Consider the following 57671-nt stretch of genomic DNA (forward strand, 5'->3'; position numbering starts at 1 on the left):
AACGCGACCACAAGACCGAGCGGCTGAGCCGAGCCGCAGCGGAGAGCAGGGGTCGCCTGAGGAACGAAGGCGGCACCTGCCCGCAGCGGACGCGAAGCGAACGCGACCACAAGACCGAGCGGCTGAGCCGAGCCGCAGCGGAGAGCAGGGGTCGCCTGAGGAACGAAGGCGGCACCTGCCCGCAGCGGACGCGAACGCACTCCAGCGCAACCACAAGATCGAGTGGCTGAGCAGTGGCCGGTTCCGAGCCCCGACCGTGACCGAATCTCCCCCAGGATGTGACCTATCTCCTGGGGGAGACTCGTTCCCGCAGGTCACACCGTTAACAGGGTTAAACCCCAGGCCCAAAGACCTGTCCAATTCGTGACGTAATGCACTGACACCGGGCGCAGGTAGAGGACAAGCTGAGGTAGGAAGTCGGGGGATCGATTGAAACCGGGAGTATGTCAGTGAGCGCCATGTCTCTTGCCCTGTTGCTGACCACCGCCGCCGCCACGGCCGTGGGCGCCGCTGCTCTGCACGCTGCTCACGGGCTGCGCAAGCAGATCACGGCCCTTCGGACGGAGCTGGCCGTGGCCCGCGCCCACGATGCCGCCGTGCCCGCGCAGCGCCACGACGTCACCCCGGCCGCCGAGATACGCGCGGCCGTCGCCGAGGCGCTCGCCGAGGAGCGGGAACGCGAGCTCGCCGAGGCCCGCGCCTTCTGGGCCTCCCAGGAAGCGCGCGATGCCGCCGACGCCCCGTCCCTGCTGGGCGGTCTGACCGGGATCGGTGACGACGCGCCGTTCTTCCTGCCGCGCCAGGCCGACTTCGCGGGCCTGGAGGCCATGGACTTCGACGCCACCGAGGCGCTCGAAGAGCTGACGGAACTGACCGAGCTGGCGGACGTGACCGAACTGCCCGAGACGGCGGAGTTCGCCGAGGACTCCCCCGAGCTGGCCGCGGCCCGTCGCCGCCACCCCTCGCACCCCGACTTCGTACCGGTGCAGACCCCGGTCGTCACCGACCACGAGCGCACCGTGAGCCGTCTGGAGGAGCTCGCCGACAGCGGCACGGAGCTCGCGGATGTGCGCCCCGGCCCGCTCGGCACCCTCGATGTCTATGTCTTCGCCGACGGCACCACGCTCTGTATGACCCCCGGCCACCGCGAGACGGCCGAGCGGCTGGCCGAGGCACTGCTCGCGGGCGAGCACCCCGTTCTGCTGGGCGGCTCCGGTGTCTCCGGCGCGTACGCCCTGACGTTCTCCTGCGGCGAGGACAGCGTCTACATCCTCGCCGACCGCGTCATCGCCTCGTTCTAGACCCCGGGTCCTCCGGGCGGTGCTGCTCTCGCCGGCCCCCGCCTCCGCGCCACCGCCCGCCCGCCCGCCGCTACGCGAACGCCCGCGCAGCCGCCTCCTCCACGAATTGCACGGCCTCGTCCAGCTCAGCCGACGGGGCCGTTTCCAGTGCCACGGCCAAGTCACGACCCGCTACCGCGAGTTGGTCGCCGATCGCAAAGATCCCGGCGTCCGGCATGATCCGCGGCTCCCGGTCCGGCGCCTCGATGCGCTGAGCCCGCACAGCCAGCTCTCTGGCCGTGGCCAGCCCCTCGGCAGCCGCTCCACGCTGCAGCCGGCTCTGCGGGGCGGCGCGCAGCCTGTCGGCGAATCGGTCCACGGCGGTGATCAGCGGGGTCGTATCGAGCACTCCGCGACCCTACGCGCCCTTGCGGGACGGTTGCCAACGAGCCGGCGCTCGGGCACCGCGTCGGGAAGGACCGGCCACGCGCCGAGCGCCAGGGGCGATGCTCCGCCGCAAGGACGCGGAACGGCCCGCAGGCGGTGAGCCTGCGGGCCGTTCCGTATCGCTTCGCGGGTCCGTACGTCAGTCGTCGCCGCTGAGGATGGAGAGCAGGCGCAGCATCTCCAGGTAGATCCACACCAGGGTCATGGTGAGGCCGAAGGCCGCCAGCCAGGACTCCTCGCGCGGAGCGCCGTACGCGATGCCGTCCTCGACCTGCTTGAAGTCCAGGGCCAGGAAGCACGCACCGAGCACGATCCCGATGACGCCGAAGAGGATGCCGAGGCCACCGCTGCGGAAGCCCAGGCCGTCACCGCCGCCGAAGACGGCGAACAGCAGGTTGACCACCATCAGGAGCATGAAGCCCATGGCGGCGGCCATCACGAAGCCGTAGAAGCGGCGGGTGACACGGATCCAGCGCATCTTGTACGCGAGCAGCACGCCGGCGAAGACGCACATGGTGCCCAGCACCGCCTGCATCACGACGCCCGGCCCGATGTACGTGCTGACCGCGCTGGAGATCACTCCGAGGAAGACGCCCTCGAAGGCCGCGTACGAGACGATCAGCGCCGGGGACGGCCTGCGCTTGAAGGACTGGACGAGCGACAGGACGAACGCCACCAGGGCGGCGCCGATCGCGATGCCGTAGGACTTGCCGAGATTGGCCTCGTCGACCGGCAGCAGGGCCCAGGCGAGCGCGGCACCGAGCACCACGGTGCCCAGCGTGATCGCCGTGCGCGTGACGACGTCGTCGATCGTCATGGCACCGGAACGCGCCGGTGCCTGCGGAACGCCGTACTGGGTGTCCTGCTGGGCGTAGGGGTTGGTGGCGTACGGGTTGGCGGCGGTGCCCTGCGCGTACGGGTTGGCACCCGCGACGGGGGCCCCGGCCTGCGGCGCCGCGTTGAAGCCCGCATATCCGTTGTCGCGGCTGAAGCCCCGTCGCGAGAAGACCGGGTTGCTGCTCCTCATCTCACTCCTCCATGGCCACCCTGCGTGGCCTTCCCACAAGAGTAATAGGTAGGCAAAGGAATCAGACTAGTGCTTGGGGAGGATCTTTGCGGAAGCCGAACGGCACGAGGACGGGCGCGAGCCGACGGCCGACGCCCGCCGGAGCCGTCCGGGCGGGTGGCCGCGGTACGGCCGGGACGGGAAGGAACCACGCGCGTCCCGGGTCATTCCCACTGGTCGGACCTTGCGCGCTGGGTGGTGCCCGGAACCGGACTCGAACCGGTACGCCCCCGAGGGGCAGCGAGGTTTAAGCTCGCCGTGTCTGCATTCCACCATCCGGGCCTGGCGCGCGGCTCCGCGTTGGCACATGACCCTATCCGGGCGCATCCTCCGATCAGCCGATCGGTGGCGCGATGTTGTCTTATTTTATTGACCGTTTGAGGGGTCGTCAGCACTCGCGGAAGGCCATCGTCACATGCCTGGGCGGGGTGACGAGCACCAAGACGGGTATTCCGGATTGACGTAAAGTCGCCGCACTCGGACGGCGCATTCGCCGGGCACGCGCCAGTGTTCGCCATGGGTGCGCCACCCGGCCGGACGACGGTGCCTGCGACGCACTGCGAAAAGGGGCCGGCGACGGCCCCTTCCCGGCGTCCGGGAACCCCTCGTCCGTGACGCGGAACACGGCGCCGTCCCGGCAGCGGGTTGACGGGTATGCGGCGCCGGGCGGGGCGGCCGGAGGGAATCGCGGGGCACTCGGCCGGACGGATGGACCTCTCGGGGTCGGTGTCATACCGAAGGAGGACACCGGAGCCCTTCGGTGCGACTCAAGACGGCCCCGGGAACGGGCATGGGGACTGACGATCCGCGGCGATACGGCGGTGACGATGGAGGGGTTCCGCACTCGAGCGGACGCAACCGAACGCACCCCCGGACGAAGCCCTCGGCCGGAGCCCGAATCAGGAGATTCCCGTGACCACTTCCACCGCACACCGCGTCACCACGGTGGCTGCCCGCGCCACGGATCTGTCGAAGGTCTACGGCGAGGGCGAGACCCGGGTGACGGCTCTGGACCGGGTCTCCGTGGACTTCCCGCGCGGCGAGTTCACCGCGATCATGGGCCCGTCCGGCTCCGGCAAGTCCACGCTGATGCACTGCGTGGCCGGCCTGGACAGCTTCAGCAGCGGTTCGGTGCGGATCGGCGAGACGGAGCTGGGCTCCCTCAAGGACAAGCAGCTCACCCAGCTCCGCCGGGACAAGATCGGCTTCATCTTCCAGGCGTTCAACCTGCTGCCGACGCTCACGGCCGAGGAGAACATCACGCTCCCCATGGACATCGCGGGCCGCAAGCCCGACGCGGAGTGGGTGCGCAAGGTCATCGACATGGTGGGCCTCTCCGACCGGCTGACCCACCGTCCGACCGAGCTCTCCGGCGGCCAGCAGCAGCGCGTCGCGGTGGCCCGCGCCCTGGCCTCGCAGCCGGAGATCATCTTCGGTGACGAGCCGACCGGGAACCTGGACTCCCGCTCCGGCGCCGAGGTCCTCGGCTTCCTGCGCAACTCGGTCCGCGAGATGGGGCAGACCGTGGTGATGGTGACCCACGACCCGGCGGCCGCCTCGTACGCGGACCGGGTCATCTTCCTCGCGGACGGCCGGATCGTCGACCAGATGATGCACCCCACCGCGGACGGGGTCCTCGACCGGATGAAGGCGTTCGACGCCAAGGGCCGTACCAGCTGATGCCCGCCCTTCCCCGCGCTCCTCGCCTGAACCCCTCTCCATCCCAGGACTGACAGACATGTTCCGTACCGCCCTGCGCAATGTGCTCGCGCACAAGGCCAGGCTGCTGATGACCGTGCTCGCCGTGATGCTCGGCGTGGCCTTCGTATCCGGCACCCTGGTCTTCACCGACACCCTCGGCAACGCCTTCCGCAACCAGTCGGCGAAGAGCTACGACAACGTCGCCGTCGCCGTCACCACCTACGCCGACCAGCGCGATGAGAAGTCGCACGGCATCACCACCGCCACCCTGGAGAAGATCCAGGGCCTGGACGGTGTGGACACCGCCACCGGCCGGGTCCGCGGCTTCGCCGGGGTCGCCGACCCCGACGGCAAGCTGATCGGCGACGGCTGGTCGAACACCGGCAGCAACTTCTCCCCCGGCAAGAACGGCAAGGACTCCGCGTACACCTTCGTCGACGGCAAGGGTCCGGACGCGGCCGACCGGATCGCGCTCGACGAGCAGACCGCGAGGAAGGGCAAGTACCAGGTCGGTGACACGGTCCGGGTCGCCACGAACGGGCCGGTGAAGGAGTTCACCCTCGCCGGTGTCTTCACCACCGAGGACGGTACGGTCAACGCGGGCGGCAGCCTGGTCCTGTTCGACACCCCGGTCGCCCAGAAGCTCTACCTGAGGCCCGGCGAGTTCCAGGACGTCGACATCGCCGCCGCGGCCGGTGCCTCCGCCGAGAAGCTGCTGGCCGATGTGAAGCCGTTGCTGCCCAAGAGCGCCGAGGCCAAGACCGGCAAGGCGCTCGCCGACGAGCAGGCCAAGCAGATCCAGAAGGGTCTGAGCGGCCTCAACACCATGCTGCTCGCCTTCGCGGCCATCGCGCTCTTCGTCGGTGTCTTCCTGATCGCCAACACCTTCACCATGCTGGTGGCCCAGCGCACCAAGGAACTGGCACTGATGCGCGCCGTCGGCGCCTCCCGCCGCCAGGTCAAGCGCTCCGTGCTCCTGGAAGCGGCCGTGGTCGGCGCGATCGCCTCGGTCATCGGGTTCGTGCTCGGCCTCGGACTCGCCACCGGTCTGCGCTCCGTGATGAGCCAGTTCGGCGGGAAGATCCCGGCCGGACCGCTGATCGTCTCGCCCACCGCGGTCGCGGCGGCGCTCGGCGTCGGCGTACTGATCACCGTCCTGGCCGCCTGGCTGCCCGCCCGCCGGGCCGCGAAGATCCCGCCGGTGGCCGCGATGAACAGCGTGCACGCGGCGGCGACGGTCAAGTCCCTGGTGCTGCGCAACTCGATCGGTGGTGTGCTCACCCTGCTCGGCGGCGTCGGCATCGTGGCAGGTGCGGCGGACGGTTCGGGCGGACGGACGATCATCGGGGTCGGTGCGTTCTTCGCGCTGGTCGGTGTCATCGTGCTGATCCCGCTGCTGTCGCGGCCGGTCATCGCGCTGGTCCGTCCGCTGCTGAAGCGGCTGTTCGGGGTCTCCGGCAAGCTGGCCGCGCAGAACGCGGTCCGCAACCCGCGGCGTACCGGGGCCACCGCCTCCGCGCTGGCGATCGGCCTCACCCTGGTCACCGGCATCTCCGTGCTCGGCGTCACCCTCGGCCAGGCGGTCGACCGGATGACGACGGACAACATCAAGGCCGACTACATGGTGTCGATGGCCAGCGGTGGCTCGCTCGACACGTCGGCGCTCAAGGCTCTGGAGAAGGCCGACGGGGTCTCGGCCGTCTCCCCCCGGCAGGACGCCTGGCTGAGGGTCGGCGAGGACCACCTCGGAGCATCCGCGGTCACCCCCGACGCCCTGTCGAAGCTCTTCGTCGTCAAGACGGTCTCCGGCTCGATCGACTCCCTCGGCAACGGTGAGATCGCCGTGTCCGAGGCCACCGCGAAGTCGAACCACTGGAAGACCGGGGACACCCTCCCGGTCGTGTTCGACGACGACAAGAAGGAGAAGGTGAAGGTCGGCGCGGTCTACGAGGACAACGAGTTCCTCTCCTCGGCCCTGGTGTCGACCGACCTCATGGCCTCGCACACCACGCACGCCGACATCCGCGAGGTCTGGCTGAAGATGGACGGCGGCGAGTCCGCCGCCAACGAGAAGGCCCTGGTCAAGGCACTGGGCGACAACCCGGCGATGAGCATCATCGATCGTCAGGGCATCCGCGACATGTTCGGCGGCTTCATCAACACCGCCCTGAACATCATGTACGGCCTGCTGGCGATGGCCCTGATCATCGCGGTGCTCGGGGTCGTCAACACGCTGGCCATGTCGGTCTTCGAACGCCAGCAGGAGATCGGCATGCTGCGGGCGATCGGTCTGGACCGGCGCCGGGTGAAGCGCATGATCCGCCTGGAGGCCGTGGTCATCTCGCTCTTCGGCGCGGTGGTCGGTGTGGCGCTCGGTATGTTCCTCGGCTGGGCGATCGGTGAGACCCTGAAGTCCGACATCCCGGACTACGCCCTGGTCCTCCCGTGGGACCGGATCGGAATCTTCCTGGTGCTCGCCGCGCTGGTGGGCGTGCTGGCCTCGCTCTGGCCGGCCCGCAGCGCCGCGAAGCTGAACATGCTGACGGCGATCAAGACCGAGTAGTCGCCGGACGGCACCGGAGGGCACGGCCGAGGGCCGGTACCCGCAGCACGGAGCTGCGGGTACCGGCCCTCGGTGCGTCCCGTGCGGAGCCCGGTTCTCCCGGTGCCGACGCGGGTGCCGGGGCACGTGCGGCACGGGTGTCAGCCGGTGGCCGGAGCCGTCCACTCGCGGGCCCGCAGCGGCATGCGGGAGGCCCCGCCCGCCGCCGGGCGCACCACGAGGATCTGGTTGACACCGATCTTGTTGTGCTCGAAGGAGAGGGCGGAGGCGGCCATGTAGAGCCGCCAGACCCTGGCCCGTCCGGGCGAGGTCATCCGGACCGCGCGGTCCCAGTGCTTCTCCAGATTGGCGACCCAGCGCCGCAGGGTCAGTGCGTAGTGTTCGCGGATCGACTCGACGTCACGGGTTTCGAAGCCGGCTTCTTCGAGGGTGGTCACGGTCCGTCCCACCGGGGCCAGTTCGCCGTCCGGGAAGACATAGGCGTCGATGAACTCGTCCACGTGGTACGCGGACTCGTCCTTCTCGGGGCGGCGGGCGATCTGGTGGTTGAGCAGCCGGCCGCCGGGCTTGAGCAGTGCGTAGAGGTCGTCGGCGTATTCGCGGAAACGGACGGAGCCGACGTGCTCCGCCATGCCGATCGACGAGATGGCGTCGTACGGGCCGTCCCTGACGTCCCGGTAGTCCTGGACCCGGATCTCGATCCGGTCGGTGAGGCCCTCTTCGGCGATGCGCTTGCGGGCATAGGCGGCCTGCTCGACGGAGAGCGTCACTCCGGTGACCCGGGCGCCGTGGTCGCGGGCCGCGTGGATCGCCATGGAGCCCCAGCCGCAGCCGACGTCGAGGAGCCGGTCGCCCTCCTTCAGCCCGAGCTTGCGGCAGACGAGGTCGAGCTTGTCGCGCTGGGCGTCCTCGAGGTTTCCGTCGTCCTCCCAGTAGGCGCAGGAGTAGACCATGGACGGACCGAGGACCAGTTCGTAGAAGTCATTGCCCACGTCGTAGTGGTGGCTGATGGCCTCCTTGTCGCGGCGCTTGGTGTGGAGGGTGCCGGTGCGGCGGCGCACCTCCTCGGGCGGCGGCGCGGGCGGGAGCCAGGGGCCCGCGAGCTGCAACAGCCCCGTGGCGAAGGCCCGCACCTTCGGGTCTCGGACCGGGTGGACGCCGGGCGTGGCCTTTGCGCCGCGGTCCCAGATCAGCGAGGCCAGCAGATCCAGAGCCTCGTACAGGTCGCCTTCGATGCCCAGCTCACCCGCCACCCAGGCGCGTGCCAGGCCCAGTTCGCCCGGCTTCCAGAGCAGCCTGCGCAGCGCACGGCGGTTCCGGATCACAAGAACGGGGGCACCGGGCGGTCCGGTTTCGCTGCCGTCCCAGGCCCGGATACGGACCGGCAGCTTTTCTCCCAGCAACTCCTCGGCGAGAGCGGTCAGCCGCAATGCGGCGTCTGCCATGGCGCACACCTCCGTGATGGTGTTCCCAATGTGCCCAAACATGCCCAAACATGCCTGCAACCACGCCGGGCACCCACGACGCCACGGCGAGGTACACCCTCCTCAACAGTCCACGGAACGCGGGCCATCCCGCTATGGCGCAACGGAACGGCAAAATACCTGTAGATCACACGTATTTGATGGTGCGCCACCTCGCGCTCCGCACGGCACGGGGCCGCCCGGTGCCCGGCCGAGCGGCGGCCGGGTACGCCGAAGGGGCCGTCCGCACCACGGATGGCGGACGGCCCCTTCGGGCGTTGTGCACGTACTGCGCGGGCGAGTGGGACCCGCGGGCGGATTGAGGTCCTTCGTCCGGATCGGGCCGGAGCCCGGCCCGGTCCGGACAAGAGGCCCTAGGCCTTGGCCTTCTCGCCCTCGGCCTTGGCGGCGGCCGGAGCCGGGGCCGGCTTGGCGGCCTCGTAGAACTCCTCGCGCGGCGTCTCCATGGCGCCGAGCGAGACGACCTCGCGCTTGAGGAACATCGCAAGGGTCCAGTCCGCGAAGATCCGGATCTTACGGTTCCAGGTCGGCATCGCCATGCCGTGGTAGCCACGGTGCATGTACCAGGCGAGACGACCCTTGAGCTTGATCTTCATCTTGCCCATGACGATCATCGCGACGCCCTTGTGCAGCCCCAGACCGGCGACCGCACCCTTGTTGGCGTGGCTGTATTCCTTCTGCGGGAAGCCGCGCATCCCGGAGATGACGTTGTCGCCGAGGACCTTGGCCTGACGCAGCGCGTGCTGGGCGTTCGGCGGGCACCAGGCGTTCGGGTTGCCGGCCCTGCGGCCGACCATGTCCGGGACCTGGGCGTTGTCGCCCGCGGCCCAGATGTAGTCGGTGCCCTGCACCTGGAGCTTCTCGGAGGTGTCCACGTGACCGCGCGGACCGAGCGGCAGACCGAAACGGGCCAGCGCCGGGTTCGGCTTCACACCGGCCGTCCACACGATCGTGTTGGAGTCGACCTCCAGGCCGTTCTTCAGCACGACGTGACCGTCGACGCAGGAGTCCATGGAGGTCGAGAGGAAGACCTCGACGCCACGGGACTCCAGGTGCTCCCGGCCCCAGGTGCCCAGCTTCGGGCCGACCTCGGGAAGGATCTTGTCCGCGGCGTCGACGAGGATGAAGCGCATGTCCTCGCGCTTCACGTTCGTGTAGTACTTCGCCGCGTCGCGGGCCATGTCCTCGACCTCACCGATGGTCTCCGCACCGGCGAATCCACCGCCCACGAAGACGAACGTCAACGCCTTGCGGCGGACGTCCTCGTCGGTCGTCGAGTCGGCCTTGTCCAGCTGCTCGAGGACGTGGTTGCGCAGGCCGATGGCCTCCTCGATGCCCTTCATGCCGATGCCCTGCTCGGCGAGGCCGGGGATCGGGAAGGTGCGGGAGACCGCGCCCATCGCGATGACCAGGTAGTCGAAGGGCAGCTCGTAGGCCTCGCCGACGAGCGGCGCGACCGTGGCGACCTTGCGGTCCTGATCGATGGTCGTGACGCGACCGGTGAGCACCTCGGCCTTCGGCAGTACGCGTCGCAGCGGGACGACGACATGCCGAGGCGAGATGCTGCCGGCAGCAGCTTCGGGGAGGAAGGGCTGGTACGTCATGTACGAGCGCGGGTCGACGACCGTGACGGTCGCCTCTCCGTAGCGCATCTTCTTCAGAATGCGTCGAGCTGCGTACAGGCCTACGTACCCACCGCCTACTACGAGGATCCTGGGACGCTCCGTGGTGCTCATGCCATCGAGTATCCACCCCCCTCGTAGGGCGGCCTCGTGAGCCCCTTCACAAGGTATGACCGCCCCTCTGCTACACTGCGCCGCCCACGTGACCGAGGTCATGACACCAACAGGGAACCGCGGCCCGGGGGCGAACGTTGTTCACCGCCTGTGAGCTGGCCCTTGAGCCCCGGAGCGGGGTGAACCACCGCCCCGATTCACACTCCGGCAACGTGCCCGGAACGGCCCCGTATCGACACGGAACGACCCCGCAGGCGACCCTGAGTGCCCATACGGACCAGAACTGCCCTCCACAGGGCCGAATTCCTTGTGAAGAAGTTCACGAACTTCGTCGCGGCATGTCTCGCGAGGCGCCCCTCGGGTGGCCCATGAAGGCTCAAAAGTGCAGGCCGGAGTGCGCATGAGCATCTCTCGGGGCCCCGAAGGGCCCGCCGCCTCCCCAAGGGCCGTCCCGCAACCCCTCAGAGCCTGTCGGGCGGCCTCCGACCGGGCGGCCACGCCCTGGCACGCACGCTTCCCGCGTTGCCGAAACGCCCTGGTAGCTCCTTCCCCAAGCTCTCAAGGAGCAGGGGAGACCCCATCCGAGGACCTTCCGGCGCCTTGGAATCGCACGCACCGGACCGCGTCCGTCGTCCGATCGAAGGTCACCCGACAGGCTCTCAGGCGATCGACCAGCCGATCCCGTCGAGGATGTCGTGCTCGCTGACGACGATCTCCCGGGCCCCGGTCCGCTCCATGACGGCCAGCAGGATCAGTGCCCCGGCGGTGATCACATCGACCCGACCCGGATGCATCGCACCGATCGCGGCGCGCTCGGCGTGCGTGGAGGCGAGGAGCCGCGCGGTGATCCCCCGGACCTGTTCGAGGGTGATCCGGGAGTGGTGGATCGCCTCGGAGTCGTACTCCTCAAGCCCCTGGGCGATCGCGGCGACCGTGGTGACCGTCCCGGCGAGACCGACGAGAGTGGCGGCCCCGGTCAGCGGAACGCTCTCCTCCGCGAGATCGAGGGCCGCGTCGATGTCGGCGCGGATCGCGGCGATCCGGTCGGGGGCCGGCGGATCGCTCACGACACCGTCGTGCACGAGGTGCCGCTCGGTCATGCGGACGCAGCCGATGTCCACGGAGCGCGCGGCCCGCACGTGATCGTCGCCGAGGACGAACTCGGTGGAGCCGCCGCCGATGTCCACGACGAGATACGGCTTCGCGAGGTGATCGCGGCCCGCGAGCTCCTTGGTGGCTCCGGTGAAGGAGAACTCCGCCTCCTCGTCGCCACTGATCACCTCGGGCTCGACGCCCAGGATGTCCAGCACCCCACGGACGAAGTCCTCCCTGTTCTCCGCGTCGCGGGAGGCGGACGTGGCGACGAAACGGATCTTCTGCGCCCCGTGCTCCTTGATCACCGCCGCGTACCGGCGGCAGGCGGCGAACGTGCGTTCCAGGGCCTCGGGCGCGAGCCTGCCGGTGCGGTCGACGCCCTGGCCGAGGCGGACGATCTCCATCCGCCGGTCGAGCTCGACGAGCTCGCCGGTGGCCGGGTCGGCGTCGGCGACGAGCAGTCGGATGGAATTGGTACCGCAGTCGATGGCGGCCACGCGGGTCATGAAGTACTCCCGGATCGAGCCCCTACGGCGATCGAGGGGCGGGGTCAGGGGCAAAAGCCCCCGTTCGAGCCCCTCCGACGATCGAGGAGCGGGGGTCCGGGGGCAGAGCCCCCGGAGGGGAACGGTCAGTCCTCGTCCGGCGCGCCGCACGGCGAGACGCACGGCCCCTTGCGCCACCACTCGGGCAGCATCGCGATCGCCTCGTCGCCCAGCGGGTTCACGCCGGGCCCGGCGGCCAGCGAGTGCCCGACCAGCACGTGCAGGCACTTCACCCGGTCCGGCATGCCACCGGCGCTCGGGAAGCCCTCAAGGACCTCGATGGCGTCGCGCCGGGCGATGTAGTCCTCGTGCGCGGCCCGGTACGCGGCGGCCAGCTCCGGGTCCGTGGCGAGGCGCTCGGTCATCTCCTTCATGACGCCGTTCGCCTCCAGCGTGCCGATCGCGGACGCGGCACGCGGGCACGTCAGGTAGTACGTCGTCGGGAACGGCGTACCGTCCTCCAGCCGGGGCTGCGTCTCGACCACGTCCGGATTACCGCAGGGGCAGCGGTGCGCGATCGCGCGCAGCCCGCGCGGCGGGCGGCCCAGCTGCTGCTGGAACGCGGCGATGTCCGCCTCGGTGGGCGCGGTGGACTCGGTCTGCGGAGGGGGGGTTTCCATGCCTGCCTAGGTTCTGATCGGGCTGCTCGAACTGCGGTTCTGCAGAGGGGAAGAAGGAAGTCAGTCGCGGTCGGCGCTGTCCACGCCGTCCCAGAGGTTGGAGTGCCACGGCCGGCCGGAATCGTCCGTCTCGCCGTTGCGCTCCTTGACCGCGTCGGGGTCGATCACCGTATAACCGGTCTCCCCGGGGAGAAGGTAGTGCAGGTGCTTGCGGGCCAGCTGCCTGATGTACGCGTCGTCCTGGAGGCGCGCCTTCTCGTCACGCAGCTCCTCGGTGCGGGCTCGGGCCTCCTGCGCCCGGCGCTCCTGGTCGGCGATCTCGTCGCGCTGCGACACGTACTGCCGCATCGGGTACGCGAGCGCGACCACCAGGGAGCAGACGACCAGGGCGAGGAAGGCCGCCCGGCCGGTGAGCCGGGAGCGACGGGCCTGGCGGCGGTTCTGCGACCGGTAGACGCGGGCGGCGGTCTGCTCACCGAGCAGCCGCAGCCGGGTCGCGGTGGAGAACCGGTCCCGGTCCTTCGCGGCCATGTCTCCGCCTCCCCATTACGCACGTCCGTCCCCGCACACGGTACGGGACCGAGTGCGGGGACGGACGGAGGCCGGTGCCTTCGGCCCGTGAGGGCCTGCGGTCAGCCCTTGCCGCGCCTGACGATTCGCGGAGCGTCGCGCTCGTCGTGCTCGCGGAGCGCTGTGCCGATCGGTTCTCGGAGTGCTGAGCCGGTCAGCTCTCGGAGCGGAACCGCGGGAACGCCGAGCGGCCCGCGTACACCGCGGCGTCGTCGAGGATCTCCTCGATGCGCAGCAGCTGGTTGTACTTGGCGACGCGGTCCGAGCGGGCCGGGGCGCCGGTCTTGATCTGGCCGCAGTTCACCGCGACGGCGAGGTCGGCGATGGTGACGTCCTCGGTCTCGCCGGAGCGGTGGGACATCATGCACTTGAAGCCGTTGCGCTGGGCCAGCTCGACGGCGTCCAGCGTCTCGGTCAGCGAGCCGATCTGGTTGACCTTGACGAGCAGGGCGTTGGCGGAGCCCTCCTCGATGCCGCGGGCCAGGCGCTCCGGGTTGGTGACGAACAGGTCGTCGCCGACGATCTGCACCTTGGTGCCGAGCTTGTCGGTGATGACCTTCCAGCCGGCCCAGTCGTCCTCGTACAGCGGGTCCTCGATGGAGACCAGCGGGTACGCGGAGACGAGCTCCTCGTAGTACTCGGTCATCTCGGCGGCGGAGCGGGACTTGCCCTCGAACTCGTACTTGCCGTCCTTGTAGAACTCCGAGGCGGCGACGTCGAGCGCGAGCGCGATGTCCTTGCCCGGGACGTAGCCGGCTTCCTTGATGGCCTCGACGATGAGGTCCAGGGCGGCGCGGTTCGACTCCAGGTTCGGCGCGAAGCCGCCCTCGTCGCCGAGACCGGTCGAAAGACCCTTGGTCTTCAGGACCTTCTTCAGCGTGTGGTAGACCTCGGCGCCCCAGCGCAGGGCCTCGGAGAAGGACTCCGCGCCGATCGGGGCGATCATGAACTCCTGGATGTCCACGTTGGAGTCGGCGTGCGACCCACCGTTGAGGATGTTCATCATCGGAACGGGCAGCAGGTGCGCGTTCGGGCCGCCGAGGTAGCGGAACAGCGGCAGGTCCGAGGCCTCGGAGGCGGCGTGGGCGACGGCCAGCGAGACGCCGAGGATGGCGTTCGCGCCGAGCGAGCCCTTGTTCTCCGTGGCGTCCAGGTCGAACATCGCCTGGTCGATCAGCCGCTGCTCGGTCGCGTCGTAACCCACGAGCTCCGGGCCGATCTGCTCGATCACGGCGAGGACGGCCTTCTCCACGCCCTTGCCCTGGTAGCGGTTGGGGTCACCGTCGCGAAGCTCGATGGCCTCGAACGCACCGGTGGAGGCGCCGGACGGCACGGCAGCACGGCCCGTGCTGCCGTCGTCGAGGCCAACCTCGACCTCGACCGTGGGGTTCCCCCGGGAGTCGAGGATTTCCCGGGCTACGACGACGTCGATGGACGGCACGAGGCATCTCCTTCTGGGATATGACACTGGTTGTGCAGGGTCACTTTGGCCTTGCGACAAGAGCCTAACCGGCCCGGCCCGCTCAGTCGGACGACCGCCCGTCCCCTGGGACGAAAAAGGACCCAAGAGCGAGTATTGCGGGGCAAACAGCCAGAATTTTACTGGCCAGTAACTACAGAAGTTGAACGATCACGCACCGCAGGGGCCACCCCCGGGACCCGCCCCACGCGGACCGGCCCCGCCCATACGGACGCGAGACGGGCCCGCCCGCACGGACGCGATACGGGGACGACGCGCCCCGCCGGGACGGAGCCGCCGAACACGCACAGGTGGCGCGCCCCGCAGAAGCAGGGGGCCACACGGAAACCCCGGCCCGGCGCGTACGGGGGAATGCGCGCCGGGCCGGGGTGCTCAGGGAGGAGAGGTCCCGGACTACTTCGTCAGGTGCAGCTGCTGACCCGGGTAGATCAGGTCGGCGTCCTTGACGATGTCCTTGTTCAGCTCGAACAGGCGCTGCCAGCCACCCTTGACCTTGTGGTCGGCGGCGATCTGGCTCAGGGAGTCGCCGGCGACGACCTTGTACTCGCCGTCACCCTTCTTGACCTTCTCGCCGGTCGGGGTGGTGACGGTCTTCTTCGACTCGGCCTGCGGGGCGGCGGAACGGTCCGAGCGGTTGGTGGCGGGGGCCTCGGTGCGCTCGGCCTTCTTCGGCTGGGCCGGCTGCGACTGCTGCTTGGGCGCGGCCGGGGCGCTCTGCTGCTGCGTGGCACCGGAGCCGGTCTTCGAGGAGGAGCCGGTGTCGACGCCCGGGTCCACACCGTCGTTGCGCAGGTTGCCGGCGGCGGCGCAGCCCCAGGCACCCGGGCCCTGCATGGCGAGGAGCTTCTCGGCGGTGGCGATCTGCTGAGCCTTGGTGGCCAGGTCGGCACGGGGGGCGTACTGCGTACCGCCGGCTGCGGCCCAGCTGGACTGCGAGAACTGCAGACCGCCGTAGTAGCCGTTGCCGGTGTTGATGGACCAGTTGCCACCGGACTCGCACTGCGCGACGGCGTCCCAGGTCGCGACGGAGGCTGCGGAGGCACCGGTCGCACCCATCAGCGGGACGGCGACGGCGGTACCGGCGACACCGGCGAGCGTGGCGACACGGATGGCCTTGGACGGGCGGCGGTGCTTGCCCTTGCTGGAAAACAGCATGGAACTTCTCCTCACCGACGCCTACGAGGTGAGCTGTCGGGTTCGGGCCAAGTGAGTTGCCCGGTCGCACGTCCTAGCACGCGACTTCACCCCAAGCCGTCCCTGATCCGCCTTTCGGCGATCGGGCCGGCGCCTACCTGGGTCCCCCGCTCCTGCCTACGGCGCTTTACGCGTCTGTTCCCTTCGACCGACGGCAGGATTCGGCGTGACGATCGACGGGGCCCGCGGTGCGAGCGGTTCCGACCGTAAACACAGGCAACCCCCACATTCAACGACGGACACATCGGACAATCAGCCCTTACTTGCATCTGAGGAACCATCGTTTCCGCAGGTCGGAGGCGATACGGAAGGGCTCCCCAGGCGCGACACGCCAGTTGACGCAAAGAGACCCATGTCTCACTTACACATAAGCGGACATAGGCCCCTGAACTACCCCAGTTTTTGAGGCTCTATTAGCCGATTTTCAGACTGCCCTCAGTCGGCCTTCACATCGAGACGGAGGCTCTGGCCAGGGAGGATGAGGTCCGGATCGGAGCCGACCGTCCCCTTGTTGGCCTCATAGAGGGCGGGCCAGCCGCCGGGAACCTTCTGTGCGTCAGCAATCGCCCAGAGGTTGTCACCGGAACGGACGGCGTACGTGCCGTCGACAGCCGACGCGCCCGCGTCGCGGGCGTCACCGCCGCCACGGGAGGCATGGCGACCCGACTCGCGGTCGACGCCACCGTTCGCGTCCGGGCCCTCCTCGGGCGCCGGGGCGCCGCGGTGCTTGCCGCTCACACCATTGGACGAGTCGGATGTACGGGGCGAATCGGATGCATCGTCGGACGGGCCCGAGGACGGGGCGGCCGACTCGGTGGCCGAAGGCTTCGCGGAGTGGCCCTTCTTGCCCGCCGACTTGCCCGCCGACTTGCCTGCCGACTTGCCTGCCGACTTGCCCTGGACACCCGAGGCGCCGCCGGCCTTGTCCGACGGCGCGGCGGCATGGGAGGGGGTGGCCGACTTGCCGTCAGCCGGCTCCGCGCCGTTCGTCGGCTCACCGGGGGGCGCGATCCCCGGATCGACACCCGGCAGTGCCCCGTCCGCCGCGAGACCGGAGATGACCGCACAGCTGGGCCACGCCTGCGGACCCTTGTCGGCCAGGACCTTCTGGGCCACGGCTATCTGCTGCGCGCGGCTGGCGAGGTCGGCACGCGGGGCGTACGACTCGCCGCCGTACGCCTTCCAGGTCTCCGGCGAGAACTGCAGGCCGCCGTAGGAGCCATTGCCGAGGTCGGCGCTCCACGTGCCGCCGCTCTCGCACTCGGCCACCCGGTCCCAGGTCGTGGCATCGGCCGCGTGCGCGCCGGCCGCGCCGAGCAGCGGGATGGCGATGGCCGAGCCGGTCACGCCCGCGGCGACGACGATGGCGGGTGCCTGACGAGGGCGACGGTGTCTGCCGTTCGCGGAGCCCATGAGGTTGCCTTCCGTGTGACTGACGAGTGACTGGTGAGTCGAACGGTGAACCTAGCGGGACTCGAACGCGTGTCACAAGTCGATGCAGCACAGATCACGTGAAAGTCACAGAGTTGACAGAGCGTCACCTTCTGTCGTGGGGACCCCGGGCTCGAACTCCACCGGCAACGTGCGCAGTCCGCGCATGATGAGTCCGCCACGCCACCGCAAATCGGCAGGTTCCACCGCAAGCCGCAGGTCCGGAAGGCGCCTCAGGAGCGTGGCGAGCGCGGTCTGTCCCTCCAGCCGGGCGAGTGGTGCCCCCAGGCAGTAGTGGATGCCGTGCCCGTATCCGAGGTGCTGATTGTCACGCCGTGCAAGGTCGAGCGTGTCGGGGTTCTCGAAGCGTTCCGGGTCGCGGTCGGCGGCGGCGAGCACGACGAGCACGGGGTCACCGGCCGCGATGTCCTGCCCGCCGAGTGTCAGCGGCTCGGTGGCGAACCGCCAGGTCGCCAGCTCCACCGGGCCGTCGTACCGCAGCAGTTCCTCGATGCCGGTCTCCAGCAGATCGCTCTCCCCCGCATCGAGGGAGAGATGCAGCCGCTCGCGCTGCACGGGGTCGCGCAGCAGGGCGTACACCCCGTTGCCGATGAGATTGACCGTCGTCTCGAAGCCGGCGAAGAGGAGGATGAAGGCCATGGCCGCGGCCTCGTTCTCGGTGAGGTGCTCTCCGTGGTCGCTGGCCCTGATCAACCCCGAGATCAGATCGTCCCCCGGGTTCTCCCGCTTGCGGTGGATCAGCTCGGCGAGATAGCCGCGCATCTTCTTCACCGACCTGGCCACCCCGCCGCGCGGGCCGCCGCCGTGGCGGATCATCATGCCCGCCCAGTCCCGGAAGTCGTCCTGGTCCTCGCGCGGCACGCCGAGCAGATCACAGATCGCGTAGATGGGGAGCGGGAACGCGAAGTCGTGGATGAGGTCCGCCTTCCCCTCCGCGATGAAGCGGTCGATGAGGCGGTCCGTCAGTTCCTGCACGCGCGGCGCGAACGCGGCGACCCGGCGCGGGGTGAAGGCCTTGGAGACGAGGCGGCGCAGCCGGGTGTGGTCGGGCGGGTCGATGTTCAGCAGATGCGTCATCAGCTCCGCCTTGCGCTCGCCCGGGATGCCCGTCTTCCCCTTGGCGTGCGCCGGCTCGGCGTGGTGCGCCGGGTTCTTGGAGAGCCGGCTGTCGGCGAGCGCCTGCCGGGCGTCCACGTACCGGGTCACGAGCCACGCCTCGACGCCGCTGGGCAGCGCGGTGCGGTGCACCGGGCTGTGCTCGCGCAGCCAGGCGTAGGCCGGATACGGATCGGTGGCGAACTCCCAGGTGAAGAGCTCGGGCGCACCGGCGGGGCAGGCGGCGGGGTGATCGCCGGGGTCACCGGCCGGGCCGTCGGCAGGGCGGGAGCCGGGGTGGTCCGCCGGGCCGTCGGCGGGACGGTCACCGAAATCACCGGCGGGGCCGTCGGCGGGCAGATCGGCGGGGCGGTCGGCGGGGCGGTCGGCGGGGCTGTGGTTCACCCCCCGACGTTATCCGTTGCCCTCCACCGCGCGGATGGCGTCCCGGTAGGCGCGGCCCGCGGCCCTCAGCGCGGCCTCGGGGTCGATGCCGTCCTGTTCGGCGCGCACGGCGAGCGCGAGGAGCTCGTACCCGATGCCGTCGCCCGTGGGGAGCGCCACGTCGAGCCCCGCGGTACGGACCCGGCCGGCCAGTTTCGCGGCCAGCGCCAGGCCGGGCTGGCCGAGCGGCACTCCGTCGGTGACCGAGTCGCGCCGCTTCTCGGCGGCCTTGGTCCGCAGCCAGTGCGCGTGCACGTCCTGGGGGGTCTCGGCGGTCTCGTCGCCGAAGACGTGCGGGTGGCGGTGGATCAGCTTCTCGACGAGGGTCGCGGCCACGTCGTCGACGGAGAACGGCTCCTCCCCGTCCTCAGGGCGGCCCTCCTCGGCGATCCGGGCGTGGAAGACGACCTGGAGCAGCACGTCCCCGAGTTCCTCGCGCAGCTCGTCGCGGTCGCCGTCCTCGATCGCCTCGACGAGTTCGTACGCCTCCTCGATGGCGTACTTGGCGAGGCCTTTGTGGGTCTTCTGCGAGGTCCAGGGGCACTCGATCCGGATCCGGTCCATGATCTGGACCAGATCGAGGAACCTGGCCCCCGGCAGATCGTACGAACCGGGCAGCAGCTCCAGGTCCGGCATCCGCACCCGGCCCGATCCCGCGAGCCTCGCGAGCCCGTCGGTCAGGGACGTGCCGCCTTCGCCGCTCGTGAGGACGACGACGCTCCGGCCGCCCGCGCAGGCGTCGACGAGCTCCTGCGCGGTGGGCGCGGAGTGCTCGACGGTGACGCCCGCCTCGCGCAGATACGGCAGCTGCGGATTGTCCGGCTCGGCGCAGAGCACCCGGTCGGCGGCGTGCAGCGTCTGCCAGGCGGGCCAGGACAGAAGACCGGGCGCGACGCGGTGGCTGGCGGTGAGCAGGACGATACGGCCGGGGGCTTCAGCGTTCACCGTTCGAATCTACCCCGGTCGCTTCGGTCGCCGTCCTCAGAGCCTGTCGGGTGGTCTCCGACCGGGCGGCCACGCCCCGGCACGCACGCTTCCCGCGTCGTCGTCGGTCGCCGACGCTCCTTCTCCGAGCTCTCAGCCGCGTTCGAGCAGGGGAGACCCCATCCGACTCCCTCCTCCGCCTCGAAACCGCACGCACCGGACCGCGTCCGTCGTCCGGTCCGAGGTCACCCGGCAGGCTCTCAGGCACCGGATTCGGCACCCGCCTCGGCTTCCTTGGTGACCTGGGTGATCCAGGGGGCCTTGTAGTTGGCGAGCTGGGTCTGCTTGTCGTCCCAGGTGCCGTACCGCGGATTCACGTCGACCTTCAGCGCCTTCGACGCCTTGCTCAGGGCGTCACCGACGGCCTTCTGCCCCGCGGGCTGTTGCAGGTCGGCGCCGAGCGCCTGGGCCAGCTTCGTCAGCTGGACCTGCTCGCGCAGGACGGCGTCGATCTGGTCGGGGGCGACCCAGCTCTGCTGGAGCATCGCCGCCCGCAGCTGCGCCTCTCCCCCGGACTGGGCGGCGGCCGCGCCGCGCATCTGCTGGATCTCGTTGCGGCTGACGGTCACGCCGGCGTCCCGCGCGGCCCGGTCGAGGACCCGGTCGAAGATCATGCCGTGCAGTTTGGCCCGGCTGAGCTGCCCGGACTTGTCGATGAGCTGGGAGGCGTCCTTCGAATCACGCTGGGCCTCGCGTACCTCCGCCACCTGGCCCTGCAGCGTGGACACCTCGATCCGGTCCCCTCCGACGAGGGCCGCGGCGCCCGGGTGGGCCTGGCTGCCGCAGGCGGTCAGGAGTGGGGCGCCGGCGAGCAGGGCGGCGGAGACGATGAGCGCGGTGCGACGGCGGCGGTGCAAAGGAAACCTCCCGGGGAGAGTTTGTGCATCAGTGCACAAGACCTTGCGTTGATCGATGTTAGGCAGTGGATGTGGTTGGGGCCACTGGTTCGACCAACGATTCGGAAGGAGTTGGGGATGTGGCCCCTCCCCGGGGCCCTCACCGGGGCCCTCCCCAGGACCTTCGCCGGGGCCCTCGCCGGGATCCCTCCCCAGGGCCTTCGCCGGGGCCGTCCCCGGACGCTCGGCGGCCTCAGGAGACGCGTTCGGCCGCCGGGACCCCGTGGTCCGGGCGCAGCATGATCGTGCGCGAGACGACGAAGGTGATCGGGATGGCCGCCGCGGCCGCGACCAGCGGCGCGTACCGGCTGCTGAACCCGGCGAGGTCGACCAGCAGGTAGACGCCGCCGGTCGTGATGACGAAGTTGGCGGCGTTGGTGAGCGGGAAGAGCAGGAACTTCCGCCAGGTGGGCCGGGTCCGGTAGGTGAAGTACGAGTTCAGGAAGAAGGAGCCGGTCATGCTCAGCACGAACGCGGCCACATGGGCGGCGATGTACGGCAGCAGGCCCAGCAGGACGAGGTAACAGCCGTAGTACGTACCGGTGTTCACGACTCCCACCACGGCGAATCGGGCCATCTGCGCCTTGACCGTCATCGGCGTGCGAACTCCTGGCGTTCCCGTGTCGGCTTCGTCGTCGCCGCGGCGTTCGTGGCCTTCACCAGGAAGTGCGGGCGGCGCTTCACCTCGTAGTAGATACGGCCGACGTACTCGCCGACCACCGCGACCATCACCATCTGGACCCCGGCGAGGGCGGTGACCGCGACGAGGAGGGTGACATAGCCGGGGGTGTCGACCCCTCTCACCAGCGCGACGCCGACGATCCAGGCAGCATGGACGAGGGCGACGGACAGCAGCAGCATGCCCAGATAGAGCGCGGCGCGCAGCGGTTTGTTGTTGAAGGAGAGAAGCCCGTCGAGACCGTAATTGAGGAGCTTTCCGAAGGTCCAGGCGGAACGGCCCTGTTCGCGGACGGCATTCTCGTAACTGAAGGTCGTGGTGCGGAATCCCACCCAGGCGAAAAGACCCTTGGAGAACCGGTTGTACTCGGTGAGTTCCAGTACGGCGTCGACCGTACGGCGGGACAGCAGTCTGAAGTCGCCGACACCGTCGACCAGTTCCACGTCGACCAGCCGGTTGATCAGCCAGTAGTAGGCGCGGGCGCTGACCGTGCGGGTGACGCGGTCGCCCTTGCGGGTGCGGCGGGCGATCACCTGGTCGTAGCCGTTCGCGTGCTCCTGGAGCATCCTGCCCACGAGCTCCGGCGGGTGCTGGAGGTCGGCGTCCATGATGACGACCGCGTCGCCCTCGGCGTGCTGGAGACCGGCCAGCATGGCGGCCTCCTTTCCGAAGTTGCGGCTGAAGGAGACGTAGCGGGCCCGAGGATCGGCGGCGGCCAGCTCCTGGAGGATCACCAGGGTCCGGTCCTTGCTGCCGTCGTCGACGTAGACCAGTTGGAATTCATGTCCCAGCCGCGTCATTTCTTCCGTGACACGTTCATGGAAGCGTTCGAGGATCTCTTCCTCGTTGAAACAAGGCACCACCAGCGAGATCAGCACGGATGTACACCAACCCGCGCATGTGTCGGAATCTGACGCTCCATATGGCTGAGGGGCGTCCATCAAGTGAACTGCCTTGCTCCGGGCGCGGTTTGTGTATTCGAGGCTGGCATATTCCTGCGTATGCCGACTTTCCGCTCCCGTTCGTACGCGGGTTCGCTCGCCGCGCTGCTCACCGTCGCCGCCGTCTGCGCGGGTGACGCCTGGGCGCGGAGCTTCCCGTTCGGACCGCGCACCCGGAGCGTCAACGACCTCGGCAATCAGTTCGTACCGTTCCACTCCCGGCTGTGGGACCTGCTGCACGGGAACGCGGACGGCGGCATCCTGCTCAACTGGTCGTCCGGGTACGGAACCAGCTTCCTGCCGGATCTCGGCACCTATCTGACCAGCCCGTTCGCCCTGCTCGTCGGAGTCTTTCCGCGCGACCGGATCGATCTCGCGGTCTATGTGGTGACGGTCCTGAAGATGGCGTCGGCCGCGGCGCTCATGGCACTTCTGCTGCTGACGCTGCGCGGTGGCCGCTGGTGGGCGGCGGGGGTGCTGGGCGGTTCGTACGCGCTGTGCGGCTGGTCGGTCGTCGAGGCCTCGTACAACCCGATGTGGCTGGACGGGCTGGTCGCGCTGCCGCTGCTCTGTCTCGCCGCCGAGTGGTCCAGGACGGGACGGCACCGCATCGCCGCGCCGTTGCTCGTCGCGGTGGTGTGGGCGGCCAACTTCTACACGGCCTACATGGCCACGCTCGGTGCCGCGCTGGTGCTGGCGGTGCGGCTCGTCACGGAGCGGGACGACCGGCGGACGGTGGTACGGGGACTGGCGCGGGCGGTCTGCACGGTCGGGGTCGGGGTCGGGCTGGCGGCGCCCGTCCTGATCCCCGTCTACCTGGGGACGAAGCACGCCTACCCGGGCTGGGACCGCACGTTCGCGCCCGCCGCCTGGCCCGATGTGCTCGCCCGGCTGCTGCCCGGCACGTACAGCTTCTTCACCCCGGCCCTCTTCCTCGGCACGGGCACCCTGCTCCTGGCCTGTGCGCTGGCCTTCCAGCGGTCCGTGCCCCGGCGCGAGCGGTGGGCGTGGGCGGGGCTGGTGGCGGGGGTGGCGCTGTCGTTGCAGTGGGGGCCGACACATCTGCTCTGGCATGCCTTCGCCACCCCCAACGGCAGTCCGTACCGGCAGACGTTCGTGCTGGCCGGGCTGGTGGTGATCGCCGCGTGGGTCTCGGTCTCGTACGACTGGCCGGGGTGGCGGGCGCTGCTGGGCGGGGGCACGGTGCTGGTGCTGTTCGCGGCCGGGGCCGGATTCAGCGGCCTGGTCACCCGGTGGACGTATCCGCTGTTCGCGGCCGGTCTGGTGGCGGCGGCGGTCTCGCTGCTGCTGGTCGGGTGCGGCCGGAGGTTCGCGGTGCTCGCCGCCGTACTGCTGATCGGCGCGCAGGCCGGGCAGGCCGCGGCGACCACCGCCTTCGCCGACCGGCAGAAGCTGAACCGGCTCGACCACTACGCGCCCTGGGGCGAGCGGCAGCGCGTACAGGCGGCGGCGGTCGCGGGCGCCGACGGCTGGCCGCGCTATCGCACCGACCCCGGCCGGGAACAGACCACGGCGAACGATCCGCTGCTGGTGGGCGGCCAGGGCGCGGCGTACTACAGCAGTCACACGCCCGCCGTGCTGACCCGCACGCTCCGTGCGCTGGGCGGCGGGTGGACGTCGGGCGGCCGGGCCGTGCAGAGCCTCGACAACCCCGTCACGGACGCGATCTTCTCGGTCGGTGCGCGGGTACGCGGGCCGCGCGATCCCCATCAGGTGTGGAACGCCCCGGACGACCGGCCGGTGACGGTGGGCCGTGAACAGGCACCGCCGCTCGTGACGGTACGGCCGCCGGGCGGCCCGGTGCCGTACAGCCGGTCGCCCTACCGCAACCAGGAGGCGCTGCTGGGCTCGACGGTGTACACGGTGCCGAAGACGGTGCTGCGCGCGGCGGGGGGCGGCGCGGTGGCGGACCGGGGCGCGTACGACTACCGGGTGGGGCGCGGCACGTACACGCTGACCGCCCGATGCCCGGCGGGCTCGCAGGCGTATCTGTGGGCTCCCGGCCTGTTCGGCTCGGCGCGGCTCGGCAAGGGCCCGGAGGTCGAGTTCAAGGGGCAGTTGCCGGCCCGGCGCGCCGCGATGGAGCGGCTGGGTACGGCGGGCGGGAGCGCGCCGGTGGTGGTCACACTCACCTCGGTACGCCAAGGGACCGTGCCGCACGGGGCGATCGGCTGCCTGGACCGGGCCCGGCTGGCCTCGGCGGTCGCCGGGCTGGAGCGTACGGGCGCGACCGCCGTCCATGTCGCTGCCGACGGCATACGGGCCGAACTGCCGCCCGGCAGCACCGGAACGGTCGTGATCGCCGCGCCCCGGATCGCCGGCTGGAGCTGCCAGGGGCGGCCCGCCGACAGCTACCTGGGTCTGGTCGCCACCCCGGTCCCCGCCCGTGGCGCCTTTGTCGACTGCACGTTCCGGCCCCCCGGCCTGCGGGCGGGTGCGGTGATCGGCGCGGGCGCGGCGCTCGCCCTGACGATGGCCGGGGTGTGGGGGGCGTGGCGGCGAAGGCGGGGGGGCGGCCTCCGGGAGCCGGCGGCCCGCTCGTTCGGATCGAGGATCCGCCCTGCGGGTCCCGGACCGTGGAGCCGAAGGGCGGAGCAGCGAAGATCACGCCACCCAGGAGTGAACCACCGAGGCCCTGGCCCAGGTCACCGGCAGGTGACCGGCACGTCCCAGGACCGAGGCCGGGCGAGCGCCTGCCATTCGTCCCGGAGCAGGGCCAGCACCGCGACGTCGTGACGGCGGCCCCGGTGCAGGCAGGCGGAGCGGCGCACCCCCTCCTGCACGAACCCGGCCCCGGCCAGGACGCCGAGGGCCGCGGTGTTGGTGGTGTGGGTGACGGCCTGGAGGCGGTGCATGGGCAGTTCACCGAAGGCGAGGTCGACCAGTGCGTCCACGGCGTCCACGCCATGGCCCCGGCCCCGGTGGCCGGGGTCCAGTACCAGTGTGATCTCGGCCGTGCCGTCGACCATGTCCTGGTCCGTCAGGGCGATGTGGCCGATCGGCGTGCCGTCGGGGAGCAGGACGAGGAAGTCGTCGCGGTCGTGCTCGTCGCGGTCGCGCTCGATGCGCTCGCGCACGGCAGAGAGAGAACGCGGCCACATGCCGACCTCATGGGCGGCCACGGGGTCGGCGCGCCAGGCATGGACCAGCTCCGCGTCGTCGACGTCGAGCGGCGCGAAGGCGACGTCCCTGCCCCGCCAGCAGACCTCCCGGGGCGATCCTGCCTCCCCGCCCCCCGGTTCCTCCCCGGCACACCCGGCCACAGCCTCTGTCACATCCTCGATCACGGGCGGAGGGTATCGACCGCCGGGACCGGAGGACCAGTCGATTCTCGCCCGCGCGCTGCCCTTCGCCCTCACTCTCGCGGTCGGCCGACGCGCCTACTTCGTCGGCGCCACCTCGCCGGCCTTCGCACTGGCCGTGCGCTTCGGCCTCGTCGTCGTGTTCGGCGAACGCGCGACCGGTGCCGCTCGTCAGGCCGACGCCCCTGCGCGGAGCCGTCGCACGTCCCGCACGAGCGTGTACACGGTGCTGAGGAGGATCGCGGCTCCGGCCCCGATCCAGAGGGCTGATGCCCCGGAGCGGTACTCACGAACGGCAAGGACGAGCAACGACGTGCCGGCGAGGACGCCGAAGGCCGAGAGCAGAGCGCTGATGCGGTCGGTCACCCGGACATCATCAACGACCATCCCGGCCCGCGGAAGTGCTCCGGACGAATCGGCCCGTGATCCGGACGAGAGGCCTCAGCCCACGATCGCGACCGGGGCGTCCCAGGCGTTCCGGTCGATCGTGAGCGTGCCTCCGGTGTGCGTCACCTTCTTGTTGACGGCGTACTGGTGACCGCGGCGGTGCCCGGTGTACAGCGTCGAGGCGTACGGGAAGCCCTTGGTGGTGGAGTACACGTCGTCGTAGCTGGCGTACCAGAGGATCTCCGGCAGGTCCGTGCGGTTCGTGGCGTTGGCGACGACGGCGGCGCTGGAGTTGCTGAAGCCGTAGAAGCCGGACCAGTACCCCTTGGCCTTGACCGTCTTGTCGAACGACCGGATGTAGGCGAGCACCGTGTTCGCGCAGGAGGTGTTCTTCGGGTCGAAGTACTCCATGTCGAGGTAGACCGGGCTGCCCGGCTTCATGCCGAGCGCGGCCTCCTTCGCCACCGCGTCGTCGGCGTCGGTGACGCCGAGCGAGGTGGCGTTGGCGGCGGTCATCTTCTCCGGGTTCGCGCTCGTCTGGCACGGCGGCTGCGCGCCGACGTACAGCGGGACCAGCTTCCATCCGGTGGCGCTGACGGACTTCACCCAGGAGGCGGTGAGGTTGGGCTGTGCGCAGCCGCGGTTCTTCCCGCCGACGTACACGGCGGCTCCGTGGTAGACGGAGGAGCTGTACCAGCCCTTCATGGTGGTCAGCGACGGTGCGGTGCAGGTGTCGAAGACATGGCCGGTGTAGATCTTCGGCGCGGGCCTGGAGACCGTGGTGGCGGTGGCGGCCTGGGCGACGAACGCGCCACCGGCGAGGACGGCGACGCCTGCCACGGCCAGGGAGATACGGCGGCGCTTCCTGGACATGCGGTGAGAAGGCACAGAGACCTCGGCAGTGCTCGAAAGAAGTGTGAGGCCGACGGGGCAGGCGGGTCGTCAGCCGCCCCGGCGGCAGATCACGGTCTCACGCCGCGGTCGGTCTTCGACCCCGGCAGCGATCTCCGTGGCAATCCATTGCGGAAACTTGGCGTGTCCATTACTCATTTGACCGTCTGATCGTGACCGTCGGGGCTCCGCCGCGCGTCAGCCGCCCCGCATCTCGGCCTGCCGGTCGAGCCGGCGGCGCAGCTCCACCGGCAGCGGATAGTGCGGTCCGTAAGCCCGCTCCGTGTCGTACAGCAGCCCCTGCAACTGCACGCGCGCCGCCACCTGGTCGCCGACCGCGAGCAGCAGGTGTGCGACGCGGTTGCGGATCTCGAAGGAGCGGGCCGGGTCGCCGCCCGTGGCGTGGTGGTTCTCGTAGTACGGGAGGACCGCGCGGTACTCCGCGAGCGCGGCGGCCGGTTCGCCGAGCTGTTCCAGGCACTGGGCCGCGTCGTAGCGGAACTGGAGTGTCTGGGCGTCGGCCGGGCCCGCCTCCGCCGCGCGGTCCTCGGCGAGGCGGCGCAGCTCGGGCAGGGCGCGGCGGTACTGGCCGTCGTCCATCAGCGTCGCCGCGTACTGCTTGCGCAGGATGCGGACGACGGCGGAGTCCGCTCCGTGCTGTTCGGCCGCGACCGGGAGGATGGAGCCGAGGATGTCCACGGCCTGGGTGATCCGGCCCTCGCCGAGCAGCTTCTTGACGTCGTCCACGGCGGCGGCGACATCGCGCCGGTCCGTCGCCGGGGCGAGCGGGGCCGAGGGCCGGTCCGGGGCGGTGGCGCGGTCGGGCCACGGGGCGTGCGGGCGCAGGAAGGGACGCGTCGGGTCGAGCGGGCCCGTGGGGATCGCGGTGCCCGGTGAGGGGAGCAGCGGGGCGAGGTGTTCGTACACCTCCTGGGCGTTGGCCGGGCGGTGCTGCGGGTCCTTGGCCAACAGCCGCAGCACCAGGGCTTCGAGGGGTTCGGGGATGTCGGGCCGGACCCGGCGGACCGGGAGCGGCGGCTCGTGGAGGTGGCGGTGCAGCACACCGAGAGCGGTCGACCCCGCGAACGGCACGTCCCCGCTGAGGAGTTCGTGGAGGAGCACGCCGAGTGCGTACAGATCGGTGTACGGGCCGACCGCGCCGCCCATCGCCTGTTCGGGCGCCATGTAGGCCGGGGAGCCGATCGGTGAACCCGTGTGGGTGAGACGCGTGGTGTCGGTGTCCAGGACCGAGGCGACGCCCAGGTCCAGAACGGTGACGGTGCCGTCGGGACGGACCATCACATTGCGGGGCTTGAGGTCGCGGTGGACGATCGGCACCGCGTGCACCGCGCAGAGAACGGCACAGAGCTGGGCCGCGACCGCGACGGACCACTGCCAGGGGTACGGGTCGTGCTCGGCGAGATGGTCGGCGAGGTCGGCACCCTCGACGTACTGCATGACGAGGAACAGCTCGTCGCCCTCGCTGCCCGCGTCGTGGACCGTGACCAGGCCCGGGTGGTCGACCTGGGCGGTGACCCGGCACTCGCGGACGAAGCGGCGGCGCAGTTCGCCCGCGGCCTCGCTGCCGATGGGGCCCGTGACGCGGTCGGGGCGGAGCAGCTTCACCGCGACCCGGCGATCCAGACGCTGGTCATAGGCCGTCCAGACCTGGCCCATGCCGCCCTGGCCGAGCACGGTCGCCAGCTGGTACCGCCCGCCGATGAGTCGTCCGCTCACCGGCCCTCCTCCTTGCGGAGGTAGTCGCTCAACTCGTCCAGCTCGGCCCGGACCTGATCGATCCGCTGGTGCCGGTGCGGCGCCCGGACCGGGGTCGGGGGCCGCTGCGCGGGCGCGTCGGTGGGAGCGGCAGCGGGCGCGGGCGCTTTCGCAGGAGTGGCGGCGGGCGCGTCGGTGGGAGTGGCGGCGGGCGCGGGCGCTTCCGTGGGAGCGGGGGCAGGTGCGTACGCGGCCGTGGGGGCGGGCGCGTACGTCGGGACAGGTCCGGGGGCGGGCGTGCGCATCGGCAGCGTGGTCACGTACGCGTATCCCGGTGCCGGGGGCGCGTACCCGCCCATGAGGTCTCGCTCCGTGAGCTGTTCGTGGTGCCGGATGTCCCCGACCAGGTAGTACGCCACAGCGGCCACCATCACCAGCAACAGCAGCGGTATGAGCACGTTGTCGATGCCGACGGGCTCATCGCTGCCGTCCCTGCCGAGGATCATCAGGGACACGAGGACGAACACGAAACCGGCCCCGGTCAGCCACCAGTCGGACGTCCGGCGGCGCACGATCGCGAGACGGAGCAGCGGGCTCCACAGCAGCATGCCGAACGAGCAGACCGTGAGCACGACGAACAGCACGCGCACCGAGACGATCCAGGCCCGGCTGGGAACCCGGCGCGGCGGCGTCGGCGGATGACCGGGGGCGTACATGGCTGCTCCTGGAGACCTCGTCGTGGAACGTCCGCGCACACGCTCCGTGTACGCAGCTCCGAGCGTAAAGGGCGACACCGGCGACCGGCCCCGGGTTGTACCGAACCGTTGTGGCTCAGGTCACTCCGGCGGGACCGTGCCGTCCGCCAGCCCGTCGTACATCCCCTGGATCAGCTGTCCGCCGAGCCGGCCGGCCAGCCGGAGCGCGTCCTCGAACGCGGCCAGGGCGCGGAACCGTTCCCCGTATCTCCGCTGTTCCGCGAGTGGCAGCCGGGGCAGTTGGAGGCGACGGGCGTCCAGCCGGGTGGCGGTGGAGGCGTAGCTGCTGGCCTGGCGGTTGTTGGCGGTGCCGCGCAGGAAGCCGGCGAGGAACCAGGGGTCGAGGGCGGCCGGGTCGGGACGCAGCAGCTGGAGGTTGCGGCCCAGCGCGGCCCCCGCGGTGGCGTCGTCGATGACGCGGGCGACGGCGCCGCCGCCGAGCACGGGGACGACGACATCGCCCGTCTCGACAAGGAGCGGCTCCTCGGGGGGCCCGTCGGCGGGCAGGCTTCCCGAAGGGGCGGTGGAGCCGAGGACGTCGTGTTCGGTGAGGACGGGGACCGGGCCGGTGCCGGAGCCGCCGGTGCGGAGCTGGAGTGCGCCGGCGCGGGCGAGTTCGCCGACGGTGGTGAGCGGCCAGTGGGCCGGGTCGCGGGGGGGCACGGCCGGCGGGGTGAGGGTGCCGGTGAGGCCGAGCGTCTCGGTCAGCCGCTCCCGTACCCGGATCAGTTCGGCCGGTCCGCCCGCGGCGGCCGGGGGCGGCAGACGGCGGGCGGGGGCCAGGTCCACTTCGTCGTCGAGGAGTTCGATGACGGGGACGGCGCGGCTGACGCCCGGGCGGGTCCCGAACGGGCGGGCGGGGCCCGTCCCGTCCGCCCGGCCGATCCTGCCCTCGCCTGTTCCCGCGCCTGCGCCCGTGTCCTCGCCCTCGCCTTCGGCCTCGCCCTCGAACGATTGCCAGGCGGCGAGCACGGCGCCGTGCACCGCCTGCCAGTCGAGCCGGTCGCGCCCGCCGGAGGGGGCGGTGGCGCCGGGGCCCGCGGCCGGGGATTCGGCGGATTCGGCCGTGTCGACGAGCAGCAGTTCCGGCGAGGGGCGCAGGCCGCCGACCGGCTTGCGCAGCACCCAGAGGTGGAGCGGGATGCCGTACGGGGGTGCGGCGCCGGCCGGGAGCGCGATGACGGCGCGCAGGGCGCCGCGGCGCAGCAGATCGGCGCGGATCCGGCGGCCGGAACGGCGCGAGGCGGCGGCCGGGGGCATCAGCAGTACAGCGATGCCGCCCTCGCGCAGACGGGCCAGCGCGTGCTGGACCCAGGCCAGTTCGGACTCCGTACGGGCCGGGAAGCCGTACTCCCAGCGGGGGTCGTAGGCGAGTTCGTCGTGGCCCCAGTTGCGTTCGTTGAACGGCGGGTGGCAGAGCACGGCGTCGGCGGCGAGCCGCGGGAAGGCGTCGGCGCGCAGGGTGTCACCGGTCCGTACCGCGAGGGCGCAGCCGTTGGCGGAGTCGGTGTGCAGGGCGAGCCGCAGCGCGGTGAGTGCGGCGAGGTCGGGGTCGGTCTCCTGCGCGTACAGGGCGGTCGGGCGGCCGACGGCGCGCAGCAGGGCGCCGGTGCCCGCCGCGGGGTCGAGGACCGTGCGGGCCGGCTGCTTCCCGGCCTGTGCCAGGGCGGCCATGAGTGCGGCGAGTCCGGGCGGGGTGAGTGTGTACTGGCGTGGATTGGCGTCCAGTTGACGGCCGAGCAGGAACTCGAAGGTCTCCCGGACGCCCTGCTCCGCGGCGAGCTCCGCAACCCCCCGGAGCAGCGGCACGGACGGGAGCAGCTCCGCGCGGCCGGGAGCGTGAACAGCCCGTCCGGGTTCCGCGGCCGGTCCGAAGCGGGCGGCGAGCAGATCGTCGAGGGCGAGGGACAGCACACCGGCCATCGCCTCGTCCGACACGGTGGCGATCTCCCGCCAGGCGGTGGGGCTGTCCCGCAGGAGCAGCAGGGCGCAGCCCGTGTGGACCAGGGCGGGGACCGGGCCGGCCGGGTGCCCCGCGAGCTGCTGCCAGACCCGCTCACGGAGCGGGACCTCCGCGAGTTTGCCCTGGTCGCGCAGCCACTGCTCGACCTCGCGCAGCGCGAAGGAGGGGCTCGTCTCGGTGCCGCCGACGGGCTTGGGGAAGTCGGCGTGCCGGCGGCGCCAGTTGCTGACGGCGGCGCGTCCCACGCCCGCGAGCCGGGCGATGCCGGCCGCGGTCACCTCGGTCGAGTTCTCCGGCACTGACTGTCTCCCTGATCCGTCGGCGCTGTGTGGGTGAGCATAGCGACCTCCGGCCGATCGCATCGGTTCACAGCACGACAAAGAACATCGCGCATGATTTGTGTTGACTCGGTTCACAGGCTCTGCTGTTATTGACCTGTCACCGCATCCGCAGGGATCCGGGCGACCGTTCACGCCCCCTTGTCGAAATTCACCGAAGGGCCCAGCCATGTCCGGGTACCCCGAACCGCCGCCGCGGCAGCGGGCGTACACGCCCGCTCGCGCACCCGGCGAGCGTCCGGCGCGCAACGGGCTGGGCACCACGGCGCTCGTCCTCGGCATCGCCGGCAGCGTCATGGGCCTGGTCTGGGCGCTCTTCTGGCTCGCGGCGGCGCTCGGTCTCCTCGCGCTCGCCCTCGGTCTGACCGGCCGGCGCCGCGCCGGCCGGGGCGAGGCCACCAATCGTGGGACGACCACCTTCGGAGCCGTGCTCGGCGTGATCGCGCTGACGCTCTCGGGCGTCGGCGCGGTGCTCGTGACCAAGGCTGCCGCCGCCGGCACCCCGCCGGCGCCTGCCACCGCCCCGTACCTCTTTGCCGATCCGCGCCCGGTCCTCCGCTGACACGCCCGCGAAGCCCGCCCACCGCGTTCCCCGCCCCGTCCCCCTCCCCGCCCGCCTCACCTCACGGAGACCTCCGCCATGCGCCTTCTCGCCCGTACCACCGTCAACACCCTCTGCGCCCTCGCCCTCCTCGGCCTGGCAGCCTGCGGCACCGATGCCTCGCCCGCCAAGGCGACCGGCCCCTTCGCGGACATGTCGGGCCCCCAAGTCGCCAACAAGGCGCTCAAGACCACGAAGAAGGCGAAGTCCATGAAGATCGCCGTCGACATGAAGACGAGTGACGGACCGATCTCCGCCCACTTCGCCATGAACACCTCCGGCGCCTGCACCGGAACGATGTCCATAGGCCCGGCGGGAACCATGGAGGTCCGCAAGACCGGCAACACGCTCTACACGAAGTTCGACGAGGCGATGCTGCGCGAGCAGTCCAAGGGCGAGCCCGCCGCGGACGTCGACGCAGCGGTCGACCTGCTCGCCGGCCACTGGATGAAGTCGAAGGCCTCGGACGCCGACAACAAGGACATGCTCGAATTCTGCGACCTGGGCGCGCTGCTGAAGGACTTCGAGACGAACGACAACGCGGCCCGCAAGAGCGGTGAGACCACCGTCGACGGCCAACGAGCGCTGCGCCTCACCGAGAAGGACAGCGAGGGCACCTACACGATGCTGGTGGCCGCCGAAGGCGCCCCGTACGTGCTCAAGGTCGACTCGAAGGACGGCAAGGAGCCGATGACGATGAGGCTCTCCGAGTTCGACAAGCCCGTCGTGGTGAAGGAGCCGGCCGCCAAGGACATCGTCGACCCGGACAAGATGGCCGGCTGACACCCACACGCACGCCCGGACGCCGGGGGGCTGCGCCCTCACGGGCGGCTGCCTCCCGGCGAACGCGGCCGGGGCCACGACGGATACCCACGGGACGACCCTCGTACCTCCCGGCGCCCGCGTCCGGGGCCACGACGGATGCCCACGGGACAGCCCTCAGACGCGGTGTCGCACCCATACGTTGGGCTCCACGTACACCGCGTACCCGTGAGCCACCGAACACTGCACGGGCACCAGTGCGCCCGGCACCTCCACCGGGCCGTCCTCGGCGAACGGCAGGCCGGTCCAGGACCGCCACCGTGCGAGGGAGCCGGAGACCGTCATCGACACCGGCGCCACCGCCTCGATCACCCCACCCGCCCGCACATGGACGCGCAGCCACGGATCGTACGGAAGTCCGTCTTCCGCCCGGGTCCGGCGGGCGTACTCCTCCATCGGGGCCGAGACGTCCAGGTGTTTGGCGCTCGGCCGCACCGGCGCGACAAGGTCGGCGAACCCGAGCCTTCCGGCGTTCTCCCGCATCGCGGCGACCATCCGTGCCGAGATCCCCTCGCCCTGGCGCCCGTTGGCGACCGCGATCTCGATCGCGCTGACGGTGTCCGGCGTACGTCCGTGCCGCAGGTCCGAGAACGCCCACAGCAGCACTTGGTCCCAGCCGCCCTCGGGCAGCCCCTCCCGCCCCGGGGCATGCAGCGCGAACGGCACGCTGTACGCCCGCGCGACGACGGCGCCGTCCTCGTCCGTCGCGACGAGGACGTACTCCGGGAAATCGACGGCGATCCTGGGGTAGTTCGCCCAGCCCACCAAGTCCTCCAGGACGAATCCCGGCCAACTGTCCGGCATCCGCCCTGCCGCTCCGGCGAGTTCGGGACGGGCGGCGAGGGTGGTGATGGTCAGGTCCATGCACCCCACGCTAGGCAGCGACATCACCGGTGCCAAACCGTTTTCCGCACGTCACAGCCTTGGGTACGGACCGTTCGGAGCGGGGCACCTGCCTGTCAGCCCCCGCACTGCTCCAGCATCGCCTGCTTGTCCGCGGTGGTGACCGGAAGCGCGTACTTCAGCGAAACCTGCGCGAACCGGACCGCGTACGAGCAGCGGATCGGCTTGTAGGGCGGCAGCCAGGACGCCGGACCCGAGTCCCGCTTGGCGTTGTTGGCCGGGCCGTCCACCGGAATGAGGTTGAGCGGGTCGTTGGCGATCTGCTGCCGCTTGGTGTCGTTCCAGTGCGCGGCGCCCATCTGCCAGTCGTACGAGAGCGGCATGACATGGTCGATCTGGACCTTCGTGGCCTGCTGCTTGCGCCACTCGATGGTCGAGCCGGTGTACGGGTCCTTGAGGGTCATCGACACGACCACACAGTCCGAACCGGACCGGAACTTCACGTCCTTGCCGTCCCTGGCGAGGAGGTCGTTACGGGTGTCGCAGCCGTTCCTGGCCAGCGGTATCCCGTCGATCGAGTCCTTCCAGGCGTATCCGAACCTGTCGCGCGCGTACCCGGTCTTCGGACCCCGGCCCTTCGTCGCCACCTTCTCGATGATCTTCCTGCCGGCCGCCCTGTCCGCCTCGGACGCGAGCGGCGCGAGACCGGGCTTCGTACCGTCGGCGTTGTCGAGCGGGCTGGCCCCGAATCCGGTGGCGGCCTGCCCGCCGCCCCGGGACCCGCCGCCCTCCTGCCCGGTCCCGGAGGCCGACTGCTCGGGATCGCAGCCGGCCAGGGCCAGCACCGCCGCCACACTGAGGGCGGGCAGCATCACTCGGTACGCGCGGGGAGGTATCACTCGAAGCCGTCCTGACGGGGAGAAAGCTGATCCCGGGAATCCTACGGACGCCTTCCCCGAGAGACATGCACATGGCTACCGTTCGGGCCGGATGCGGCCTGAATCACACTGCCCGTCGAGCCGCCTGGCGCACCTGAGGGGTTCTTTCATCGGGGCTGCGCCCCGGGACGAACCGGATGTTCGAGCACAGAGCTCCCGGACACCTCCGCCGGCCACGCATGCCCTCACTCGCACTCGGCCGTGAACTCGTACTGCAACTCGTACAAATGGCCCGCCTTGACCATGACCGTCACCTCGATCGGCCGTTCGTCGTCGCTGTAGACCACGCGCAGGGTTCGGAGCACCGGCAGGTCACCAGGCAGCCGAAGCGCCTGGTACTGGTCCTGCGTGGGCACCCGCGCGGAGACCCGGTCCACGCTCAGCCGAGGCGGGTAGCCCAGCTCCGCCAGCAGGGTCGGCGTCCCGCCGGGAATCCTTCGGCGCTCTGTCATCACCGTGCCCCGTGCGATCTCCAGCGGGTAGTAGGACGCGACCAACTCCACCGGTTCGTCGTCCATCACGAGAAGCTGGCGCCGCAGAAGTGCGGTACCCGACTTCGGGAGCCGGAGCGCCTCGGCGACATCCGCGGGCGGCTCACACTCGACGACCTCCAGGAGTGTGCTGCGGGCGCGGGAACCGTTCTTTGCAGCTTCGGTCAGCCGGCGGTATGGCTCACCCGAACCTGCCGGAGCCATGTACGAGGCCGGGCGGACGGTTCGTTGACGGTGCACGCGGACCGTCACCCCGGCACCCGGCCTGCCGATCACCAGCTCTTCGTCCTTGAGGAGTTGCAATGCCTTCTGCACGGTCGCGTTCGAGGCATTGAACCGATCCTTGAGATGCACGGTCGACGGAAGGCTGGCACCAGGAGCGAGATCCCCGCCCATGATCTGGTCCCTGAGGTCGGCCGCGATGCGCTCGTGCAGCGAGCGGCGGTCGACGGCATCCGCTTCGGGTCTGGGCACAGTCATCCGATCCTGATCTCGTACCGCAATTTCTGGCGGCGTGGAGGCATGGCCATCACGTCGACCTGAATGGGCCGGTCCGTGTCGTCCAACGTGAGCCGGGTCAGTTGCAGTACCGGTTCACCGGCCGTCAAACACAGTTGCTTCCGCTCGTACTCGGTCGACTGCCGCGCGGTCACGTCCTCGCGCACGCGAACGCCGACATGGCCCAGGTCCGCCAGGAGTCTGATCGCCCCGCCGGGAATCCGGGCAGTCCCGGCCAGGCCCGTACCGCCCGCGATGTCCACGGGGTAGTACGTGTCCGTCAACTCGCACGGCTCGCCGTCGAGATACATGATCCTGCGACGTGCGACGACGCTCTGACCGGCGCGTGTCCCCAGCAGTTCCGCGACCGCTCCCGGAGCCTCCACCTCGCCTGCCTGGACAATGCACTGACTGCCCCGGCGCCCCTCTGCCGCAGCCTCCGCGGCCCAGGCGTCACCTCGGGCTCCGGGAGACGCGGAGAGGTACGGCACCGAAGTGCTGATCCATTCACTGTCGCCCATGTCCTTCTCCTCCGCAGCCAACGCCTGTACCAGCCTGCCGCATCACACGGTAGGCGAGCCGGTCGCACCTCCACAGAGTAGACCTTGCTGCTTTTTGCGAATAGCAGTACAGCCCCCTCACGTTACGGCCCGCGAGCAAGGCGGTGAACCACCGTGTCCCTGTCGCAGCAACGACGCCTTCCTCGCAGGCGCACCTCCGTTGGTGCCTCACGCGACTTCGTCGTCGATGTCCTCATCGAGTGGGATCTCCATCCTCTGATCGAGGACATAAAGCTGTGCGTCTCGGAGCTCGCCACCAACGCGTTGTTGCATGGCACGCCACCCGGGCGCGAGTTCAGCGTCGGGCTCCAACGGGGCGAGGAGCTGGTGCGCCTGGAGGATCGCGACAGCGGACCCGGTCGGCCCAGGGTCCAGCACCCCGACGACAACGCCTGCTCGGGGCGCGGGTTACAGCTTGCCGGCGAGCTCGCCGACGACTTCGGGGTCGATGATCACGTCGTCGGCAAGACCGTGTGGCTGGTGTTCAAAACCGCGCCCGCCCCCCTCACGACCCCAGGATCGTCGTGAGGAACTCCCCCGTCCACGCCAGCAGTTCGCGGCCCACGACCGGCTTGCCGCCGATCCTGCCGGTGGTGGGGCGGGGGACCAGGATCTGGTGGGCGGCGGGCTTGATGACCGTCTTCGGGTAGAGGCGCTTCAGACGCAGCTCCTGCGATTCGCGCAGCTCGACCGGGGCGAACCGGATGTTCGAGCCCTGGAGCACGATCTCGCCGACGCCGCAGGCGCGCGCCAGCATGCGCAGGCCCGCGACCAGGAGCAGGTTCTCGACCGGCTCGGGGAGCTTGCCGTAGCGGTCGGTGAGCTCCTCGCGCACCGCCCTGATGTCGTCCTCCGAACCGGCGGACGCGATGGCGCGGTACGCCTGGAGGCGCAGCCGCTCGCCCGGGGCGTAGTCGTGCGGGACGTGTGCGTCGACCGGGAGCTCGATCTTGACCTCCAGCGGTGGCTCCTCCTCGACGCCGCCTTCGAGGGAGGCCCGGTAGTCGGCCACCGCCTCGCCGACCATGCGGACGTACAGGTCGAAGCCGACGCCCGCGATGTGGCCGGACTGTTCGCCGCCCAGGAGGTTTCCGGCGCCGCGGATTTCGAGGTCCTTCATCGCCACGTACATGCCCGCGCCCATCTCGGTGTGCTGGGCGATCGTGGCCAGGCGCTCGTGGGCCGTCTCGGTGAGCGGCTTCTCCGGGGGGTAGAGGAAGTACGCGTAACCGCGCTCGCGGCCACGGCCCACCCGGCCGCGCAACTGGTGGAGCTGGGAGAGGCCGAAGTTGTCGCCGCGTTCCACGATCAGGGTGTTGGCGTTGGAGATGTCGATGCCGGACTCGACGATCGTGGTGGAGACCAGGACGTCGAACTTCTTCTCCCAGAAGTCCACCACCACCTGTTCCAGGGCCTGTTCGGACATCTGTCCGTGGGCGGTCGCGATCCTCGCCTCGGGGACGATCTCGCGCAGCCGCGCGGCGGCCCGGTCGATGGACTCGACGCGGTTGTGGATGTAGAACGCCTGGCCTTCGCGGAGCAGTTCGCGACGGATGGCCGCGCCGATCTGCTTCTCCTCGTACGGGCCGACGAAGGTGAGGACCGGGTGGCGCTCCTCGGGGGGCGTGGTGATCGTCGACATCTCGCGGATGCCCGTCACGGCCATTTCGAGCGTACGGGGGATCGGCGTCGCGGACATGGTGAGGACGTCCACGTTGGCGCGGAGCTTCTTCAGCTGCTCCTTGTGCTCGACGCCGAAGCGCTGTTCCTCGTCGACGATGACCAGGCCCAGGTCCTTGAACCTCGTCTCGGAGGAGAAGAGGCGGTGGGTGCCGATGACCAGGTCGACGGAGCCCTCGCGGAGCCCTTCCAGGGTCGACTTGGACTCGGACTCCGACTGGAAGCGGCTCAGCGCCCTTACGTTGACCGGGAATTGGGAGTAGCGCTCGGTGAACGTGCCGTAGTGCTGCTGGACCAGGAGGGTCGTGGGGACGAGGACGGCGACCTGCTTGCCGTCCTGGACCGCCTTGAAGGCCGCCCGTACCGCGATCTCCGTCTTGCCGTAGCCGACGTCGCCGCAGATCAGCCGGTCCATCGGCACCGACTTCTCCATGTCCTCCTTGACCTCGGCGATGGTGGAGAGCTGGTCGGGCGTCTCCGCGTACGGGAAGGCGTCCTCCAGTTCGCGCTGCCAAGGGGTGTCGGGGCCGAAGACATGGCCGGGCGCCGCCATCCGGGCCGAGTACAGCTTGATCAGGTCGGCGGCGATCTCCTTGACCGCCTTCTTGGCGCGCGCCTTCGTCTTCGTCCAGTCGGCGCCGCCGAGCCGGTGCAGGGTGGGCGCCTCGCCGCCGACGTACTTCGTGACCTGTTCCAGCTGGTCGGTCGGAATGTAGAGGCGGTCGCCGGGCTGGCCCCGCTTGGCGGGGGCGTACTCGACGAGGAGGTACTCGCGGGTGGCGCCCTGCACCGTGCGCTGCACCATCTCGATGTAGCGGCCGACACCGTGCTGCTCGTGGACGATGTAGTCGCCGGTCTCCAGCGTCAGCGGGTCGATCGTCTTGCGCCTGCGGGCCGGCATCCGGCCCAGGTCCTTGGTGGCGGTGCGCTGACCCGTGAGGTCCGTCTCGGTCAGGACGGCGAGCTTGAGCTCCGGGTCGACGAAGCCCTGGTCGATGGCGCCGCAGGAGACGTGGACCAGGGACGGGGAGATCTCCGCCAGATCAGGGTCCAGGCGGGCCGCGATGCCCTCGCCGCCGAGCACCTCGACCGTGCGGGAGGCGAGCCCCTGGCCCTCGGTGACGAACACCGTGCGCCAGCCCTCGGCGAGCCGGCCCTTGGTGTCGGCGAACGCGCGGGCGGTGTCGCCGCGGTACGACTCCGGGGCGTGCATCGCGAGCTTGAGGGTGTCCTCGTCGAGCGCGTCGTCCGCGGCGAACGGGGAGACCGACCACCACATCATCCCCAGCTCGCGGGCCCGGTCCCGGATGTCCGCGATGCCCCACAGGGAGGCCGCGCCGACATCGATCGGGGCCTCTCCGCCGCCCGCGGTCGCCGCCCAGGAGGCATGGAGGAACTCCTGGCTGGTGGCGACGAGGTCGGCCGCCCTGGTGCGGACCCGCTCCGGGTCGCAGACCACCGCCATCGAGCCCTTCGGCAGTACGTCGAGCAGCAGCTCCATGTCGTCGACGAGGACCGGGGCGAGGGACTCCATGCCCTCCACCGCGATCCCCTCGGCGATCTTGCCGAGCAGTTCGCCCAGCTCCGGGTGGTTCTCGGCGAGGACGGCGGCCCGCTCGCGCACCTCGTCGGTCAGCAGCAGCTCACGGCAGGGCGGCGCCCACAGCCCGTGCTCGGCGATCTCCAGCGACCGCTGGTCGGCGATCTTGAAGTAGCGGATCTCCTCCACGTCGTCGCCCCAGAATTCCACCCGAAGGGGGTGCTCCTCGGTCGGCGGGAAGACATCCAGGATGCCGCCGCGCACGGCGAATTCGCCGCGCTTCTCGACCAGTTCGACCCGGGAGTACGCGGCTGCCGCGAGCGCGTCGACCGTCTTGCCGAGGTCGGCGCTCTGCCCGATCCGCAGCGCCACGGGCTCCAGGTCGCCAAGTCCCCTGACCTGCGGCTGGAGCACGGAACGGACCGGTGCGACGACGACCTTGACCGGGCCGGTCTCCGGGTCGTCCTCCCTCGGGTGCGCCAGGCGCCGCAGCACGGCGAGGCGGCGGCCCACGGTGTCGGAGCGGGGCGAGAGGCGCTCGTGCGGCAGGGTCTCCCACGAGGGGAACTCGGCGATCGTGTCCGGCGGCAGCAGGGTGCGCAGGGCCGCCGCCAGGTCCTCCGCCTCCCGGCCGGTAGCGGTGACGGCGAGCACGGTGCGCCCGGTCTCCCGGGCCAGCGCCGCCACGGCGAACGGCCGGGCGGCGGGCGGGCCGACGAGGTCGACATGCATCCGGTGGCCGTCGCCGGCGGCCTTCACCGCTTCGGAGAGTGCCGGGTCACGTACGACGACATCCAGCAGACCGTGCAGGCTCATGAAGGGCTTCCGTCCGGGTAACGAGGGCGAGGTCTGACAGCCGGCTGCTGCCAGGGGGCAACGCGAAGGACCCGACACGTCTCACGGGCCGGGGTCCTTCAAGCCTACGACTCCCCTGTGACAGCCGCGTGCGCAATCGCCACCGGGCGGGAGGCGTGCGGCCTGATTGCGGCGGGTGGCGAAGCGGGGTGCCGTCGCCGGGCAGGGGCGGGAACCGGACACCGCGAAGGCGCCGGAATCCGACGCCGGACAGCCACCGGTCCTGGTCCGCTCGATGCCGTCCGTCGTGCGTCCGGCACCGCTCGTCGCGGGCCACGCACCGTTCATCTCCGCATCCCACACAGTTGTGTCCGGGCTCCTCACAGAAATGATCCCAGCGTCTACGCTTTGGCCGAAGATTTCACAAACAGTTGCACGGGCAGTGAGTACGGCAGCCGTCGACCGGCACTCACGGGCGATCCCCGGAAGTGCGCGGCCACGCATGGACCAGGCAGCGGGGGCACACGTGGGCGAGAACGAGATGTCCATATTCGGGGTCTCGGAGGCCGAGGAAGAGGTCTACCGGCACTTCCTGCGCAGTCCCGGCACCGCCACCGACGGTCTGCACCTTCTGCTGGACACCGACCCGCAGACCGCCCGCTCGTGCGTCGACCGGCTCCAGGAACTCGGGCTGCTCCATCCCGAGGGCCCCGACCTGCGTATCTTCCCGACGGATCCGGAGGTCGCGCTGGCCCGGCTGATCGACTTACGTCTGCACGCGCTCCACCAGGAGCTGCAGCGCGTCACCCGGTCCCGCCATGTCATCGACGGTCTACGCGCGGAGCAGGGGGCACGAAGACCCCCTCCTCCGGGCATCGAGCAGTTGGAGGGGCTCGCCCAGATCCGCAACCGGATCGACGACCTCGCCTTCTTCGCCCGGGACGAGATCCTCTCCGTCGAGCCGTACACCAAGCTGTCGCCCGAGAACATCGCCCGCTCGCGCCCGCTGGACCTGCGATGTCTGCGGCGCGGCGTGCGGATCAGGAATGTCGTCGCACGGGCCGCGCTGCACGATCCGGCGACCGCCGCCTATCTCCGGGAGCTGGCCGATCACGGGGCGGCGATCCGCGTGACGGCGCACACCGCGGAACGACTGCTGGTGTACGACCGCAGAGCCGCGCTCGTCCCGCTCGATCCGCGCGACACCTCGCGCGGCGCGCTGCTCGCCCATCGCAGCGGTCTGGTCTCCAACATCATCGCCCTCTTCGAGAAGATCTGGGACCAGGCCGACGATCTCTCCGAGGCGTTCGGCGAGGACACCGGGGCACCGGGCACCGGTCTTTCGGAGACCGAGCGGCGGGTGCTGGTGTCGATGTGCACCGTGGGCAAGGACGAGGCGGGCGCCCGGGAGCTCGGCGTCTCGGTGCGGACCTACCGGCGCTATGTCGCCGATCTGATGCAGAAGCTCGGCGCGGCGAGCCGCGCCCAGGCGGCGCTGCTGGCACGGGAGCGCGGCTGGATCTGAAAGATGCGGGTCCCGGGCCTCCCGCGCGGGTCCGGAGCCGGGTGAGGCGCCCGCGACCGCGCCGCCGTGCCTTCATCGCTCCTCCGCCCAGCCCTCCAGCGCCCGGTCGGCGAGGGCACTGGAGAGGGCACGCCGAACCGTCTGCCGGTCGACGGCGGGGGCCAGCGCGATGCGCAGGGCGATCCGGTCCGGGCCCACGGAACTGGGCGTGCAGCTCCAGTGGGCGGGGAGCAGGCTCAGCAGACGTACGACGGTGGTCTCACCGGTCGGGGCGGCGGCGTCCCGGCGGACGGTGACCATGTCCACATGGTCCGGGGCGTGGACGGTCCCCCTGTCGGCGCCGGTCATGGCATGCCTCCTTCCGGGGCCAGCACACGTCTGGCGGCCGACGCCATCGCCGCGATCCCGGCCGGCAGGGCGGTGCGGACGTCCGGCGCGAACTCCGGCGCGTGGTTGGGCGGTACGCGCGGCCCGCCGTCCCGGGCGGCGCGCCACTGCCGTACCCCGGTCACGCCGAGCAGCCAGTACACCGTCGCCACCCCAGGGGCGCCGAACCACGAGAAGTCCTCGGTGGCGGTGAGGGGCCCGCAGTCCGCCACTCGCTCCGGCCCGAACAGCGCCTCGTGCGCCCCGCGTACGGACGCGGTGGCGGCGGCGTCCGTCAGCAGGGCGGGCGAACGCGCGGTGACGGTGAAGTCCGGCCCCTTCCGGCAGCCGGAGGCCGCACATTCGGAAGCGATGATCCGGCGCGCGGCAGCCGTCATCCGGTCGAGCACCGGCTCGGACAACGCCCGGAAGCACAGGGCGAGTTCGGCCGTCTCCGGGATCACGTTGCCGCGCTCCCCGGCCCGCAGCATGCCGACGCTCAGCACCGCCTGCTCGGCCGGTGCGGTCTCCCGCGAGACGACGGACTGGAGCCGCATGACGACGGCGGCCGCCGCGAGGACCGGGTCGATGGTGAGGTGCGGGGTGCCGGCGTGGCCGCCGCGCCCGTGCAGGGTGACGTCCACCGCCGCGCTGGCCGCCGTCAGCGGGGTCCGGAAGTCCGCGGCGTGGGCGAGGGTGCCGGCGGGGGCCGGCGAGGTGTGCTGGGCGAGGACCACGTCCGGGGTGCCGAACCGTTCGTACAGCCCGTCCGCGAGCATCTCGCGCGCCCCGGTCAGGGTCTCCTCGGCGGGCTGGCCCACCACCAGGACGGTGCCGCTCCATTCGGAGCGCGTCCGGGAGAGTTCGGCCACCGCTCCGGCGACCGCGGCGAGATGGAGGTCGTGTCCGCAGGCGTGCATCACTCCGGGCACGGTGCTGGCGTAGGCGAGGCCTGTGCGCTCGGTGACGGGGAGGGCGTCCAGTTCGGTGCGGAGCATGACGGTCGGTCCGGGCCCGTTGCGCAGGACGCCCACGAGCCCGTGGCCGCCGCCGATCCTCCGGGTGACCGCGCAGCCGCTCGCCTCCAGCCGCGCGGCGAGCCGGTCGGCGGTGCCCCGCTCCGCCCCGGAGAGCTCCGGATGGGCATGGACGTCGAGGTAGAGCTCGATCGCCGAGCGCAGCACCTCCCGCGGCACGACGGGCGGCGAGGGCGGCGGCGAGGCCGAGGACGGGACCGGATCCGGGGCCGGATCCGGGGCCGGATTCGAGGCCGGATTCGAGGCCGGATCCGGGGCCGGACTTGGGGCCGGACTTGGGGCCGGATCCGGGGCCGGACTTGGGGCCGGACTTGGGGCCGGATCCGGGGCCGGACTTGGGACCGGGGGTTCGGGTGGGGCGGGGTTCTCCTTCATGTCAACTCACCTCGTTCCGCTGGGCGGGTTGGGTCCTCGCCCGTGAGCCTGCGCCGCCCCGGCTTCAGGAATTCGGCGTTCCGCTGTCATGGGGTGCCAGCGATCTGACAGCGAAAGCGCGGCCGATCTGACAGCGGCCCCCGCTGCAATGGCATCAGCTCAGGGGAACAGCGCCGGACCCGCCGGCCGGTCCCCGTGACCCAAGGGAGAACACCATGGCCCCGAAGACCGAGCTCGCCACCCTCGCCGACGAGATCCTGGAGCTGGAGTCGGAGACCTTCGAGATCTCGGACTACTCGGACGCCGCGGAGGTCGTGCTCGCCGGCTCGACGTCCTGCTCCTCGACGTCGACCTGCTCCAGCACCACCAGCACCACCTCCTGCTGCGCCTGACCAGGTCGCACGGCACGCACGTCCACAAGCCCTCTTCGCGGAGCACACGCGAAGGGGGCTCGCGGACGTCGTGCCCGCGCCGGTGAGGTCCGCACGGGCCACGTTCCCGCCGGTCGTCCCGGCATCGGTCACGTCCGCACCGGCCGTCTCGGCCCCGGTCACGGGAAGGGGTGCGGAACGCGCTTGACCGCGGACTCCGGGAGGTCGTCGGTTCTCCGTCCCGCCGCCCGCAGCGCGGTCCGCAGCCTGGGCATCAGCAGGGCGCGCTGCCGTGTCCAGCCGAAGTCCAGCGGCAGGAAGCCGGGCACGAGGGTGGCCACCGTGTGCAGGCCCATCCGGCGCTGCTCGGGCGTGGTCTGGTCGACCACGATGACGTCGTGCCCGACGGCGGCGATCTGGTCGCGCAGCAGGTTCAGATCGTCCAGCAGGTCTCCGGTGCGGGGCCGCAGCGGCTCCCAGTCGCCGAAGATGCCGGCCGGCGGGCGTACGGCGACGGGGTCCAGGTACTCCTTCGCATGCTCGGCCATCGCGGGCAGCCCGTAGAGCTGGGCGTGGTCCTTCAGCTGCCGCACACGGGAGAAGTCCTGCGCCATGGCGGTGAGTTCGCCGTGCCGCTCGGCGACCTGGTAGGGCAGGTGCGGAATGTAGGTGAGGACTTCGGACAGGGCCGACTCGATGGTGCTCTCCGGGTCGAATCCGGCGGCGGCGGCGAACGAGAGCGTCCCGTACCCGCCGTCCCTGCGTACCGCGAGAGCCGTGACGACGGGGACGGCCAGGTCCATCCGGGTGTCGAAGGCATGGACGTCGTAGCCGTGCAGCGCGGCCCGGTCGGCCATCGTGCGGACGGCCGGGGAGCGGCACGACCCGAGGTCGACCGCGGTGAGGGGGGCCCGGCCGTACCAGGCCAGGAGGAAGGCGTCCCGCTCGATGATCTCGAGGAGCCCGAAGAGGATCGCCTCCTCCAGACTCCCGCCGGTGGCACAGCCGTTGGAGCATTCGAAGACGAAGTTGTCGGCCTCGACCCCGGCGCTGTAGTGGGCGAGCCGGGCGGGCACGAGGACGGGGTGGTCGTCGCGCAGGGAGTGCCCCCACACCCAGGGGATGGGCCGGTCGGGGTCGAACGGGGAGACCATGGGGTCGTTCGCGTAGGTCTCGGGGGCGTAGAGACCGCATGCGGCGGGGTCGAGGGCCCGGTCGGACAGCTGGTTGTAGGAGCCGACCACGGGAGAGGTGCCGCGTCTGCGGGTGGTGCCCGCGTACCGTTCCAGGCCCTCCAGGTGGGCGAGGGTGCGGCTGGTGTCGTAGCTGTTGGCCTGGCCGCTCCAGGTGACGTCGTTGAGGCCGGCGTAGCCCCGTACGAAGTGGGTGCCCGCGACCGGTGCCGTGGTGGTGGACGTCGGGTTGATCCAGATGTCGGAGCCGAGGGTGCCGCACACCGGGTTGGCGAGCGCCGCGGTCGGCAGGGGGTAGGAGGCGAGGGAGCGCAGCCGGTAGCCGTCCGGGTCGGGTTTGCGGGCGGGACGCAGGACCATGCGGGCCGAGGCGGCGGTGTCCGGGACCTCCTGGACGCAGGAGGGGCAGAGGGGTTCGGGCAGGAGCGGGAACGTCGCGGTGGCGAGGGTCACCAGGTCGATCCGGGTGACCCGGGGCAGCGCGCGGTCGGCGGGGGTCGCGTCGGGGATGTCGTGGCCGCCGCCGAGGACGGCGCGGTAGACGGCCCAGACGGCATCGACCGCGTAGTCGGTGAGGACCGGCCAGTGGACGGCGCCGTGCGGTGCGCCGCCGAGTTCCAGTGCCTCGCGCTCCGAGCGGCTGCGCAGCCGCTGCCAGCGCATCGCCAGGCACTGCCCGCAGGCCGTGGCGCCCGGCTCACCGCCCCAGGGCCCGATCAGCACGGCGCGTGAGGTGAGCTGGACACCGGCGGCGGGGCGGGCGTCCGCGTACGGGTCGGGGCGGCCGAAGCCGAGGGTGTCGGCCGCGCCCAGCGGGACGACGAGGGGGGCCGGCAGCGCCGACGGGTCGGGCAGCCGCGCGTGCCGGGCGGTCAGTTCGTCCTGGAGCGCGGCTCGGGCCGCTTCCAGCGGGCTCCCGGTGCGCCCGGGTGCGGCGGTGGGCGTCGTCATGACTTGTCGCTCCAGCGGAAGGTCCTGAGCGCGATCGCGCTCAGGACGAGGGCGAAGCCGGCGAGCACCGCGCAGGACAGGCCGATGTCCGAGGCGGTCCCGTCGCCGGTCAGGGCTGCGGAGATCCCGTCGTTGAGGTAGCGCAGCGGCAGTACGCGGGAGAGGTTCTGCATCCAGGACGGCATGGCGTCCAGCGGGAAGAACGAACCGGACAGGAACGCCATGGGGATCATCAGGCAGTTGGCGACGGCGGCGACGGCTTCGGGGGTCTTCGCGTAACTGCCGACGACGACGCCCATCGCGAGGAACGCGGTGATGCCGATGACCAGCACCGGCAGGGCGAGGGGCCAGCGGCCGTCCAGCCGGAGCCCGAACGAGGGCAGCAGGGCGACGGAGACGAAGAGCACGGCCTGCACCGCACCGATGCCCAGCGCCAGGACGTACCGGGAGGCGAGTACGGCGGACACCGGCGTCGGGGTCATCCGGATGAGGCGCAGGATGTCGTCGCGCCGCCACTGCATGAGGACGAAACCGACACCGAACACGGCCGCGTTGCCGACACCCCAGGACAGGACGCCGGGGGCGATGTAGTTGATGTACGGCTTGCCGCTCTCCTCGACCGTCTGCCCGTGGAAGATCAGTCCGAAGACCACCAGGAAGATGAGCGGGAAGGCGAAGGTGAAGAACAGGGTGGTCTTGTCGCGTGTGTAGGCCCGGTATCCGGCCTGGCTCAGCGCCGCGTATGCGCTCATCGGGGTGTCTCCGTATCGCTGGGTGCGAGGGGGTGGGGGGCCTGGGGGCGGCCGGCGGTCCGGCCCGTCACGGCCGGGGGGCTCCGGTCCGCGCCCCGGTGAGCGTCAGATACACGTCTTCGAGGCTCGCGGTGCGCGTCCGGACGCCCTGGAGACCGGCCAGGGCGTCGATCGCGGCCAGGACCCTGCCCGATTCGAGGGTCTCCAGGACGAGTGCGTCCGGCTCCTCGGTGACGCTGTCGACGCCTTCGATGGCCCGCGCCCGGTCGGCGCTCATGCGGCCCGCGGGGACCAGCAGCCGGGTGGTGGGGGCGGCCGCGGCGATCAGGCGGGCGGGGCTGTCGAGTGCGGCGACGGAGCCGTCGACCATGATGGCGACGCGGTCGCAGAGCGCCTCGGCCTCGTCGAGGTGGTGGGTGGTGTAGATGATGGTGCGGCCCGCGCCCTTGAGGTCGCGCAGCACCTGCCACAGATCGCGCCGCGCCTGCGGGTCGAGGGCCGCGGTCGGCTCGTCCAGGAAGATCAGTTCGGGTTCGTGGACGAGCGCGGAGGCGATGGCGAGCCGCTGGCGCTGGCCGCCGGAGAGGTCGTCCACGCGGGTGTCGCCCTGCTCGGTGAGGCCGACGCAGGCCAGTGCCCGTTCGGCCGCCGCACGGCCCACCCGGTAGAGCGCGGCCATGGTGCGCAGATGTTCGCGGGCGGTGAGACGGACGAAGAACGCCGAGGTCTGGGTCTGTACGCCGAGCCTGGGCAGCAGGGACGTGTCGCGCGGCCAGGGGCTGGTGCCGAGGACGGTCACGGTCCCGGAGTCGGCCCTGCGCTGCCCCTCCATGATCTCCACGAGGGTGGTCTTGCCCGCCCCGTTGGGGCCGAGCAGCCCGAAGAACTCACCGCGCGGCACGGTGAGGGACACCCCGTCGACGGCCCGCGTACCGCCGTACCGCTTGTGTACGTCGTCGAGGACGACGGCCGCCGGGAGGGGGCCGTCCCCTGGGCCGGCCTGGTTGCCCGGGGAGGTGGACGGGGCGGTGGGGCTCATGGACTTCTCCTTGTCCGCCGCCGGGGGCGGCTCGGACCTTCGGGGCGGCGGATCGGCACGCGGTGGGTGGTCAGACGGTGAGCAGATGGTGGGCGGCCGCCACGACGGCGGCGAGGATCAGTACGAGCACGAGCACCGAGCCCAGCCCGTAGCCGAGGTACGCGGCCCGGGCGCGGCGTGGGTAGTCGGCCGCCGCCGGGTCGCGGCGGGCGACCAGGCGCAGATACGTGCCGGTCGCCGCGGCGAGTCCGGTGGCCCCGCACAACTGGCTCACGATCCGGTAGCCGTCGAGCGGCGGGAACGGGACCAGCATGGCGATCGCCTGTGCGCTGCCGAGGAGCAGCAGGGCGCCGAGCGCGTCGTGCGTGGCCGTGTCGAGCGGGGCGAACATCCACAGGGCGCAGAACGGGAGCAGGAACAGCAGGTTCATCACCGCGCCCGCCAGCGCGGTGTGGATGCGTTGCCAACGGGAGCCCAGATAGAGGTAGTTGCCGACCGTGCAGTACATGATGACCACGGGCAGCCGCCAGCGCAGACCGATTTCGGCCACCGTGCCGCCGTGGTGCCGGGCGACGACACCGTGGGCGAGTTCATGCAGGGCGGTACTGAACCAGAGCAGCGTGGCGGCGCCCGTCAGCAGTACCGGATTGGTGAACAACTCCCTTGCGTCGATGAGGAGTTCACCCACATGCAGGGCAATCACCACCTCCATCGCCACCACCAGCACGAGCAGGGGCACCAGCCACCCCGGAGCCAGCAGGAAGCCGACCGCCCGGTGCAGCCGGGCGGTGGTCGCGTCGGCGTCGGCGACCAGCCGGACACTGCCGCGCAGCACCCCGCGCGCGGGCCCGGCGGGCCCGGCGGGCCCGGCGGGCCGGGTGACGGGAGCGGCGGATCCCCCGGGAGCGGCAGATCCCCCGGGTGCGGCCGGCCCGGCGGGTGCGGCCGGCCCGGCGGGTGCGGCCGGTCCGGCGGGGGTGCGGGCGTCGGCCCCGGCCAGCAGTCCACGGGTACCGAGCATCCGCAGGATCTGCTGCCAGCGGGCCCCGTCCAGTCGGCGCCCGTACTCACGGGCGTACTCCTCGCCGATCTCCCGCAGGCTCCGCTCGCCGTCCATCCGGGCGATGAGGAAGTGCTCCTTGGGGCCGACCCGGAAGGAGCTTCCGCTGTCGGTGTCCTTGATCAGGTGCACCGTCGCGGCGCCGTCCAGCAGCGCGTCGCTGAGCAGGACCCGGGGCCGCAGCGCGGGCCGGTACTCGGCGAGGGCGTCGGCGGCGGCGCTCATCCCGGCTCCCGCAGGGCCCGGCCGAGCACGTGCGAGAGGTACGCCTCGTCCCTGATCGTCACGTGCAGCCGGTTGTTGGTCATATGCATGTACGGGGAGAGGAGCAGCGGCAGGGAGGCCGCCGGATCGGTGACCAGTTCGTCGCGCTCGCCGTCCCAGGAGCGGAACGTCAGATCGCCGTCGAGGGTCAGCGCGACGGCCCTGTCGCGGAGTTCGGCGCAGTGCTCGGCCCAGCCGGCGAGGAAGCCGGGCAGCCGCGCCGCGCCGTCCTCGTCCGCGACGGCGGCCCGGACTGCGGCGAAGCGGGCGGCCAGCCCGGCTGCCATCGAGGCGTAGTTGCGGTCGTACTCGTCGCTGCCGATGAACCCCGTGCCGGGGAAGGCGCGGTGCCAGAACTCGTAGTAGCTGTCGAGGTAGTCGGCTAGTTCCTGCCGGTCCGGCAGGAAGGCCGCGGACATCACCATCATCAGCTGGGCGGAAGTGCCGAGCAGCACGGTCCGCAGATGGAGGTTCTTCGTCCGAAAGGCGTCGATGACCAGGTCGCTGGAGCGCCTGAAATGCCATTCGGCGAGCTCGATCCCGGCCGGGCCGCCGTACTTGCCGTACTCGGGCTCGTAGCGCTCGTCGCTGCGCGAGTTGTTGGGGCGCAGGTTCATCCGGCCCTGGTCGTCCATGTAGTGGCCGCGTTCGGCGCCGGGGAACTCGATGTCGAACAGGGTGTTGTAGAAGTCGTTGAGGAACCCGGAGTCCACCTCGTACAGCGCGGGCCGTTCCGCCAGGAACGCGTCCACGGCCGCCTCGGTACGTCGTCGCACCTCGGCCTCGGCGTCCGGCGACGAGGGCCGGATCCGCAGCCTCACATGAGGGCCCTCCAGCCAGTAGTTGATGAAGAAGTAGCCGGCGAGCAGACCGTCCGCCTCCAGTTCCGCCACCAGCGGGCGGATGCAATGGGTCAGCATGGGCCGGGGGTTGGCGGCATAGAAGATGTGGGTGGCCTGCCAGGCTCCGGCCCGGCGGGTCTCCGTGGCGGCCGGGGTGGGCGGGGCTGGACTCATGAGTGGTCCCTCCTTCGGACGGGGGTGACGGTCTCCACCGCGAGCTCGGCGACATGGCGGCCCCGGCCGGAGAAGGTGTGCAGCCCGTCCTCGTCGGGCAGCATCTCCCGGAACACGACCCGGGCCCCGTCGCTCCTGATCAGTGCCTCGAACGCGGACAGGGAGAGCGGGCTGTCGAAGTCGACGTAGCTCGGCTTGCCGCCGGTCGCCCCGCGTGCGCCGCTGTCGGCGACGGTGGCGAAGACCCGGTCCGGCAGGCCGTGGGCGCGGCGGAACGCGTGCCAGCCCAGGAACCAGGCGTCCTCCCCGGACCCCGGCCCGCGCAGCGGCAGCACGGTCGCGGGCGCGCTCCAGCTGCGCCGGCTGAGCACCACACTGCCGTGCCGGACCCTCGGCCTGCGGGTGACTCCGCCGTCCGGGGCGCCCTCGGGGACGCCGCCCCACACATTGAGCGGGGACATGGAGGTGGGCGAGAGGAGGAGCAGGGTGCGGGGCAGTTCGGGCAGCGCCAGCGGGACGAGGTAGCCGAGATAGACGGGCACCACCTCCTTGCCCAGCCGGGTGGAGCGCAGGACGAGCCGGTCCGCGGCCCGGTCGTGGACGAGGTACAGGTCGTCCAGGTGGATGCGGTGGGAGGCGGGCAGGGTGCCGCGCTCGCCGGGGCAGACGATCTCGTACTCGGTGAGCCTGCCGTGCAGATTGAGATTGCTGGTGACGGGCCCGCCGGTGACCTCGGCGAGGACGGCGCCCTCGGGCACGAGACCGGCGGTGGCGGCGAGCAGTTGTTCGTCGAGGCCGTCGAAGAGATGTGTGAACCTGCTGAACGGGAAGGAGACGCCCCCGTACGAACGGTTGAGGACGACCAGCTGGTCGGCGGGCCGGTCGACGATCTGCACATGGTGCGCGAGCGGGCTGAACTCCGTCTCCAAGGAGGCCAGTTCACCGGCCACCTCGTCGAGGACGTCCGCGTCGACATGGATCTCGCCGCTGCCGTCGCCCGTCTTCTCCCAGGCCGACCACAGGGCGCGCATCCGTTCCACGAAGGCCTGCCGGGCCGTGTCGAGGGCCTTGAGCTGCGGCAGGGAGAGCCAGTTCTCCTCGGGTACGTAGTTGCCGTCCGGGTCGAACGCGGTGCGCTTCGCGGTGAACGACATGTACTGGTCGAAGAAGTCCTCGTGGAAGTCGTGCACCAGCTTCAGCAGATCGTCGCAGCGTCCGCCCTGCCCGTACCGGGCGAGGAAGAACCCCTTGAACGTGACGCGCTGCGGCAGGGTCAGGTCGAAGGCGGGCAGCACCCGCTCCACCGCGCCGAGCGGCCCGGCCGCCAGCTCCTCCCAGGCGGCTGCGGACAGTTCGGCTCGCCGTCCGGCCGCCACGTCCTCGTACAGCAGGGTCTGCGGGATCCGCGCCCGGTCCATGCCGAGCTCCGTCACCTGGAGGGCGCTCAGCTCGGCACGCAACTCGGCCATCAGGGCGCGTCGTTCGGCCGGTCCCGCGTCCGCGAACCGTTCGACGCGGGAGGCGGGGGCGTCGAGCCGGGCGGCGAGCCGGTCCGCCCAGGGGCGGTCCAGTCCGCGCAGCGACTTCTGGAAGGCGCGCAGCGGATCGGTGTCGTGGACCTCGGTCCGCAGACAGGGGACCTGCACCATCCCCAGGTCGAGGAGCGCCTGGAGGTAGTGCGCGCACTCGGCCTCCCCGGCGTCCTGGTCCTCGGCCAGCCAGTCGGCCAGTTCCCCGTAGCGAAGGGTGCCGCGCTCCTCGAACAGGCCGAGGAGGCGCTCCAGGGTGCCGCTGCGGCGGAGGAAGAACAGCCGGTCCTTCACCGCGTCGAAGGTGACGGCGGTGTCCTCGTCGCCCTGTGTGGTCCAGCGCCGCACATAGCGGACCCGGTCGTCGTCGCGGCCCCAGCCGGAGGCCGGGGCGACCGGCAGATCGGCGCGGCGGACCGGGTCCGCGATCACGGCCTGGGCGAGCCTTTCGACGGCGACGACATTGAGCCGCAGCAGCCCGGCCCATTCCTCGTCGATCCGGACCGCGAGCCCCCGGTCCCCGGCGGACTCGTCGAAGGTCCCGAGGGCGACACCGGTGAACGTGGAGAACGGGCTGGTCTTGCAGGCCGTCCGGTAGAGGTACGAGAGCAGTGAGCGCTCGATCTTGCGCCGCTTCTTGTCCGGCGCCGCCCCGGCGTCGCTCCTCGTGTACGCGTCGAGCTGCGCGTCCAGCGCCGGGGAGGCCAGCGGCAGCCCCTTGCGCAGTCGTTCCTCCCCCGCCAGCCGGCGCAGTGCCTCGCGGGCGAGCCCGGTCTCCTCGGCGAGCAGGGCGCGACCCGCCGCCCGCTGCTCGTCCAGCCGTCGCCGGCCGGTCAGCCAGGCCGCCAGCGCCGTGCCGGTCGCCGTGTCGAGTTCCCGCACCAGCGCCAGCGCGTGGTCGGCGGCCCCGGTCCCCGGCAGCCGGTTGTTGAAGACGTCGCGGCGCAGTCGCAGCAGGGCGCGGCGCAGCGCCTCGTCCTCGCTGCCGCCGATGAGACCGTGGATCAGGTCGCCGAGCCGCTCGCCGTCGGCGCGCGACCGCTCGGTGGCGTGCAGGACCTCGTCGGCCCAGTGGCGGCTGCGCGGGCAGCGCAGCGCCCGTACGCTCTCGACCGGCAGCCCGGCGACCCGCAGCATGAAGCGGGGGCGGGTGACGGTGGCGGTGGATGGGTGGTCCGGCGTCATGGCGGGTGGTCTCCCCTTCTCGTTCCGGTGGTCGTCCAAGGTGGTCGCGCTCAGGGCCTGTCGGGTGACCTTCGATCGGAGGGCGGACGCGGCGCGGTGCGTACGTGCGGTGCCGTGCCGTGGCTGCCCGATCTAAGGTCGCCCGGCGCGCTCTCAGGCGATCTCGTACCGGAAGTCGGCCGGGGCGGGCCGCTCGTTGCCGATCATCATGATCAGCAACGGCGCCTCCCCCGTCCCGGCGAGGGAGAGTTCCTCGATGTACGAGATGTTGTCGAAGCCGAGCGCCACCCCGCAGCCGATGCCCACGGCGGACGCGGCGGTGTAGACGGTCTGCGCGATCGCCCCGACGGTGGCGTTGACCAGCCGGTATCCGCGGTCCCCGACGGCGTCGAGGACGGCTTCGGTGCGCACGGTGGGCACCAGGACCGCGCCCGCCTGCTCCAGGTTGTAGTTCGACAGGAAGTAGTTCTTCTGCAGGAACTCCCCCGGCCTGCCCGCCTTCACCAGCCGCAGCACGTGCGCGTCGGGGTCGTACTCGTACGCGCCGGGCTCGATGCCCTCGACATGGCCGACGAACGCGTAGAGCTTCGCCAGCCGCTGTCCTCCGGTGTCCCCACCGAGCCGCGAGCCGGCCACGGAGGCCGCCAGGCAGGCGGCCAGTTGCCCGGCTCCGATCGGGCGCCGGGCGTCGAAGCGGCCGAAGCTGCTGCGGCGGGCGCGCAGGGCGGTGCGTACGTCCGTGCCGAGCGGCGGGGCCGGCGGCAGCGCCGCCTCCGGGCGGGCCGGGTCGGCGGGGTGCGCGGCCGCGGGGGCGAGCACCGCCGGGTCGGGGCGGTCGGTGGCGCGGGCGGCGGTGACGGCCTGCATCCGCCGGAGCGCGTCGAAGGTGAGGACGGTGCGCGAACGCTCACGGTCCCGGTGGCGCACGGAGACCGGGGCGGCCAGGGGCGCAGGGGCGGCGGCCCCGGCCCAGTCGAGCGGTACGACGGCGAAGACGCCCTCCTCCGCGGTGTCGACACCGAGCAGCCGGCCGAGCCGTTCCTCGTCGAACCAGAGCGCGGGCTGTACGGACAGTCCGCGCGCGCCGGCCCACATCCGCCAGGTCTGCACACACGCGCCGAGGTCCATGGACACGGCGTGGAAGGAGAAGTTGTTGTACTTGAAGGCGTTCTGCCAGTACTTGATGCCGAGGACCAGATACTGATCGGTGTCCGGCCCCGGAGCCCCGTCCCCGAGCGCCGCCCGCACCTCGCCGGAGACGTCCCCGGTCAGCAGCCGCTGCATCGCGTGGTGGCGCGTGGAGTAGTAGTGCACCCCCGGCGGTACGGGACCGCTCGGCCCGGACACCCAGTACACGCTGACCGGGTAGAGCCCGCCGCCGGACGCCGAGCCCCGCGACCAGTTGGCGAGCGGGTAGTGCGGCAGGGCGCCGAGGTCGGTGTTGGTCTGGATGCCCAGGCGGCGGCCGGTCAGCCCGTAGGAGTCGCGGAGCATCCCGGCGAGCAGCGCGAGATCGAACTCCCCGTCCCCGCAGGACTCCTGAGTCTCCTGGGCGAGCCCCGCGAGCCCGCGGTCGAGCGCGGCGTCGGCCGGGTAGTCGCAGTCGGGCAGCGGGAGGCTGTCGACGCCGGGGTAGAACTTGGCCTTGCGCGGGCCGTCCGACCAGTTCGGCACGAAGTCGGCGGGGTCCATCGGGACCCGGCCGCGCTGAAGGATCGCGGCGGCGTATTCATGGGCGTACCCCATGGCGGGCTCCTCGGTCACGGGAAGGGGTGCGGGGCGGAGTTGAGGTCGGCGTCGGTGAGATCGCTGCCGCGCAGCCCGGCCTCGCGCAGGGCGGTGCGCAGCCGGTCCATGCCGAGGGCACGCTGCCGGGTCCAGCCGAAGTCGATGGGCAGCAGTCCGGGCACGATCACGCCGACCGTGGTCAGACCCAGCTCACGCTGTTCCGGCATGGTCTGGTCGACGACGACCACATCGAATCCGGCGGCGGTGACGGCGTCCACGCACCGGGTCAGGTCGGTGCGCAGATCGTCGGAGACGGGCAGCGTCGAGCCGTCCCCGTACAGCTGGCCGAAGGACCGCAGGGGCGGGCGCGGCGCTCCCGGCTCGCCGATCAGGAAGTGCGCGTGGCGGCCCATCTCCGGGACGCCGTAGGCCAGGGGGTGGTCGTGCAGCGCCTCGACCCGGTGGAAGTCGTCCGCCATGGCGCGCAGCCGCTCCAGGTCGCGTTCGGTGCGCCGGCGGAGGTTCACCGCGTCGGTGGCGATCTCGCAGAGCGCACCGGCCAGGGCCGCCTCCGGGTCCAGTCCGGCACCCGCGCCGAAGCACATCAGGCCCGGGCCGCCGTCCCTCCGCACGGCGACCCCCGTGACGACCGGGACCGGGAAGGAGATCCGGGTGTCGAAGAAGCGGGCCTCGTAGCCGTACATCTCCAGCCGGTCGACCATCTGACGGGTGGCCGGGCGGCGGCTGGTGCGCGGGTCGATCTCCGGCAGGGACGCCTTCCCGTACCAGGCGAGCAGGAACGCGTCGCGCTCGACGACCTCCATCAGCCCGAAGTAGACGGCCTCTTCGAGGCAGCCTCCCGAGGCGCAGCCGTTGGAGCTCTCCTGGACGAAGCGGTTCTCCAGACCGGGGGCGTGGTAGTACGTGAGGACCTCGGGCACCAGGACCGTGCGCCGGTCGCGCAGGGACCAGCCGTGGACCCAGGGGATCGCGCGGTCCGGGGTGAACGGGGTGACGCGCGGGTTCGCCCGGTGGAAGGCGTCGGAGTACAGCCCGCACACCCGTGGGTCGAGCGCGTGCTCGCCGCGGGCGCGCAGGGCGTTCAGGGAGTCCCGGGTCCGCACCGCCCTGGACCGGGAGCGCATGCCCGCGTACCGCTCAAGTCCTTCGAGCACGCCGATCCGCATGCTCTCGGCGAAGGTGTCGGCGTGGCCGCCCCAGAAGGTCTCGCGCAGATACTCCCCCGAGCGCATGGAGAAGCAGCCGATGGTGGCGGAGGTGGACGTGGAGGAGACGTCCTGGACGACGGACGGGCCGAGCGAGCCGCACACCGGGTTGGCGTACGGCTCGACGGGCAGTGCGTACTCCTCGATGCCCCGGACCCGGAAGCTGCCGGGCCGGTGCTTGGGCGCCGGGCGCAGGGTGAGCGTGGCCGCCCCGGCGGTGTCCGGCTCCCGCACCCCGCAGCGCGGGCACTCGGGGTCGGGGACGAGAGGGTAGTGGCGGACCGTCAGCGTCCGCAGGTCCACCAGGTGCACGGCGGGCAGGGCGCCGGTCTTTGGCCCGGTGCCGCCGAGCCGGGCGGCGACGACCCCCGCGAGGGCGTGCGCGGCGAACGGTGTGAGGTACGGGGACTCCCCGGCCGCCCGGGTGCCCGAGCCGAGTTCCAGCGCCTCGCGCAGCGCGACGGAACGGACCGCCTGCCAGCGCCGTTCGAGGCAGTGGGCGCAGATCCGCCGGCCGGTGCGTCCGGGCGGCGCGAAGGGGCCGACGACGACGTGCGGACCGTAGAACCGGACGGGCACGGCGGCCTCCGCCACCGGGGCGGCGGTGACCGCCGCCCCGTCCGCGAAGGCGTCGCGCACGCCGAGCGGCGCCACGTCCAGCGGCGGCGGGGTGCCGTGGTGGGTCAGGGCCAGCGCCTCGTGCAGGAGCGCCGCGAGCGTGCGCGCGGACTCCGCCGCCGGGGCACGCCCGCCGCGGACGGGGGTCTCAACGGGCATCGGGTCCGCCCCCGCCGTCCACCGTGAGCAGCACCCGGGCGGTACTGATGCCGCCGGTGGCGAGATCGGCCGGGGTGGTGGGCACGTACAGCGCGTCGCGTCCGGCGAGCCGGAGCCGGTCGAGCACCCCGGCGAACGTGGCCGTGGGCCCGGCCGCCGTGACGGGGGCGCCGGTGACCGCGATGCTCCCGGCGGCGAGGTCCGTCACCAGCGGGTCGCCGAGGTCGACGTCCGCGTCCGGGTCCTCGGCGGCGAGCTGTGCCCGGCCGAGCAGATCCCGCAGCGCGGCGCAGGCCGCGGCCCGGCGCGACAGCCCCGCGCCGACCGCCCAACGCCCCGGCGCCCGCTCCCCGTCGGGCTCCCGGGCCAGCACCACCTGGGCCGAGGTGCGCTCCTCCTCCCCGAGGTCCAGCAGTTCCACGGCGAGATCCAGGTTGGCCGCGGACTTCAGCAGGAACACCAGTTCCGGGTCGTCGCCGTCGGCGGAGACCGGGCTCACCACCGCCGCGCCCCGGACCGCCCGCAGCAGTGCGTCGTGCGCCAGCGCCGACAACAGGCCGACCCCCGCGGCCTCCCGCGCGTCCGCACCCGCGCCCGCACCCGCGGCCGTGGCGAGATGGAGCCGGTCCCGGTTGTGCGCTCCGAAGGTGCGTACGGCCGCGGCCGACACCCGGACCGGTTCCTTGCCGATCAGCGAGGTCGCGACGGTCCAGGCGTCCGGCAGGGCGCCGGTCCCACCGCCGGTGGTCAGCGCGTCGGGGCCCAGGATCCGGTCGGCCGGCACCATGGCGGCCCGGTCCAGGGGCACCACGTGCTCCACGTACGCCGCGGCGGCCGCGTACAGCGCCCGCATCCGCGCGCCCG

Annotated in this window: 46 protein-coding genes, 1 tRNA gene and 1 riboswitch (1 of these 48 running past the window's edge); of the genes, 9 read left to right on the forward strand and 38 right to left on the reverse strand. The window is 71.5% G+C overall.

All coding sequences use genetic code 11. From position 1 onward, the window contains the following. Nucleotides 1-443: 443 nt before the first annotated feature. Complete coding sequence (locus ACIQCZ_RS19590) at nucleotides 444-1301, forward strand: hypothetical protein (protein WP_402283671.1); 858 nt, start codon at nucleotides 444-446, stop codon at nucleotides 1299-1301. Nucleotides 1302-1371: 70 nt separating this feature from the next. On the opposite strand, the gene ACIQCZ_RS19595 is transcribed toward ACIQCZ_RS19590, so the two are convergent. From ACIQCZ_RS19595 to ACIQCZ_RS19605, 3 genes are all read right to left on the reverse strand, one after another. Then, nucleotides 1372-1689 carry a hypothetical protein gene (locus ACIQCZ_RS19595; protein WP_402283673.1) on the reverse strand — a complete coding sequence of 106 codons (318 nt, stop codon included), beginning with the start codon at nucleotides 1687-1689 and terminating at the stop codon, nucleotides 1372-1374. Nucleotides 1690-1866: 177 nt separating this feature from the next. Continuing rightward, nucleotides 1867-2754, reverse strand: coding sequence for a Bax inhibitor-1/YccA family protein (locus ACIQCZ_RS19600; protein WP_351076731.1), 888 nt, complete (start codon nucleotides 2752-2754; stop codon nucleotides 1867-1869). A 235-nt stretch (nucleotides 2755-2989) separates the two neighbouring features. After that, nucleotides 2990-3075: transfer RNA gene (locus ACIQCZ_RS19605), tRNA-Leu, on the reverse strand. A gap of 630 nt (nucleotides 3076-3705) precedes the next feature. Here ACIQCZ_RS19605 and ACIQCZ_RS19610 point away from each other — a divergent pair. After that, complete coding sequence (locus ACIQCZ_RS19610; protein WP_402283675.1) at nucleotides 3706-4473, forward strand: ABC transporter ATP-binding protein; 768 nt, start codon at nucleotides 3706-3708, stop codon at nucleotides 4471-4473. Nucleotides 4474-4531: 58 nt separating this feature from the next. After that, nucleotides 4532-7057 carry an ABC transporter permease gene (locus tag ACIQCZ_RS19615; RefSeq protein ID WP_402283677.1) on the forward strand — a complete coding sequence of 842 codons (2526 nt, stop codon included), beginning with the start codon at nucleotides 4532-4534 and terminating at the stop codon, nucleotides 7055-7057. A 140-nt stretch (nucleotides 7058-7197) separates the two neighbouring features. Here ACIQCZ_RS19615 and ACIQCZ_RS19620 read toward each other — a convergent pair whose 3' ends face one another. From ACIQCZ_RS19620 to ACIQCZ_RS19680, 13 genes are all read right to left on the reverse strand, one after another. Next, nucleotides 7198-8502, reverse strand: a complete 1305-nt coding sequence (locus ACIQCZ_RS19620) for a class I SAM-dependent methyltransferase (RefSeq protein WP_402283678.1) — start codon at nucleotides 8500-8502, stop codon at nucleotides 7198-7200. 392 nt (nucleotides 8503-8894) lie between these two features. Then, nucleotides 8895-10277 (reverse strand): NAD(P)/FAD-dependent oxidoreductase, encoded by a 1383-nt coding sequence (locus ACIQCZ_RS19625; protein WP_402283680.1) that lies wholly within the window; start codon nucleotides 10275-10277, stop codon nucleotides 8895-8897. A gap of 659 nt (nucleotides 10278-10936) precedes the next feature. Continuing rightward, the gene (locus ACIQCZ_RS19630; protein WP_402283682.1) at nucleotides 10937-11878 is read right to left on the reverse strand and encodes an exopolyphosphatase; all 942 of its coding nucleotides are present in this window, start codon (nucleotides 11876-11878) and stop codon (nucleotides 10937-10939) included. Between the two features lie 125 nt (nucleotides 11879-12003). Beyond that, nucleotides 12004-12537: a DUF501 domain-containing protein gene (locus ACIQCZ_RS19635; RefSeq protein ID WP_376215857.1), complete on the reverse strand. Its 534-nt coding sequence runs from the start codon at nucleotides 12535-12537 to the stop codon at nucleotides 12004-12006. 60 nt (nucleotides 12538-12597) lie between these two features. Further along, nucleotides 12598-13068: a septum formation initiator family protein gene (locus ACIQCZ_RS19640; protein WP_351076716.1), complete on the reverse strand. Its 471-nt coding sequence runs from the start codon at nucleotides 13066-13068 to the stop codon at nucleotides 12598-12600. Between the two features lie 193 nt (nucleotides 13069-13261). Further along, nucleotides 13262-14548, reverse strand: a complete 1287-nt coding sequence (gene eno / locus ACIQCZ_RS19645) for a phosphopyruvate hydratase (RefSeq protein WP_376215854.1) — start codon at nucleotides 14546-14548, stop codon at nucleotides 13262-13264. A gap of 432 nt (nucleotides 14549-14980) precedes the next feature. Beyond that, nucleotides 14981-15742, reverse strand: coding sequence for a transglycosylase family protein (locus ACIQCZ_RS19650; RefSeq protein ID WP_402283685.1), 762 nt, complete (start codon nucleotides 15740-15742; stop codon nucleotides 14981-14983). A 3-nt stretch (nucleotides 15743-15745) separates the two neighbouring features. Further along, nucleotides 15746-15916, reverse strand: a riboswitch (cyclic di-AMP (ydaO/yuaA leader). 300 nt (nucleotides 15917-16216) lie between these two features. Continuing rightward, nucleotides 16217-17194, reverse strand: coding sequence for a transglycosylase family protein (locus ACIQCZ_RS19655; protein ID WP_402283686.1), 978 nt, complete (start codon nucleotides 17192-17194; stop codon nucleotides 16217-16219). 105 nt (nucleotides 17195-17299) lie between these two features. Continuing rightward, entirely contained in the window at nucleotides 17300-18733 is a 1434-nt protein-coding gene (locus tag ACIQCZ_RS19660) for a cytochrome P450 (protein ID WP_402283688.1), read from the reverse strand. 9 nt (nucleotides 18734-18742) lie between these two features. Then, the gene (locus ACIQCZ_RS19665; protein WP_402283689.1) at nucleotides 18743-19717 is read right to left on the reverse strand and encodes a nucleoside triphosphate pyrophosphohydrolase; all 975 of its coding nucleotides are present in this window, start codon (nucleotides 19715-19717) and stop codon (nucleotides 18743-18745) included. A gap of 239 nt (nucleotides 19718-19956) precedes the next feature. Next, on the reverse strand, nucleotides 19957-20613 hold the full coding sequence (locus ACIQCZ_RS19670) for a SurA N-terminal domain-containing protein (RefSeq protein ID WP_402283690.1): 657 nt from the start codon (nucleotides 20611-20613) through the stop codon (nucleotides 19957-19959). A gap of 232 nt (nucleotides 20614-20845) precedes the next feature. Continuing rightward, a complete protein-coding gene (locus ACIQCZ_RS19675) occupies nucleotides 20846-21247 on the reverse strand; it encodes a GtrA family protein (RefSeq protein ID WP_402283692.1) in 402 nt (133 codons plus the stop codon). Next, nucleotides 21244-22209: a glycosyltransferase family 2 protein gene (locus tag ACIQCZ_RS19680; protein WP_402283694.1), complete on the reverse strand. Its 966-nt coding sequence runs from the start codon at nucleotides 22207-22209 to the stop codon at nucleotides 21244-21246. The genes ACIQCZ_RS19675 and ACIQCZ_RS19680 overlap by 4 nt, the downstream gene beginning before the upstream one ends. Before the next feature lie 123 nt (nucleotides 22210-22332). Between ACIQCZ_RS19680 and ACIQCZ_RS19685 the strand changes: the two genes are divergently transcribed. After that, nucleotides 22333-25029 carry a YfhO family protein gene (locus ACIQCZ_RS19685; protein ID WP_402283695.1) on the forward strand — a complete coding sequence of 899 codons (2697 nt, stop codon included), beginning with the start codon at nucleotides 22333-22335 and terminating at the stop codon, nucleotides 25027-25029. Here ACIQCZ_RS19685 and ACIQCZ_RS19690 read toward each other — a convergent pair. The 6 genes from ACIQCZ_RS19690 to ACIQCZ_RS19715 form a co-directional block, all read right to left on the reverse strand. After that, on the reverse strand, nucleotides 24939-25580 hold the full coding sequence (locus ACIQCZ_RS19690) for a GNAT family N-acetyltransferase (protein ID WP_402283696.1): 642 nt from the start codon (nucleotides 25578-25580) through the stop codon (nucleotides 24939-24941). The two genes, ACIQCZ_RS19685 and ACIQCZ_RS19690, sit on opposite strands and share 91 nt — an antisense overlap. A gap of 186 nt (nucleotides 25581-25766) precedes the next feature. Next, nucleotides 25767-25961 (reverse strand): hypothetical protein, encoded by a 195-nt coding sequence (locus ACIQCZ_RS19695; RefSeq protein ID WP_402283698.1) that lies wholly within the window; start codon nucleotides 25959-25961, stop codon nucleotides 25767-25769. 75 nt (nucleotides 25962-26036) lie between these two features. Continuing rightward, nucleotides 26037-26855 carry a glycoside hydrolase domain-containing protein gene (locus tag ACIQCZ_RS19700; RefSeq protein WP_402283700.1) on the reverse strand — a complete coding sequence of 273 codons (819 nt, stop codon included), beginning with the start codon at nucleotides 26853-26855 and terminating at the stop codon, nucleotides 26037-26039. 216 nt (nucleotides 26856-27071) lie between these two features. Beyond that, entirely contained in the window at nucleotides 27072-28610 is a 1539-nt protein-coding gene (locus ACIQCZ_RS19705) for a protein kinase (protein ID WP_402283701.1), read from the reverse strand. After that, on the reverse strand, nucleotides 28607-29305 hold the full coding sequence (locus tag ACIQCZ_RS19710; RefSeq protein ID WP_402283703.1) for a hypothetical protein: 699 nt from the start codon (nucleotides 29303-29305) through the stop codon (nucleotides 28607-28609). The genes ACIQCZ_RS19705 and ACIQCZ_RS19710 overlap by 4 nt, the downstream gene beginning before the upstream one ends. A gap of 120 nt (nucleotides 29306-29425) precedes the next feature. Continuing rightward, nucleotides 29426-31606: an N-6 DNA methylase gene (locus tag ACIQCZ_RS19715; protein ID WP_402283704.1), complete on the reverse strand. Its 2181-nt coding sequence runs from the start codon at nucleotides 31604-31606 to the stop codon at nucleotides 29426-29428. A 208-nt stretch (nucleotides 31607-31814) separates the two neighbouring features. Between ACIQCZ_RS19715 and ACIQCZ_RS19720 the strand changes: the two genes are divergently transcribed. Continuing rightward, a complete protein-coding gene (locus ACIQCZ_RS19720; RefSeq protein WP_402283706.1) occupies nucleotides 31815-32207 on the forward strand; it encodes a hypothetical protein in 393 nt (130 codons plus the stop codon). A 78-nt stretch (nucleotides 32208-32285) separates the two neighbouring features. Then, a complete protein-coding gene (locus ACIQCZ_RS19725) occupies nucleotides 32286-33029 on the forward strand; it encodes a hypothetical protein (protein WP_402283708.1) in 744 nt (247 codons plus the stop codon). Nucleotides 33030-33185: 156 nt separating this feature from the next. Here the strand turns inward: ACIQCZ_RS19725 and ACIQCZ_RS19730 are convergent, their stop codons facing one another. From ACIQCZ_RS19730 to ACIQCZ_RS19745, 4 genes are all read right to left on the reverse strand, one after another. After that, a complete protein-coding gene (locus tag ACIQCZ_RS19730) occupies nucleotides 33186-33932 on the reverse strand; it encodes an N-acetyltransferase (RefSeq protein ID WP_402283710.1) in 747 nt (248 codons plus the stop codon). Nucleotides 33933-34027: 95 nt separating this feature from the next. Beyond that, nucleotides 34028-34810 carry an HNH endonuclease family protein gene (locus tag ACIQCZ_RS19735; RefSeq protein WP_402283711.1) on the reverse strand — a complete coding sequence of 261 codons (783 nt, stop codon included), beginning with the start codon at nucleotides 34808-34810 and terminating at the stop codon, nucleotides 34028-34030. Nucleotides 34811-35034: 224 nt separating this feature from the next. Beyond that, nucleotides 35035-35820, reverse strand: a complete 786-nt coding sequence (locus ACIQCZ_RS19740; RefSeq protein ID WP_402283713.1) for a GntR family transcriptional regulator — start codon at nucleotides 35818-35820, stop codon at nucleotides 35035-35037. Then, the gene (locus ACIQCZ_RS19745; RefSeq protein WP_402283714.1) at nucleotides 35817-36359 is read right to left on the reverse strand and encodes a GntR family transcriptional regulator; all 543 of its coding nucleotides are present in this window, start codon (nucleotides 36357-36359) and stop codon (nucleotides 35817-35819) included. Before ACIQCZ_RS19745 ends, ACIQCZ_RS19740 begins: the two co-directional genes overlap by 4 nt. Nucleotides 36360-36512: 153 nt before the next feature. Between ACIQCZ_RS19745 and ACIQCZ_RS19750 the strand changes: the two genes are divergently transcribed. Continuing rightward, nucleotides 36513-36926: an ATP-binding protein gene (locus tag ACIQCZ_RS19750; protein ID WP_402283715.1), complete on the forward strand. Its 414-nt coding sequence runs from the start codon at nucleotides 36513-36515 to the stop codon at nucleotides 36924-36926. On the opposite strand, the gene mfd is transcribed toward ACIQCZ_RS19750, so the two are convergent. Further along, nucleotides 36904-40434 (reverse strand): transcription-repair coupling factor, encoded by a 3531-nt coding sequence (gene mfd / locus ACIQCZ_RS19755; protein WP_402283717.1) that lies wholly within the window; start codon nucleotides 40432-40434, stop codon nucleotides 36904-36906. The genes ACIQCZ_RS19750 and mfd overlap by 23 nt on opposite strands. A 505-nt stretch (nucleotides 40435-40939) precedes the next feature. Between mfd and ACIQCZ_RS19760 the strand changes: the two genes are divergently transcribed. After that, on the forward strand, nucleotides 40940-41938 hold the full coding sequence (locus ACIQCZ_RS19760) for a LuxR C-terminal-related transcriptional regulator (protein ID WP_402284164.1): 999 nt from the start codon (nucleotides 40940-40942) through the stop codon (nucleotides 41936-41938). A gap of 72 nt (nucleotides 41939-42010) precedes the next feature. Here the strand turns inward: ACIQCZ_RS19760 and ACIQCZ_RS19765 are convergent, their stop codons facing one another. Together ACIQCZ_RS19765 and ACIQCZ_RS19770 are read right to left on the reverse strand one after the other, a co-directional pair. Continuing rightward, on the reverse strand, nucleotides 42011-42286 hold the full coding sequence (locus tag ACIQCZ_RS19765; RefSeq protein ID WP_402283719.1) for a hypothetical protein: 276 nt from the start codon (nucleotides 42284-42286) through the stop codon (nucleotides 42011-42013). Beyond that, nucleotides 42283-43500: an amidohydrolase gene (locus ACIQCZ_RS19770; RefSeq protein ID WP_402283721.1), complete on the reverse strand. Its 1218-nt coding sequence runs from the start codon at nucleotides 43498-43500 to the stop codon at nucleotides 42283-42285. The genes ACIQCZ_RS19765 and ACIQCZ_RS19770 overlap by 4 nt, the downstream gene beginning before the upstream one ends. Before the next feature lie 431 nt (nucleotides 43501-43931). On the opposite strand from ACIQCZ_RS19770, the gene ACIQCZ_RS19775 reads away from it, so the two are divergent. After that, entirely contained in the window at nucleotides 43932-44108 is a 177-nt protein-coding gene (locus ACIQCZ_RS19775; RefSeq protein ID WP_073790073.1) for a thiazolylpeptide-type bacteriocin, read from the forward strand. Between the two features lie 158 nt (nucleotides 44109-44266). On the opposite strand, the gene ACIQCZ_RS19780 is transcribed toward ACIQCZ_RS19775, so the two are convergent. From ACIQCZ_RS19780 to ACIQCZ_RS19820, 9 genes are all read right to left on the reverse strand, one after another. Continuing rightward, nucleotides 44267-46231 (reverse strand): TOMM precursor leader peptide-binding protein, encoded by a 1965-nt coding sequence (locus ACIQCZ_RS19780; protein WP_402283723.1) that lies wholly within the window; start codon nucleotides 46229-46231, stop codon nucleotides 44267-44269. Then, entirely contained in the window at nucleotides 46228-46983 is a 756-nt protein-coding gene (locus ACIQCZ_RS19785) for an ABC transporter permease (protein WP_402283724.1), read from the reverse strand. Before ACIQCZ_RS19785 ends, ACIQCZ_RS19780 begins: the two co-directional genes overlap by 4 nt. Nucleotides 46984-47050: 67 nt before the next feature. Next, a complete protein-coding gene (locus ACIQCZ_RS19790; protein WP_402283726.1) occupies nucleotides 47051-48022 on the reverse strand; it encodes an ABC transporter ATP-binding protein in 972 nt (323 codons plus the stop codon). Nucleotides 48023-48092: 70 nt separating this feature from the next. Beyond that, a complete protein-coding gene (locus ACIQCZ_RS19795) occupies nucleotides 48093-49307 on the reverse strand; it encodes a M50 family metallopeptidase (RefSeq protein ID WP_402283728.1) in 1215 nt (404 codons plus the stop codon). After that, the gene (locus ACIQCZ_RS19800) at nucleotides 49304-50362 is read right to left on the reverse strand and encodes a lantibiotic dehydratase C-terminal domain-containing protein (RefSeq protein WP_376215791.1); all 1059 of its coding nucleotides are present in this window, start codon (nucleotides 50360-50362) and stop codon (nucleotides 49304-49306) included. Before ACIQCZ_RS19800 ends, ACIQCZ_RS19795 begins: the two co-directional genes overlap by 4 nt. Next, nucleotides 50359-53076 carry a lantibiotic dehydratase gene (locus ACIQCZ_RS19805; RefSeq protein WP_402283731.1) on the reverse strand — a complete coding sequence of 906 codons (2718 nt, stop codon included), beginning with the start codon at nucleotides 53074-53076 and terminating at the stop codon, nucleotides 50359-50361. The genes ACIQCZ_RS19800 and ACIQCZ_RS19805 overlap by 4 nt, the downstream gene beginning before the upstream one ends. A 153-nt stretch (nucleotides 53077-53229) precedes the next feature. Continuing rightward, nucleotides 53230-54822, reverse strand: coding sequence for a nitroreductase family protein (locus ACIQCZ_RS19810; protein WP_402283732.1), 1593 nt, complete (start codon nucleotides 54820-54822; stop codon nucleotides 53230-53232). A 14-nt stretch (nucleotides 54823-54836) separates the two neighbouring features. After that, nucleotides 54837-56807 (reverse strand): TOMM precursor leader peptide-binding protein, encoded by a 1971-nt coding sequence (locus ACIQCZ_RS19815; RefSeq protein WP_402283734.1) that lies wholly within the window; start codon nucleotides 56805-56807, stop codon nucleotides 54837-54839. Continuing rightward, nucleotides 56797-57671, reverse strand: the end of a protein-coding gene (locus ACIQCZ_RS19820; RefSeq protein ID WP_402283735.1) for a TOMM precursor leader peptide-binding protein. 1318 nt of this gene lie beyond the right edge of the window; 875 of the gene's 2193 nt are visible here — the last part of the coding sequence; the start codon falls outside the window, past its right edge; it ends in the stop codon at nucleotides 56797-56799. Before ACIQCZ_RS19820 ends, ACIQCZ_RS19815 begins: the two co-directional genes overlap by 11 nt.

It is taken from the genome of Streptomyces sp. NPDC093149, from assembly GCF_044754145.1.
GTDB lineage: Bacteria > Actinomycetota > Actinomycetes > Streptomycetales > Streptomycetaceae > Streptomyces.

Bases quoted from the DNA above. Each gene is read 5' to 3' on its own strand.
- ACIQCZ_RS19625 (WP_402283680.1), bottom strand. From the start codon at position 10,277: ATGAGCACCACGGAGCGTCCCAGGATCCTCGTAGTAGGCGGTGGGTAC.
- ACIQCZ_RS19630 (WP_402283682.1), bottom strand. From the start codon at position 11,878: ATGACCCGCGTGGCCGCCATCGACTGCGGTACCAATTCCATCCGACTG.
- ACIQCZ_RS19775 (WP_073790073.1), top strand. From the start codon at position 43,932: ATGGCCCCGAAGACCGAGCTCGCCACCCTCGCCGACGAGATCCTGGAG.
- ACIQCZ_RS19635 (WP_376215857.1), bottom strand. From the start codon at position 12,537: ATGGAAACCCCCCCTCCGCAGACCGAGTCCACCGCGCCCACCGAGGCG.
- mfd (WP_402283717.1), bottom strand. From the start codon at position 40,434: ATGAGCCTGCACGGTCTGCTGGATGTCGTCGTACGTGACCCGGCACTC.
- ACIQCZ_RS19600 (WP_351076731.1), bottom strand. From the start codon at position 2,754: ATGAGGAGCAGCAACCCGGTCTTCTCGCGACGGGGCTTCAGCCGCGAC.
- ACIQCZ_RS19655 (WP_402283686.1), bottom strand. From the start codon at position 17,194: ATGGGCTCCGCGAACGGCAGACACCGTCGCCCTCGTCAGGCACCCGCC.
- ACIQCZ_RS19810 (WP_402283732.1), bottom strand. From the start codon at position 54,822: ATGGGGTACGCCCATGAATACGCCGCCGCGATCCTTCAGCGCGGCCGG.
- ACIQCZ_RS19815 (WP_402283734.1), bottom strand. From the start codon at position 56,807: ATGCCCGTTGAGACCCCCGTCCGCGGCGGGCGTGCCCCGGCGGCGGAG.
- ACIQCZ_RS19785 (WP_402283724.1), bottom strand. From the start codon at position 46,983: ATGAGCGCATACGCGGCGCTGAGCCAGGCCGGATACCGGGCCTACACA.
- ACIQCZ_RS19795 (WP_402283728.1), bottom strand. From the start codon at position 49,307: ATGAGCGCCGCCGCCGACGCCCTCGCCGAGTACCGGCCCGCGCTGCGG.
- ACIQCZ_RS19710 (WP_402283703.1), bottom strand. From the start codon at position 29,305: ATGTACGCCCCCGGTCATCCGCCGACGCCGCCGCGCCGGGTTCCCAGC.
- ACIQCZ_RS19790 (WP_402283726.1), bottom strand. From the start codon at position 48,022: ATGAGCCCCACCGCCCCGTCCACCTCCCCGGGCAACCAGGCCGGCCCA.
- ACIQCZ_RS19745 (WP_402283714.1), bottom strand. From the start codon at position 36,359: ATGGGCGACAGTGAATGGATCAGCACTTCGGTGCCGTACCTCTCCGCG.
- ACIQCZ_RS19640 (WP_351076716.1), bottom strand. From the start codon at position 13,068: ATGGCCGCGAAGGACCGGGACCGGTTCTCCACCGCGACCCGGCTGCGG.
- ACIQCZ_RS19700 (WP_402283700.1), bottom strand. From the start codon at position 26,855: ATGTCCAGGAAGCGCCGCCGTATCTCCCTGGCCGTGGCAGGCGTCGCC.
- ACIQCZ_RS19685 (WP_402283695.1), top strand. From the start codon at position 22,333: ATGCCGACTTTCCGCTCCCGTTCGTACGCGGGTTCGCTCGCCGCGCTG.
- ACIQCZ_RS19650 (WP_402283685.1), bottom strand. From the start codon at position 15,742: ATGCTGTTTTCCAGCAAGGGCAAGCACCGCCGCCCGTCCAAGGCCATC.
- ACIQCZ_RS19725 (WP_402283708.1), top strand. From the start codon at position 32,286: ATGCGCCTTCTCGCCCGTACCACCGTCAACACCCTCTGCGCCCTCGCC.
- ACIQCZ_RS19805 (WP_402283731.1), bottom strand. From the start codon at position 53,076: ATGACGCCGGACCACCCATCCACCGCCACCGTCACCCGCCCCCGCTTC.
- ACIQCZ_RS19780 (WP_402283723.1), bottom strand. From the start codon at position 46,231: ATGACGACGCCCACCGCCGCACCCGGGCGCACCGGGAGCCCGCTGGAA.
- ACIQCZ_RS19740 (WP_402283713.1), bottom strand. From the start codon at position 35,820: ATGACTGTGCCCAGACCCGAAGCGGATGCCGTCGACCGCCGCTCGCTG.
- ACIQCZ_RS19590 (WP_402283671.1), top strand. From the start codon at position 444: ATGTCAGTGAGCGCCATGTCTCTTGCCCTGTTGCTGACCACCGCCGCC.
- ACIQCZ_RS19615 (WP_402283677.1), top strand. From the start codon at position 4,532: ATGTTCCGTACCGCCCTGCGCAATGTGCTCGCGCACAAGGCCAGGCTG.
- ACIQCZ_RS19800 (WP_376215791.1), bottom strand. From the start codon at position 50,362: ATGAGTCCAGCCCCGCCCACCCCGGCCGCCACGGAGACCCGCCGGGCC.
- ACIQCZ_RS19730 (WP_402283710.1), bottom strand. From the start codon at position 33,932: ATGGACCTGACCATCACCACCCTCGCCGCCCGTCCCGAACTCGCCGGA.
- ACIQCZ_RS19720 (WP_402283706.1), top strand. From the start codon at position 31,815: ATGTCCGGGTACCCCGAACCGCCGCCGCGGCAGCGGGCGTACACGCCC.
- ACIQCZ_RS19620 (WP_402283678.1), bottom strand. From the start codon at position 8,502: ATGGCAGACGCCGCATTGCGGCTGACCGCTCTCGCCGAGGAGTTGCTG.
- ACIQCZ_RS19675 (WP_402283692.1), bottom strand. From the start codon at position 21,247: ATGACGGTCAAGGCGCAGATGGCCCGATTCGCCGTGGTGGGAGTCGTG.
- ACIQCZ_RS19765 (WP_402283719.1), bottom strand. From the start codon at position 42,286: ATGACCGGCGCCGACAGGGGGACCGTCCACGCCCCGGACCATGTGGAC.